General features: G+C 27.6%; 31 protein-coding genes. 27 read left to right on the plus strand and 4 right to left on the minus strand.

All coding sequences use genetic code 11. From position 1 onward, the window contains the following. Positions 1-261 precede the first annotated feature (261 nt). The 26 genes from KIB46_RS08890 to KIB46_RS09015 all read left to right on the plus strand — a co-directional run bounded on the left by KIB46_RS08890 (position 262) and on the right by KIB46_RS09015 (position 36,143). On the plus strand, positions 262-915 hold the full coding sequence (locus KIB46_RS08890) for a response regulator transcription factor (RefSeq protein WP_291671456.1): 654 nt from the start codon (positions 262-264) through the stop codon (positions 913-915). 2 nt (positions 916-917) lie between these two features. After that, positions 918-2,342 (plus strand): HAMP domain-containing sensor histidine kinase, encoded by a 1,425-nt coding sequence (locus KIB46_RS08895; protein WP_291671457.1) that lies wholly within the window; start codon positions 918-920, stop codon positions 2,340-2,342. After that, positions 2,320-3,009 carry a hypothetical protein gene (locus KIB46_RS08900; RefSeq protein ID WP_291671458.1) on the plus strand — a complete coding sequence of 230 codons (690 nt, stop codon included), beginning with the start codon at positions 2,320-2,322 and terminating at the stop codon, positions 3,007-3,009. Before KIB46_RS08895 ends, KIB46_RS08900 begins: the two co-directional genes overlap by 23 nt. 109 nt (positions 3,010-3,118) lie before the next feature. Beyond that, complete coding sequence (locus KIB46_RS08905; RefSeq protein WP_291671459.1) at positions 3,119-4,486, plus strand: hypothetical protein; 1,368 nt, start codon at positions 3,119-3,121, stop codon at positions 4,484-4,486. Positions 4,487-4,501: 15 nt separating this feature from the next. Beyond that, the gene (locus KIB46_RS08910) at positions 4,502-5,221 is read left to right on the plus strand and encodes an ATP-binding cassette domain-containing protein (protein WP_291671460.1); all 720 of its coding nucleotides are present in this window, start codon (positions 4,502-4,504) and stop codon (positions 5,219-5,221) included. Position 5,222: 1 nt separating this feature from the next. After that, positions 5,223-7,334, plus strand: a complete 2,112-nt coding sequence (locus KIB46_RS08915; RefSeq protein ID WP_291671461.1) for a hypothetical protein — start codon at positions 5,223-5,225, stop codon at positions 7,332-7,334. Between the two features lie 238 nt (positions 7,335-7,572). Next, the gene (locus KIB46_RS08920; protein WP_291671462.1) at positions 7,573-9,342 is read left to right on the plus strand and encodes an erythromycin esterase family protein; all 1,770 of its coding nucleotides are present in this window, start codon (positions 7,573-7,575) and stop codon (positions 9,340-9,342) included. A gap of 404 nt (positions 9,343-9,746) precedes the next feature. Then, on the plus strand, positions 9,747-10,244 hold the full coding sequence (locus KIB46_RS08925) for an Rpn family recombination-promoting nuclease/putative transposase (RefSeq protein ID WP_291671463.1): 498 nt from the start codon (positions 9,747-9,749) through the stop codon (positions 10,242-10,244). A gap of 715 nt (positions 10,245-10,959) precedes the next feature. After that, positions 10,960-11,637 carry an ABC transporter ATP-binding protein gene (locus tag KIB46_RS08930; protein WP_291671464.1) on the plus strand — a complete coding sequence of 226 codons (678 nt, stop codon included), beginning with the start codon at positions 10,960-10,962 and terminating at the stop codon, positions 11,635-11,637. Then, positions 11,637-14,144, plus strand: a complete 2,508-nt coding sequence (locus tag KIB46_RS08935; RefSeq protein ID WP_291671465.1) for an ABC transporter permease — start codon at positions 11,637-11,639, stop codon at positions 14,142-14,144. Before KIB46_RS08930 ends, KIB46_RS08935 begins: the two co-directional genes overlap by 1 nt. Positions 14,145-14,345: 201 nt before the next feature. Further along, positions 14,346-14,813, plus strand: a complete 468-nt coding sequence (locus tag KIB46_RS08940; protein ID WP_291671466.1) for a PTS glucose transporter subunit IIA — start codon at positions 14,346-14,348, stop codon at positions 14,811-14,813. Between the two features lie 11 nt (positions 14,814-14,824). Beyond that, on the plus strand, positions 14,825-15,673 hold the full coding sequence (locus tag KIB46_RS08945) for a PRD domain-containing protein (RefSeq protein WP_291671467.1): 849 nt from the start codon (positions 14,825-14,827) through the stop codon (positions 15,671-15,673). Between the two features lie 121 nt (positions 15,674-15,794). After that, on the plus strand, positions 15,795-17,189 hold the full coding sequence (locus tag KIB46_RS08950; RefSeq protein ID WP_291671468.1) for a PTS transporter subunit EIIC: 1,395 nt from the start codon (positions 15,795-15,797) through the stop codon (positions 17,187-17,189). Positions 17,190-17,206: 17 nt separating this feature from the next. Beyond that, positions 17,207-18,664 (plus strand): family 1 glycosylhydrolase, encoded by a 1,458-nt coding sequence (locus KIB46_RS08955; protein WP_291671469.1) that lies wholly within the window; start codon positions 17,207-17,209, stop codon positions 18,662-18,664. 76 nt (positions 18,665-18,740) lie between these two features. After that, positions 18,741-19,637 carry a D-2-hydroxyacid dehydrogenase gene (locus KIB46_RS08960; RefSeq protein WP_291671470.1) on the plus strand — a complete coding sequence of 299 codons (897 nt, stop codon included), beginning with the start codon at positions 18,741-18,743 and terminating at the stop codon, positions 19,635-19,637. Further along, complete coding sequence (locus KIB46_RS08965; protein ID WP_291671471.1) at positions 19,634-20,374, plus strand: glucosamine-6-phosphate deaminase; 741 nt, start codon at positions 19,634-19,636, stop codon at positions 20,372-20,374. The genes KIB46_RS08960 and KIB46_RS08965 overlap by 4 nt, the downstream gene beginning before the upstream one ends. Before the next feature lie 141 nt (positions 20,375-20,515). Next, on the plus strand, positions 20,516-21,187 hold the full coding sequence (locus KIB46_RS08970) for a response regulator transcription factor (RefSeq protein WP_291671472.1): 672 nt from the start codon (positions 20,516-20,518) through the stop codon (positions 21,185-21,187). Between the two features lie 4 nt (positions 21,188-21,191). Next, positions 21,192-22,211 (plus strand): HAMP domain-containing sensor histidine kinase, encoded by a 1,020-nt coding sequence (locus KIB46_RS08975; protein ID WP_291671473.1) that lies wholly within the window; start codon positions 21,192-21,194, stop codon positions 22,209-22,211. Between the two features lie 372 nt (positions 22,212-22,583). Continuing rightward, positions 22,584-23,273 carry a DUF1287 domain-containing protein gene (locus KIB46_RS08980; protein WP_291671474.1) on the plus strand — a complete coding sequence of 230 codons (690 nt, stop codon included), beginning with the start codon at positions 22,584-22,586 and terminating at the stop codon, positions 23,271-23,273. 13 nt (positions 23,274-23,286) lie between these two features. Further along, positions 23,287-25,080: a hypothetical protein gene (locus tag KIB46_RS08985; protein ID WP_291671475.1), complete on the plus strand. Its 1,794-nt coding sequence runs from the start codon at positions 23,287-23,289 to the stop codon at positions 25,078-25,080. Between the two features lie 126 nt (positions 25,081-25,206). After that, complete coding sequence (locus KIB46_RS08990; protein WP_291671476.1) at positions 25,207-26,226, plus strand: Wadjet anti-phage system protein JetD domain-containing protein; 1,020 nt, start codon at positions 25,207-25,209, stop codon at positions 26,224-26,226. Continuing rightward, positions 26,223-27,830: a hypothetical protein gene (locus tag KIB46_RS08995; protein WP_291671477.1), complete on the plus strand. Its 1,608-nt coding sequence runs from the start codon at positions 26,223-26,225 to the stop codon at positions 27,828-27,830. Before KIB46_RS08990 ends, KIB46_RS08995 begins: the two co-directional genes overlap by 4 nt. A 17-nt stretch (positions 27,831-27,847) precedes the next feature. Further along, entirely contained in the window at positions 27,848-28,561 is a 714-nt protein-coding gene (locus tag KIB46_RS09000; RefSeq protein ID WP_156561522.1) for a DUF6063 family protein, read from the plus strand. Continuing rightward, positions 28,554-32,948: a hypothetical protein gene (locus KIB46_RS09005; protein ID WP_291671478.1), complete on the plus strand. Its 4,395-nt coding sequence runs from the start codon at positions 28,554-28,556 to the stop codon at positions 32,946-32,948. Before KIB46_RS09000 ends, KIB46_RS09005 begins: the two co-directional genes overlap by 8 nt. Positions 32,949-33,333: 385 nt before the next feature. Beyond that, complete coding sequence (gene trkA, locus KIB46_RS09010) at positions 33,334-34,689, plus strand: Trk system potassium transporter TrkA (protein ID WP_291671479.1); 1,356 nt, start codon at positions 33,334-33,336, stop codon at positions 34,687-34,689. Positions 34,690-34,694: 5 nt separating this feature from the next. Beyond that, positions 34,695-36,143: a TrkH family potassium uptake protein gene (locus KIB46_RS09015; RefSeq protein WP_291671480.1), complete on the plus strand. Its 1,449-nt coding sequence runs from the start codon at positions 34,695-34,697 to the stop codon at positions 36,141-36,143. A 48-nt stretch (positions 36,144-36,191) separates the two neighbouring features. Here the strand turns inward: KIB46_RS09015 and KIB46_RS09020 are convergent, their stop codons facing one another. The 4 genes from KIB46_RS09020 to KIB46_RS09035 form a co-directional block, all read right to left on the minus strand. After that, positions 36,192-38,138 carry an FAD-dependent oxidoreductase gene (locus tag KIB46_RS09020; RefSeq protein WP_291671481.1) on the minus strand — a complete coding sequence of 649 codons (1,947 nt, stop codon included), beginning with the start codon at positions 38,136-38,138 and terminating at the stop codon, positions 36,192-36,194. Positions 38,139-38,294: 156 nt separating this feature from the next. After that, the gene (locus tag KIB46_RS09025) at positions 38,295-39,362 is read right to left on the minus strand and encodes an AraC family transcriptional regulator (RefSeq protein WP_156561517.1); all 1,068 of its coding nucleotides are present in this window, start codon (positions 39,360-39,362) and stop codon (positions 38,295-38,297) included. A 393-nt stretch (positions 39,363-39,755) separates the two neighbouring features. Beyond that, complete coding sequence (locus tag KIB46_RS09030; RefSeq protein ID WP_291671482.1) at positions 39,756-40,550, minus strand: hypothetical protein; 795 nt, start codon at positions 40,548-40,550, stop codon at positions 39,756-39,758. A gap of 442 nt (positions 40,551-40,992) precedes the next feature. Beyond that, a complete protein-coding gene (locus KIB46_RS09035; protein ID WP_291671483.1) occupies positions 40,993-41,448 on the minus strand; it encodes a hypothetical protein in 456 nt (151 codons plus the stop codon). 526 nt (positions 41,449-41,974) lie between these two features. On the opposite strand from KIB46_RS09035, the gene KIB46_RS09040 reads away from it, so the two are divergent. Next, complete coding sequence (locus KIB46_RS09040) at positions 41,975-42,484, plus strand: hypothetical protein (RefSeq protein WP_291671484.1); 510 nt, start codon at positions 41,975-41,977, stop codon at positions 42,482-42,484. Positions 42,485-42,610 lie beyond the last annotated feature (126 nt).

Consider the following 42,610-nt stretch of genomic DNA (forward strand, 5'->3'; position numbering starts at 1 on the left):
TTTTCATATTAATATTATACGAAAAGAAGAGAATTCAAATTCATGAATTCTCTTCTTTCTTTTTATCGGATTGTATCAAATTTATTTTGATACAGCCCCATTTTTATTTGTATAAATAAAAAATGAAGAATTTAATTGAGAAATTTACGTTATTCATTAACATTAAGTAAAATTAATTAGATGGGTTACCAATGATACAATCTAGATACATTTCATGATATAATTTAACTCATATTATGTTAAGTAAAAAGGTGGGAGACAATGCCTAATATATTAATTGTAGAAGATGAAATTGCAATTGCTGAATTATTGCAGCTTGGATTAATAGGAGCTGGAAATAGTGCAGAATACGTACTTAATGGTAGGGAGGCAGCAGATAAAATAGAGGTATTTGATTATGATTTGATTCTATTAGATATTATGATACCAGAAATAGATGGATATGAATTAATGGAGTATATATATACAATAAATATTCCAGTTATTTTTATCACAGCAAAGGGATCATTACAAGATAAAATTAAGGGGTTAAGAATGGGGGCAGATGATTATATAGTAAAGCCATTTGAACTAGACGAGGTAGTAGCTAGGGTAGAGTCAGTACTTAGACGATATGGAAAAAGTAATAGTCGTATATATTTTAATGATATTGAAGTAAATACAAATGGAAGAACTGTTATTAAAGCTGGAATAGAAGTAGTTTTAACTCCAAAAGAATATGAATTACTACTTATATTAATTCAAAATAGGGATGTTTTAATGTATAGAGAAGAGCTATTTGAAAAGGTTTGGCAAAGGGAGTTTACAGGTGATTCTCGTACCTTAGATTTACATATTCAAAGATTACGTAAAAAGCTAAAGGATAAAGAATTGATTAAATCAGTTTATGGTATTGGGTATATGATGAAGGGATAGTTATGAAGTTTGCAACTAAAGTAATATTAGGAACAACAATAATAATAAGTATTTTATTTTCAATTGGAGCTTCTATTATGATTAGAAAAAACTTTCAGGTTTTTTATGAGTCCTCAGTGGAACAGAGTATAAAACAACATGTTTTATATAGATATTCAGTTGAGTCAAATATTAGAAATACATTAGAAAATAATAACAAATTAACTAAGGATATTATTTTAAGACATATAGATAGGTTAGTATCCTATGGTGATAAGTCTGAGCTTATGAGTGTAATTTGGAATGATGATTTTGTTTATTCAAATATAGATAATTTATTAATAGATGAAGAGGTAAAGAATTATTATAATAACAGCAATGAATCCTATTTAGTTAAAGAAATAGGAGATTCTATGTACATGTATTTAGCAAGTGAAATTAATGTATCAAATGAAAAGATTATTCTATTAAATGCCTATGATATTACATCAAGTTTTTTAGATAGAAGTAGGCAAAATAAGTATTACATAAAGTGGTTTTTAATAATAGTTTTAATTTACATAGTTACAGTTAGCCTATTTATAAAAATTTTAATAGAGCCAATAAAAAAACTAAATGAAACTAGTAAAAGAGTATCAAAGGGAAATTATAAAGAACGTACTAAAATAAAAACTTCTGATGAAATTGGAGAATTGAGTAGAACCTTTGATATGATGGCTGATTCAATTGAGGAACATATAAGTAAACTAGAAAAGGATGTAAAGGATAGGGAGGAATTTATTTCTGATTTTTCCCATGAATTAAAAACACCTATGACTTCAATGAGTGGCTATTCTAAGTTATTAATGAAGGGGAACTGTAGTGAGGAAATTCAAAGGAAGTCTGCAAAATATATCTATTCAGAATGTAAAAGATTAGAGATATTATCTAAAAAATTATTAATGCTAATGGAAATAACTGAGGTACCAATTGAATTAGTAAGTATTTCTACAGAGTGGCTAAAGGAAAGGCTTTTAGATGTAATGGAGCCTTCATTGGAAAAGAAAAATCTACAGTGGATTAATAATTGGGATTCTTGTTATATAAAAGGAGATCCTCAATTAATAATAGCTTTGTTAAGAAATTTAATTGAAAATGGAATTAAAGCAAGTGAAGAAAATATTTATATATGTGTTCAGGGAAAGAAGAAGGGAAGTTTATATGAAATATCAGTTACTGATAAGGGCTGTGGAATAGATAAAAGTGAAATTCAAAAAATAAAGAATCACTTTTACATGATAGATAAATCAAGATCTAAAACCCAAGGTAGCTCAGGATTAGGCTTATCTATTTGTGATAAAATTGCTAAAGCCCATAATACAGAACTTAGTATTATAAGTAGTCTTGGAGAGGGTACAAGGGTATCAATAGAATTGGAGGTAGAAAATGAAGAAGAAATTATATATTAGTTCTGGAATTATTATTAGTTTTATTCTTTTATTATCTTTACCATCAATTATTGCTGAATTAGATAAAAGAAGTTTATCAAAAAACCATAAAATTGAGTCCATGAATTTTACATTAGAAAGTGAAGCAAAGGATATACCTTTAATAAATAGAATTTATAAGATTAATGATTTTATGAGTAATGCTAATAAACCCATAAGTAATGATAATGAACCTGTAAGTTCAGAAATAATACTGGAGGCTAGTGAAGAGGAAAAAATAGTAATATTAAATGAAGTTGATGAATTAATAGATAAAGAAATTTTAGTTAGAAATGAAGATGTTAATATTAGAAATGATGTTGATAAAGTCTATGCTAAGGTTATTTCATCAGGAATAATTTCAAATTTAAAGGAATACATAATAAATATGAAAAATCAAGATATAAGACTTTGGTGGGATTTAGAAAGTGAGAAGATTTTATTTATAGAAATTAGAGGCAAAGGATTTTTAAAATTAAATCCTAATAAGGAGAAAGCATTAATAGGTTTTCTATCATATCTAAACCTAGATTTGCTTGAAGGTTGGACTATACAAGGAAATTTAGCAGAGTCTAGTAAGGTAAATTTAAGTATTAATATAGAATCAATAGAAGAAGTAACGGAATATTTATCAGTAAAAGTAAAATAATTAAATAGTAATTTATTAAAGAAACAATGTAGATACAATCCTATGTTATTATTGACGCAGTCGATGATGACATAGGATTTTTTTATTTTAAAGAAGGAAGGAAATATATATGAAAATAAAAAAGATTTTTAATTTATTAATTAGTGCAATTGTAATATCTAATGTGTTAACTGCTTGTTCTAACACTCATATCTCCAATAAAGAAGAAAGTAATGAGCAAGCAATAATGGAAGAAGCTCAAGAAAATATACAAGGTAAAGATATTAAAATGCTACATAATAATAATTTTGGATTAGCTTGTGGAAGTAAGGAGGGATATTATTCAATTTATAGTAATGAAGATGGAATGACAAATATAATGTATGTTGATTATAAAACGAAAAAGCAGATATATTTATGTGATAAATCAGAATGTAATCATGATAATGAGAAGTGTACATCATTTATTGATTTTAAATACGCTGCTATGGAAAAGATGCTCTTATGTGACGATAAATATTTATATTTAATTACTTCAGAATATAACAATACAAATGGGATTAGTACATCTATAAGTTATGGGGAGTTTGGAGCAACAAATGAAGATCAGCCAACAACTATATATAGAATGAACTTAGATGGTTCAAATAAAAAATTGTTAGCAACTTTAAATACTGGTGAATCATTATCAAATAGTTTTTTTACTGATGGAAATTATATTTATGGAATTGCTATGAAAAATAGTACTGTAATTTTAGATGATAATAGTAGTTATGCTGATAGCGATAGTTGTAGATTAATTGGAATTTCTAATGATAATGGAGAGGTGAAAGAAATTTCAAAGTGGGATTCTAATTGGAGCATATTAGGAACATTTAATAACAAAGTAATTGTTAAACAGTTAAAATTCAATAAAGAATTAACTGTAGAAGATAAAATTGATGAAGAAAAGTACAAAGAGCTATTAAGTAATGCAGATGATGTTATAGTAGCTTTTGATATTAAGACAAGAGAGTTTGAACATTTAATTTCTAATAAATCAAGTAATGATTATTATTACAATATGTATGGAAAAGATATATTTTATTATTCATACAATGGGAATAAGATTATGAACTTTGACTTAAATACTAAAGAAGAATATGTATTTTTAGAAAGTAAGTATTCTAATATACAACAGATTTATGATGGATATATTATTTCAAGTGATTGGAGTGATGATAATAATGGCGCATATCTTATTAATATAGATAATAAGAGTATTAATGATTTTAAGCTAATAAAAAATAATGGATTTCCTGTTAATATCATAGCAGAATCTAAAGATTTATTTTTTGTTGAAAGTAATTGTGACATAGAAAGTGAATATGTAGAGTGGGCAGGTATAACACAAGAGGTTGAGACAAATAGACAATACTCTTTGATTTCTAAAGAAGATTTTTTCAATGGTAATAAAAATTATGAAAATGTAAAACTACTGGTTGAAGAGCTTAATTAAAATAAGGAGTTAGATATGTTAGAAATAAAGGAAGTATATAAGACATATGGGAAAAAGGTTGCATTAGATAATATATCTATAAAGCTAGATTATGGAGTGTATGGATTGCTTGGACCTAATGGGGCAGGAAAGTCGACACTTATGAATATTATCACAGATAACATTGATATGAATAAAGGTGAAATTTTATATAATGGAAATAATGTTAAAAGCTTAGGGAAAGATTTTTTAAAGGACATAGGATTTGCACCACAGCAACAAGGGTTATATGAAGAGTTTACTGGAAGAAGATTTTTAGCTTATATGGGTACATTAAAAGGAATATCAAAGAAAATTTTGAAAGAAGAAATTGAAAGGGTAGCTAAAGATGTTAATTTATTAAATGAGCTAGATAAAAAAATAGGGGGTTACTCTGGGGGCATGAAACAGAGAATTTTAATAGCTCAAGCTATTATGGGTAGTCCTAAAATACTTATTATGGATGAGCCAACAGCAGGATTAGATCCAAAAGAAAGAGTAAGAGTAAGAGAATTATTATTTAGTATATCTAAAGAAAAAATAATTTTGGTTGCAACTCATGTGGTGTCAGATATTCAGTCTATTTCAAAGGAAATAATCATCATTAAGGATGGAAAAATTGTAGAAGTTGGTACATCAGAAAAATTAATAGATAAATATGCTGCTAACGGAACTTTAGAAGATGTTTATATGAAGATATTTGATGGAGGGAAATAAAATGACAGCTTTTATTGAACTTTTTAAGCATGAGTTTATGAAGGTTTGGAAAAATAAAAAATTCATTGCCTTCTTCATCGTTATGTTTATCTTAAATATAGGCATGCTATGGTATTCAACACTAGAAAATGATTATAAGCCAAGCCTTTCTTCTTATAGAAAACTAGAGGATAAATTAAATGGATTTAATGATAATGAGAAGTTAGATTATGTGGAGCGCTATTATAACGGATTAACAGAAGAAAGTAACTTTGAATTTACTGATAGCTATGAAAAGGAAAAAACTTTATTAAAAGAAGTACTTAATGAATTGAAAATAGTATGTGGATACAATGAGTTTTTACATAAAACCCAAGTGGAAGGTGAGAATATATCAGATATTTCAATATTTAATTCTTCATCTGGAAATAACTATTCTAATAAGAATATTGAAAAAACAGTTAAAGATTACAGTGAATTGCAAGGAATAGAACCAAATTTCCAAAGTGGAAAGTGGATTGAGGTTGCAACAGAATTTTATATTACAGATATTTTAATTATTTTAATGGTATGTCTAATTATATATATAAGTATATTTTACGAAAAGGAAAAGAATCTCCATGCAGTAATACGAGTTAGTAAATATGGAAAATTACATACTGCTATATGCAAGTTAATGGCTTTTCAATTATCATGTATCATTATTACAGTAATATTTTATGGAGGAAATCTTGTATATTCTTTTGTGAATTTATCTATTCCTAATTTAAGCTATACAATACAAAGCATTGCTATTTTTTCAACTACAACTTTAAAAATATCCATTAGTATTTATTTGTTGATATTTTTAATTAGCAAGGCAATAGTATTTATTATAATAGGAAATATTATGTTACTAATTGCAATAATGTCATGCTATATATTTATTCCATACATAAGTATTGGATTTATAATGGTAGCAAGTTATACTATGTGGAAAGTAATTATTCCAACATCTAAATATGCAATTTTTAAGTATTTAAATTTGGTGGGATTATTAGATATAAATAAAGTTTTTGGTGAATATTTAAATATAAATATATTAAATGCGCCAATTAATCTTTATAAACTTTGGTTAATATTTGTTATAGCATTTTTAGCTCTTATTAACATAGCAATTGTTATAGCTTACTGCAGAATAAAAAAAATAAGCGTAAGATCCATAAATTTTAAAAGGAAGAAGTTTTCACCTCATACGAGTCTATTTAAACATGAATTATATAAAATTTTAATAATGAAAAAAGGAATATTAATCATTGTATTATTTATTATGGCAACAGCTTATTTATATACTAATAATAGTTATTATATATCTGGTGGGGAATTAAAATACAATCAGTATATGAAAAAGCTAGAAGGTAAGCTCACTAGTGAAAAAGAAGAATTTCTATATAAAGAAAAAGAAAAGTTTGAAAATGCAGAAAAGAAGGTAGAGGAGATTGATAAATCACTAAGAGATAAAGAAATAACTATGATGCAAGCTAATGCTATGAAGGAAGAGTATAATAAAATACTAAGCAATTACAATACTTTTCAAAAAGTTTGGGAAAAATATGAATTCATAAAAAAACATGAAGGAAGTGAATTTGTATATGACTCTGCTTATAAAATGTTATTCAATTATAATGATAATATCTTCAAAATAGCAGCTATATTATATTTTACAGTAATAATATTTGTTTTATCTGTAGTATTTCCTATGGAATATAGTAATTCACAGTATAGGGTATTAAACACAACACTACTTGGTAAAAAAAATATTGAAAAGATGAAAATAGTCATAAGCAGTGTACTAGCTATAATTATAATGGGTATATCAATAGGTGTAAGATATATATATATTTCAAGATATTATGAATTTTCAAATATAAGTGCAAAAGCTATTAGTGTATTTGGAGCTGACTTTTGGGGTGCACAAATGCCGATATACTTAGTTCTTATAATAGCTATTGGAGTTCTTTTATTATTAAGTTTAATATTTATGTCAATTATTCTTTTAGTGTCTAAAAAGGTAAAGAACAGTGTATATACTGTAGTTATAGTTTGCGTAATAATAGCAATAAGTAGAATTATATTTCAATTTGGTGGATATTAAAGGTAGCGCTTTGCCTCCACCATAAAAACCACTAAAATCTAAAGTTCTAGATTTTAGTGGTTTTATTTTTACTGTCTAGGAAAGTTAAAAGTTCAATTAACTGTAAATAATATAATTCACCACCATATTTTATATATAATGTAAAATATAGTAAAATAATATTAATGGAGTTAGGTAGAAATGTGATTTGATCTTAGATTACATGGGAAATTAATATTATTTAAAAGGGGAGATTGCAATGAACGGGGTTAAAAAAGGTGTGTTACTTGTTTGTGCATTATTACTAATTTTAGTATTTTCAACTAGTATAGCTAGGGCTAATGATGGAAGCTATGAGAGTCTTAAGGGATCAAACCCGGAAGAATCTTATGAAGATTTGATGTTTTTAAAGGATGAGTTAAAAGGTAAAACTGTTATTGGAGTTGGTGAGGCTACCCATGGGACAGGAAGTTTTTTTCAGTTTAAGGACAGGCTGTTTAGATTTTTAGTTGAGGAAATGGGCTTTAGAGCATTTGCAATTGAGGTACCAATGAGCTTCTGTGATGTGATAAACAAGTATGTACAAACTGGAGAGGGAAATATTGAGAGTTTAATTGAGGTTAATACATCAGTATTTGCAACAAAGGAGCTACTTGAATTAGTTAAATGGATGAGAGAATACAATAAAACTGCAACGGATTCGGAAAAAGTTAGGTTTTATGGCTTTGATGTTCAGGACACTTACAGAGGTTATTTACCTTTTGAGGATTATTATAAAAGTATTAACAGTGGATATTTTGAAGAAGTAACTGCAATTAAAGAAAATGATTTTAATTTGTTTTCAAAGGTTTTGGATGATTTAAAAACAAATAAAGATGAATATATTAAGGCATCTTCACCTAAAGAATATGATTTTATAGAAAAGCTTGCCTACAATAAAAAGCTATCAAATATGATTAATATTTCTTATAGAGATGAGGAAATGAAAAATAATATTTTGTGGCTTCAAAACTATGAAAGGAAATATTACAACAATGATAAAGTAATGCTTTGGGCACATAATAGCCATATTACAAAGGAAGAAAATACAGTTTATTACATGGGAAATCTTCTTTCAAAGGAGCTTGGAAATCATTATTATGCAATTGGATTTGATTTTTACTCTGGAAGGTTTAATACTGCTGATAATAGTAGAAAACCTGTTGGGCTTGGAGTAACACAAAGTAATGAGAATGTTTTTAGTGGAAAGATTCATAGTATTTTCCCAGATGAGGAGATGATTTATTTTAAAGTTGATAAAGCTATAAATGATCCCAAAATTAAGGACGTATTTACTGAAGAGGTTAATATGTATAATGTTGGGTGGAAAGAAATCTCAAGGATGAATTTCTTACATGGAAGTCCATGCAACATTAAAAATGCCTATGATGGAGTAGTGTATTTTAAAAATACATTTGAAAGTAACTATATCAGTTCTAATAGACAACCTAAAACATATAAAATGCTGGATGTTAATGAGAAAAGTATTTTACTTGATGAAAATACTTTGGTTTCAAAGATATTAAGCATGGTTTTTATGGTATTGGGATGCTATTTGAGTATTATTATATGGAAAAAATCATTTAAGGATAAGAGTTTAGATGGAGAGGAACTTAAGGGAAGGAAAATAATTGGACTCCTTATTATGTACTCTATTATTTCAGATCTTATATCAATAGCATTTGCAATGGTAGATGGGACAATAGTTCTTCTTATGATATTAGGAACAAGTTTGACATTTTTCGTTGGAATAAATGTTTTTAATAGAAAGAAATGGGCTAAGAATATATATTTAATTTATACCTTTATAAGCATAGTATTTTATATCTTTTTAATGGTACTAATATCAAAGTCAGGAGAGGCAGTAGAGAGTTCAGATAAGTGGGGAATGTATATTAGCATAATATCAGGGATTGCAACTATAATATTTTTAAGATTAAAGTGTGTAAGGAGTTATTTTAACTACTGTAATCCTAAAAAGATAAGCTAATAAAAATGCCAAGTTCTATATTAAAAGACTTTTCTATTAAATGTTATATATTAAGTCTAAATAAGTAGTAAAACCTTAGTTGGTTTTACTACTTATTTTTTATAAGAATAAAGAAAAACTTGAATTTGTAATATTATTGATTATGATGTGTGTAGAAAAATTTAATCTTTTTTTACTTATGATAAGGTAAAGCGTATCTGTGGAGAAACAAAATTATTAGAAAAAATAATTAAGGATTAGTATTTAATTGTTAAAGAACTTTCAACCTTATAAAATATATGTACAGTATAGGCATATAAAAATTAAAATCAAGTTTCTATTAAAGAAATTTTGCTTTAATGTTATAATAAAGTTGATAGAAAAGAATAATTTAACTAAAGATGAAAACAAGAGGTAAGTTATATATGAGAAAAGTTAAGCCTTTGTTAGAGTTTGAATTTTTAGGTACAGAAAATTATCAATCTTCATTTCATCTATGGGAGGATATAGAAAAGGACTATATGTTAACAGATGTTGTTGAGATTCACTTTTTAGAGTTACCGAAGTTTAGAAAGAAAAAAGATAAAGATTATAGAGAAAATGCCATAGAAAGATGGCTTATGTTTTTAGAAAAAGATACACCTGAAGCTACATTAAAGGAGTTTATGAGTTTGGATACAGAAATAGAAAAAGCTGAACAAAAAATCGAATACCTAAGTAGTGATGAGGAAACTATGAGGATTTATTACGAGAGAGAAAGATCATTACATGAAAGAGCTAATATGATTAGTTCAGCAGAGGAAAGGAAATCAATTGAAAATGCAATTAACTTCTTAAGGTTAGGAGTTGATATTGAAACAGTAGCTAAGGGTACTGGGATTTCAATAGAAAAGGTAAAAGAATTAAATAGAAATTTAGAATAGATAGGCTATAGCGGTCTATCTTATTTTTTTATAAAAACATAGTTGGAACTTGAATTTGAAAGAATGTTAATTATATTGTATATGAGAAAGTCTATAGTTTTTACTTATGGTGCTGTGAAACATATCATAAGTAACGAAGTTTAACCTTTCAAGGTAGTAAGATTAGATTAAGGAATTGCAAGGAGGATACAAACTATGGAATGGATTATAAAATCGTGGCAAAGGATGCATTGAAGGATGTGTAATAAAAACAATTCCTGTAAGTATGAAAAGGGAATTTTAGATGAAAATTACTATAGTGAAGTTTGAATTCCAGTAAAGAAAAAATAGATTTAATGAATTAGAAAAAATAAAATAGTGATATATTTATATATTGTTTTAAATATATAAAGAAACAAATATATAAATATAAAAATATATAGTAAACATGGGAGGTTGAAGGACCTTCTTAAGATAGGTTTTAAAGTTAAGAAACTAAATCCAGCAATGCGTAAGTTGCTGGATTTTATTTTTTAATTTAGATATTCATTTATAAATTGTAAAATGTTTAAATGTAATTGCTCTTAGAAATATGTTATCAAAGGGAACAAGCAAAATAAATATCCACTCCACCTTTTTTGTATAAGCTATAGAAAAATTATATATGTAAGAAAATCGTAAGAAGTTCTGTTTAAAATACAAATTATAGTAGAAAAATATTATGAGGTGATACAAAATGAGTATTTTAAAAACAGAAAACTTAGTGAAAATTTATGGAGAAGAGCCTAATAAAACTAGAGCTTTAGATAATGTAAGTATAGAAATAAATAATGGAGAATTTGTTGCTGTTATAGGAACATCAGGTAGTGGAAAATCCACTTTGTTAAATATGTTAGGAGGATTAGACACACCAACAAGTGGAGAAACAATTATAAATGGAAAAAAGATTAGCTCTATGAAAGATGAAGAACTTACAGTCTTTAGAAGAAGAAATATAGGTTTTATATTTCAAAATTATAACTTAGTACCAATATTAAATGTATATGAAAACATAGTACTTCCAATAGAATTGGATGGAGTAAAAATAGATAAAGAATATGTGGATTCAATAATTAACACATTAGGTTTAAGTGAAAAACTAACTAATATGCCTAATAATTTATCAGGAGGACAACAACAAAGGGTTGCAATAGCAAGGGCATTAGCTACAAAGCCAAGTATTATTTTAGCTGATGAACCAACAGGAAATCTTGATAGTAAAACTAGTATGGATGTTATAGGGCTTTTAAAAACAACTAGTAAAAAGTTTAATCAAACAATGATTATGATAACTCATAATGAAGAAATTGCTCAACTTGCAGATAGAATTATAAGAATTGAAGATGGAAAAGTTTTTGTAAGAGGTGGCAAGTAATGAAGTTTGAAAATAATAATAAGGAAATTATAAAAAGAATAACTAATCGTTCATTAAGAACAAATAAAGTAAGAAATATATTTGCAATACTTGCTATAATATTAACAACTTTTATGATGTCCTCAGTTTTTAGTATTGGAATAAGTTTTGTTAAAAACTATGGAATAATGAAGACTCGTTTAGCAGGAACAACAGCTAATATTTCACTGCAAAATCCAACAGAAGAACAAATAGCAAAAATTAAGACTTTAGACATATTTAAAAATACAGGATCAAAGATAAGTGTTGGAAATGTAAGTTTAGATATTTTAAGTGAAAATAAGACAAGTATACAATTAGAATATCATGATAAAGATAACTATGAAAAGCAATTAATACCTGCATTAGATGATATAAAAGGGAGTTATCCAACTAATTCAAATGATATTATGATATCAAGATTAGCATTGGAACTTCTTAAGAAAAGTGATGCAAATATTGGAGATAAAATAAGTATTCCATGTAAAATAAATAATGAGGTTATTGATAAAGAGTTTACTATAAGTGGCATATTTACATCTTATGGATTAGCAGAAGATACAGGCTATATTTATGTTTCTGAAAGTTTTATTAAAGAAAATAATTTATCACTAAAAAATAACGGATTATTTTCAATGACTGTAAAGAACAAATATAAATATTCAGCAGAAGATATATTAAAAAGTGAAGTTAATCTTGAAAAAAATCAAAAGTTTAATTATTCATATGTGGTAGAAGATACTTCAGATATTGCTATTAGTACTGCTATTGTAGTTTTTATAATTATTGCATTTATAATTGAAAGTGGATACCTATTAATTTATAACGTTTTATATATAGCTGTAACTAAGGATATTAATTTTTATGGAAGATTAAAAACTTTAGGAGCATCTCCAAAGCAGATTAAAAGGATAGTAAAAGGACAAGCTTTGAAGCTTTCTATAATTGGAATTCCAATAGGATTAGCATTAGGAGCAATAGTTTCATTTGGTGTAGTACCGGTAGTTTTAGGTATGTTTTTTGAAGGAGCTTCTGCAACAGCAATGCCTAGTGATGTATCATTTAGCCCAGTAATATTTATATTAGCAGCATCATTTTCTTTAATAACAGTATTAGTAAGCTGTAGAAAACCAGCTAAAATAGCTAGTAGCATTTCTCCAATTGAAGCTATGAGATATACAGGAAGTACATCAAAAAAACAAAAGAAAAACAGAAATACAACTAATGGTGGTAAGCTTTATAAAATGGCTTGGTATAATGTTTTTAGAGATAAAAAAAGAGCTATACTAGTATTTTTATCATTATTTATGGGAATCGTTACTTTCTTAAGTGTTAATACATTTATTGATAGTATAAAGGTTGAAAATTATATAAATAAGTATGTTCCTAATGATTTTGAACTTCAAAATATAGGTGCAGTAAAAGGAAAAATGAATAATGATATTTTGAATAATATTAGTAACATTACTGGTGTGGAAAGTATAGATACTTTTAAATTAAGTACTCTTAGATTAACTATGAATGATGAAGTATTATTACCTGCCCTAAAAGAAAGTTATAGTAGATTTGGATTAGGTGATGAAGAACTTAATAGTTTTATTGAGAATTCAAAAATCAATCCAGAATTTATGAATGCTAGTATAATTGGAATTAGTGATAGTACTATTGAAAAAATATATAAGAAAAACAAAGAAAAATTTGATTTAGAAGCTTTTAAGGAAGGTAAACTAATTCTTGTAGATAACTGGTATTATGGAGATAATTATAAGAATATAAAGGGTAAGCAAAAAATCACCAATCCTACTACTAATAAATCATTAGAATATGATGTCAAAGTAGTGGATTTAGATACAAAAATACCATCAGGGTTAGAAGCTCCAGTAGGTATACCAACAATTTGTATTAGTGAATCAGCTTTAGAAAATATAGATAGTAATTCTGCAAATTATCTTTCCTATATAAATGTAGAAGAAAAGTATGAATCTAAAATTAAAGCATATTTAGAAGATTTAGCAAAGAGGCAAGGATTAAATTTAGAAGCTAAAACAACTAAAACTGAAGAATTTAAGAAAACATCAATGGTGCAAAGAGTTCTTGGTGGAGGAGTATCTTTAATTTTAATATTAATAGGGGTATTAAATTTTGTTAATGTTATGATAACAGGAATTAATATAAGATTAAAAGAGCTTGCTATAATGGAAAGTATAGGAATGACTAAGAAGCAAATTAAAAAGATGCTTGTGTTTGAAGGAGTATATTATGCAGGAATAACAACATTATTAATTTGTACTTTAGGAACTGGCATTATATTTGGAATATCAGCATTAGCTCAAAATATGGCGGATTATGCAGTGTTTACATTCCCAGGAGTACCACTTATATTTTTAACAATTATAATATTTATTATATGTTTGGTAACTCCATCAATAGTATTTAAAGCATGTTCAAAGCAAAGTGTAACTGAAAGAATTAGAGAAATAGAAGAATAAAGAAGATGTGGCAAGTAGTATGGCTTGTCACATTCTATTATCACAAAAAAATATTTAAAAAACGTTGACATCGGTTACATTATAGGTATATAATGAACTCACAAAAGAATATTAGGGTCGTTACTCTTTGAGGCGTCACCAAAACATTTATGTTATAGGTGTGCTTTGAGGAGTTTTTTTATTTTATTGGAGGCGAAAATTATGTTTGAATTTTTAAAGAAAGAAAGTAATGAAATTGTTGCACCAATTTCAGGGACATGCATTAAAATTGAAGAAACACCGGATAAAGTGTTTTCATCAAAAATGATGGGAGATGGATTTGCAATTATTCCATCTAGTGATTTAGTATGTGCACCAATTGATGGAACTATTGAGATGATTGCATCTACTAAACATGCTTTTGGAATAAAAAATAAAAAAGATATAGAAATATTAGTACATATAGGGTTAGATACTGTTGACTTAGAAGGAAAAGGTTTTGAGGTATTAGTGTCTACTGGGACAAAAGTAAAGAGAGGGACTCCTATTATTAAATTTGATAGTTCCTTTATGAAAGAAAATAATAAAGATATGACAACCATGGTTATATTTACTAGTGATTATGATAAACCTATTTGTTTGGAGGCAAATGGAAAAGAAATAAATAAAGGAGATGTTCTTATCCCTTAGAGGAGGTTTATATGAAAGTAATAAAGAAGATAAATAATAATATTGCAGTTGCTGTAGATGGAAACAATCGTGAAGTTATTATTTTTGGAAAAGGAATTGGCTTTCATGAGATGCCTTATGAGCTTACAGACTTGAATAAGATTGAAAGATCATTTTATAACATTAACGAAAAGTATTATGGATTATTGAATGAAATTCCAGAGAATATTTTTATGTTAACAGCGAAATTAGTTGATATGATAAAAAATAATATAAATGAAGAGTTGAATCCAAATCTTATTTTTACGTTAGCAGATCATATTAACTTTGCTATACAAAGAGATAGACAGAAGCTTAATTTATCTATTCAATATTCTTACGAGCTAGAATATGAGTATCCTGAAATAGTAAGAATTTCAAAGTTGATTGTACAAACTATAAATTTAGATATGAATACAAATTTGGCGAAAGGTGAAATATCTAGTATTGCCATGCATATTATTAATGCATTAAAAGGAAAAGAAATATCAGATGATTTAAAAGTGGATGTTTTAGAAAGAAAAGTTTCACGAATAATTAAGGATATTACAACGATTGTTGAACAACATTTTTGTATAAAAATTGATAAGAAAAGTTTCAATTATTTTCGATTTAAAAATCATATAAAATATTTTGTTCAAAGAAAAGAAGAACATAAATTGTTCAATGAAAGTAACAAGGAACTTTTTGAAGGTATGAAAGTTAAATATAAAGATTCGTATGAATGTGTAAAAAAGATTGATGATTATATTAGTAAAATTTATGGAGAATCTTGTACAAAAGAAGAATTGCTATATATTATGATTCATATAAATTGTTTACAGGTAAAAGAAGTAAAGTGAATTTAAATTAGACTCAAACACATTTTAATAAAAATAATGTGTAAATATACATTGAGTAATTGGGAAAGTCATAAATAAAGCGCGCGTATATTTTATGATACCAATTTAGAAAGGAGAAAAAATGAGAAAATATACAAATATGGCTGAATCAATTTTAAAAGAAATTGGTGGCAAAGAAAATATATCAACAGTGGTTCATTGTATGACTCGTCTTCGTTTTACTTTAAAGGATGAAAGCTTACTAGACAAGAATGCAATTGAAGATATTCCAGGAGTATTAGGTACAATGTTGCAAAATGGGCAATTCCAAATTATTATTGGACAAACAGTACCTGATGTTTATGAAGAGGTTTGTAAACAGGCAGAGATTGAAAAATTACCAAGTATTGATGAAAACTTGGATATGAACGAAGGAAAGAAGAAATTCCAATTTGGTGTGATTTTTGAAGTTATTAGCGGAGTATTTGCTCCAGTAGTGTCAGCTTTTGCTGGAGCAGGTATTATAAAAGGTATATTAACTTTATGTTCAAATTATGGGTGGATTGATAAATCTGGTGGCGTGTATTTGATTTTGAATGCAGCTGGAGATGCAACATTTTATTTCTTGCCATTCTTATTAGCGTATACATGTGCAAAACGTTTCAAAACTAATGAAATTCTATCTTTGATTATTGCGGGTATATATATGTATCCAACAGTTATCGATGGAGCTGGAACACAAATAAATGTATGTGGGTTGAATGTTTATTTAGTTAAATATGCCTCTACAGTCATTCCAATCATGTTATCTGTCTGGGTGATGAGTTATCTGTATAAATGTCTATCAAAACATACGCCAAGTTTCTTACGTGTTGTTGTTGTTCCAATTGGTGTATTGATTGTTATGGCTCCATTAAGTTTGATTGTATTTGGTCCAATAGGATATAACGTGGGTATTTATGTGGGAGAATTCTTTAAATGGTTATTTGATGTTACTCCTTGGTTAGGTGGATTTGTTGATGGTGCAACTCGTCCATTAGTTATATTTACTGGTACTCATATGACATTAAGTCCAATTATGATCAATAATATTGAAACATTGGGATATGATATGTTAGGACCTGTACACTGTGTTGCGACAGTTTCGGCTGCAGGTATGTGTTTTGGTGCATTCTTACGTGCAAAAAAGGAAAACAATAAGACATCTATACTTTCATCATTTATTTCAGCAAGTATTGGTATTACTGAGCCAGCATTATATGGTGTTGCTTTCCGCTTTAAAAAGCCATTAATTGCATTAATGATTGGTGGAGGAGTATCTGGTGCAATTGTTGCAGCTTTAGGGGCAAAAGCAGTTAGTTTCGCTATGCCAGCATTGATTTCTCTTCCTGTATATGGTGATAGTATTCCAGTTGTTTTGCTTTGTAGTGCAATTGGTTTTGTATTAACAGCGGTTTTAACTTATATGTTAGGATTTGATGAAGATATAAAAAAAGATAAAAGAGCTATTGAGGCTGAAAAGAAAAATATAATTTAGAAAATGGAGATGAGTTTATGAAAAGAGGTTTTCCTGAAGGATTTTTATGGGGTGGTGCAACAGCAGCTTCTCAAGTTGAAGGTGGATGGAATGAAGGTGGAAAGGGGTTAGATACTCAAGATTGTCGTCCTTCGTATCCATATTTGACAAGGGAGCAAAAAAATAGTTGGGAATATAAGCAGATGACAGTAAAGAAATTTGAAGAAGCTATTGCCTGCAAAGAAATTGGAAATTATCCTTTTAGATTTGGTAGTGATCAATATCATCATTACAAGGAAGATATTGCTTTGTTTGCAGAAATGGGCATGAAGATATATCGTTTATCAATTAGTTGGGCACGTATATATCCAAATGGAGATGATGAAAAGCCTAATCAAGAAGGAATTCAATATTATAAAAATGTATTTAATGAATGTAAAAAATATGGGATTAAAGTATTTGTTACAATGCTTCATTATGCAGTTCCAGTTAATTTAGTTGATAAATATGGTGGATGGAAAAATAGGAAGATGATAGATTTCTATCTAAAGTATGCAAAGACATTATTTGAAAACTTTAAAGATGATGTAGATTACTGGTTACCATTTAATGAAATAAATGCAGGACGTTTTAATCCATATAATGGTGTAGCCCTAATTAAGGAGCAGGAAGAGAATTATGATCAAGCAGTCTATCAGGCACTCCATCATCAATTTATTGCAAATGCACTTACTGTAAAAATGGGTCATGAAATGATTCCAGGAAGTAAGTTTGGCTGTATGATAGCTCGTTTCTGTCATTATGGTGCAACATGTAATCCTGCTGACCAATTGACATTGATGCATGACGAACAGTTTACTAATTGGTTCTATACAGATGTTATGGCTAGAGGTGAATATCCTAAATATATTGAACGTCATTTTGAAGAAAGAAATGTTAAGATTCATTTTGAGCCAGGTGATGAAGAGATTATAAAATCTTATCCAGTAGATTTTATATCTTTCTCTTACTATTTTACTCAAGTTTCAACAGCAAGCGATGATTGGGCTAAAACAGATGGTAACCTTGTTATTGCTAACAAAAATCCATACCTTGAAAGTAGTGAGTGGGGATGGCAAAAGGATGCTACTGGATTAAGAATTACATTAAATCAATTGTATGATAGATATAAAAAACCTTTATTTGTTGCTGAAAATGGTTTGGGTGCAGTGGACAAAGTTGAAGAAGACGGTTTCATTCATGATAATTATCGTATTGAATATCTAAAAGATCATGTTAAAGCAATGAAAGATGCTATCGAAGATGGTGTTGATCTTTTTGGATATACAATGTGGGGAATTATTGACCTAGTAAGTTGTGGTTCTATCGAAATGAGCAAACGATACGGTGTGATTTATGTAGATGCTGACGATGAAGGACATGGTACTTTTGATAGAAAGAAAAAAGATAGTTTTTACTGGTATAAAGAATGTATTGAAAAGAATGGTGATATATAAAATGTTTTTTTGGAATAGAATTCAATTTATAGCTAACAAAACTCTATAAGTATGTAAAAGGGTGTGAAAGTAGAAGATGAAGATAGTTGTCAAAAAAGATTATGTTTTAAAACCATTAAAAGAAGCTTTTTCTGAAATAGACATTGTTAATTGTGATGAGGATGGTGAGATATTGATAACAGATCCTGAGAACTGTCAAAAGTCTTATCTAGACAGGATGCCTTCTCTACAATGGATTCAAATCCCACGAGCAGGATATGATGCAGTTGATATGGATTATATACGTAATCGAAAAATAAAACTGACTTCTGCAAGAGGCCTGTATTCTATTCCAATTGCTGAGGATATTATATGTAAAATTTTCATGTATACAAATTCAACTGTAAAAACTATGAAACGACAGTATCATCATGAGTTTCAGCGTAATACAGATAGATTTTGTCTTGCTAATATGGTCGTTGGTTTTTTTGGAACTGGTTCAATCGCAAGAGAAACGGCAAAACGACTTTATCCATTTGGATGCAGAATTATAGGATATAAAAGAAAACATATCGATTATATTAAATATTTTGATAAATTATATTTTGATGATGATTTTATAGTATTTCTAAATCAGTGTGATATTGTTGTTTTAACAAGCGAATTGAACAAGCAAACTTATCACAAAATCAACGAGCAGACCATTTCACATATGAAATATGGAAGTGCAATTATCAATGTTTCAAGAGGTGCAGTCATTGATGAAAAAGCACTAATAAAAGGTCTGAATGAAGGGGATATAAGCTTTGCCGGACTAGATGTTTTTGAAACTGAACCATTGCCTGAGAATCATCCATTATGGGATATGGACAATGTTGTCATAACATCACATTGTGCTGGAACTTGTAAAGAGAATCATGCTGTATTTACCAATTTAGTTATAGAAAACATAAAGAATTTTATTAATGGCAAGGAGTTGAATAATTTAATATGAAAATTATAAGAAATAAAGATTATGAAAGTATGAGTAAAATGGCTGCAATGATGGTTTGCTCAGAAATAGTAGAAGGAGTTTTTAAAAGAAAGAATGTAGCTATCACAGCAGGGTCTACACCTAAATTGATGTATGAATATTTGGAAAAACTTTTAAAGGATATTCCAATTTGTAATACTCATTATTATAATTTTGATGAAATTCCAATGAAGAATGCAGAAGGGGTGACTATAAGAGAACTTAGAAAGCTATATTTTAGTCCTTGTGATATTCCTAATGAGAATATACACATTTTCAATGAAGAAAACTATGAAAACTATGATTCAGTAATTTCTAAAGATGGTGGAATCGATTTTCTTATTATGGGTCTAGGAACGGATGGACATTTCTGTGGAAATCTATCTGGAACGTTAAAGTCTTTTGATGAAGGATGCCATTCTGTTAGTAATACACTTAATAAGAAGTTAGAAGAAAGAATTGCCTTCTTATGTCAAGGAAAAGAAAATATGACTGATTACTATGTGACATTTGGACCTAAGACTGTGATGAATTGTAAAAGGCTGGTTATGATTGTAAGTGGTAAAGATAAAGCAGATATTTTGCATAAGGTTTTACTAGGTCCAATTAATATTAATGTACCAAGTAGCATATTCCAGTTACATCCTGATTTTACTGTTATTGCAGATGAAGAAGCTCTATCTTCTTTCACAGAAGAAGAATTACAAGCTATATTATAATTATATAAATAAAGATGAAATGTGTATGAATTAATTTAATAATTGTTCATACACATTTTTGTTTTAAGTAAGTATTGACCTAAGTTAAATATAGGATGTATGGTATAAATGTAAGTGTATGCCAAAGGGGGAAGATAATATATGGCAAAAGTTTTAATAATTGAAGATGATAAAGCACTTAATAAAGGAGTAGCTTTTGCTTTAAAAAGGGAAGGTTATGAAATTTTATCTGCTTATAATAAAACTGAAGGAAAGCAAATGATATTAAATAATAAAATAGATTTTTTACTTTTAGACATAAACTTACCAGATGGAAATGGGTTAGATTTATGCAAGGAAATTAGAGAATATGTGAAGTTTCCTATAGTATTTTTTACTGCAAATGATACAGAAGAGGATATGGTAAAGGGGTATGAAGTTGGTTGTGATGATTATATATCCAAGCCATTTTCAGTAGAATTATTAAAATATAAGGTAAATGCTATTCTTAAAATAAATAGCAATAATAAAAATACTTTTCAGCATAAAGGGTTAATAATAGATTTTGATAAGATGATTGTTTCTGTAAATGATAATAAAATTAACTTAACAGCAACAGAATATAAGCTATTAGAGATCCTTGTCAAAAATAGAGGTAAAGTTGTAACAAAGGAAATCCTTTTAGAAAAACTTTGGGATAGCAATGGAAACTTCGTTGATGAAAATACATTAAGTGTGAATATAAGAAGGCTTAGAAAGAAGATTGAAGAAGATCCTAAAAATCCACGATATATAGAGACCGTATTTGGTATTGGATATACCTTAGGAGAATAATTTTATGAGTATTAAGTTTGATAAAGTAAATAATATATTAAGTAAAATTATTATAGTATCAGCAATTATATTCAATGTTTATATATATGTGATATCAGAAAGTAGAGAGGTGTTTTTTGCTACCTTAATATTTTCAGTATTTATAATTTCTTCTTTTTTTATTTATAAAATAGTTTATAAAAAGCATATGGAAAGTATATTTATAGAACTCTCTGACATGCTACAAACCATTATAGATATGAAGGATAAGGAAGTATTCTCAAGCATTGAAGATACCTTGTTTTCTAAGCTTCAATATCAAACTATAAAATTAACTACTATACTAAAGAATAAAAACAGTGAAATTGAAGAGGAAAGAAATGAAATACAAAAGTTAATTTCAGATATAGCACATCAACTAAAAACTCCATTAACTAATTTGAAAATGTATGGTGAGTTTTTACAGGATGAGTCATTAAGTAAAGAAGAAAGAAAAGAGTTTTATGACATTGTTATGAGCTCTTTAAATAGGTTAAGCTTTTTGGTTGAAAGCATGATAAAAATATCTAGATTGGAAAGTGGAGTAATAAATTTAAGGTATACTGTTAGCCAATTAAATGACACCCTATTAATGGCTATAAATGAGATTCAAAGCAAGGCAAAAGCTAAAAATATTGAAATAACATTAGATGAAGTTAATAAAGTTACAATTAATCATGATAAGAATTGGATAAAGGAAGGAATTTTTAATATTTTAGAAAATGCAGTTAAGTATAGTAGTGAAAATGGCAAAATAGATGTAAAGATTGAAAGTTATGAAATGTTTGTTAGAGTTGATATTAAGGATGATGGTATTGGAATAAAAGAAGATGACATGGCTAAAATATTTAGTAGGTTTTATAGAGGGGAAAATGTTGGGGATGCTGACGGAATAGGAATTGGTTTATATTTAACTAGAGAAATAGTAAGTAAACATGGTGGATATATTAAAGTGAAATCACATAATGAGGGTTCTATATTTTCTATCTTTTTACCTAATAAATAATTAATAAGGACTAAGTTAAATATATTGGTCTTTTTTTTACTGTCTAGGAAAATATAAAATTTCAATTAGCTATAAATCAAAGGTATTATTACATTTTCATAACCTTAAGTAAGAAGGGAATAGATATTTATTTTTCTGTGACTTGGAGCTTGCGACGGAACACGAAAAATAGATATCTATGGACTATGCGACGGAACAAGCAAAATAAATATCCACTCCACCTTTTTTTATACAAACCACAGGGAAATTATATATATAAAGAAAAATAAGTAAATTATTATGATTGAGAAGAAGGAATGCAAAAGAGTTTTATAGAATTTAAAAAGTTATAGTAAAAGTTCAAGTCTAGAAGGAGTTTTGGGTGAATTTATGATGAATAGGGAAAAGAAAATAATAATAACTTTAATTACAATGTTTGTAGTGACTACAGCAACTGTTTTAGTTCTTAAGAAGTTTAAGCCAGAGGTTGCAGAAAAGATTGAGCCAATTGTGAATAAGATAGAGGTCCCAGAAGAATATTCAAGAGCTGATAGAAATAATAATGGGGTTCCAGATCCAATTGATATTTCAAATAACTTAGAAAAGCAGCTAGAATCAAATACAAAATATGTGGATGCCTATTATGTAGGGGGATATCCACCAGAGGATGAGGGAGTTTGTACTGATGTTATATGGAGAGCTTTTTCTTCAATAGATATAAATTTAAAGGACTTAGTAGATAAGGATATTAAAAATAATATAGATGATTATTGGAGAATAGAGGGCAAGGCAGATCCTCATATTGATTTTAGAAGAGTACCTAATTTAATGGTGTATTTTGATAAATATTGTGAGACCTTAACAAGTGAAGTAATACCAGAGAATGTTGATAATTTAAAACAATGGCAGCCTGGGGATATTATTTTATTTCTTGAGCCTTATCAACATGTTGGCATGGTAACAAATGAGAGAGATAGCGATGGGGTGCCTTTTGTAGTTCATAATTCTAGACCAAGCATAAAGAAGGGAAAGTTAAGCTGGTTTAGTGATTATAAGTTATATCATTATAGGTGGAAGTACTAAAAGGGGTGAGAAAATGAATAGATTTTCAAATTTATCAGAAGATGAAATTAAAGAGAAGTTCAGACAGTTTAGTGAAGAGCCTAGAGGACCAAAAGTAAGAAAATTTATCTATGATATTTTATTGAAAAATCCAATAAATAGGGAAGAGTTTGATTTTAAGAAAAACTTAAATTTAGATGTAGAGAAAATTAAGACTGCTAACAACTCGGGCCATAAAAATCAGAGCATAGCTTCAGACTTTTTTATTTATGGATTAGTGGCACATATTTTTGGCGATGAAAAAACTTATATAGAACTATTAAGTAGCGACGAGTTTCAAAATGGAATATTTGATACTGATATGAATAAAAATGAGAAGTGGTGTAAAGAACTTACTAGTTTTTATGGAATAATTAGATATGATATTGCCACAATAAAAATACATGAGATTATGGTTTTAAGAAAATACAATAAGCCAATTTATACTGTGGTAACAAGAGATAGAGAAGCTATGAGTAAAAATGAAATAAGAACCTTTAAATGGGATTATTGTAGCATGGATGAATTCATATATTCAGTATTATGTGATTTATACGTAACTAAAAGAGTAGGACGCTATTACAAAAAAAATGATGAGTTTTTACTAAAGATGTATTATTCATTGTATCTTTACTTAACAGAGGATGAAAATAAGGAAGAGTATAAAAAGTTGGCCTTAAATTATGCACAAAAAGCTATTGAAAGTGATTATTTTAATGTGGTTTTTGATTTTATAATGTTAGTGGATTTATCAATAACTTTTCCAGAGGTTTTTGGTGACATCATAGACAAGCCTCATAAAATAGTTAAAGCAGATGAAAGTCTTTTAGATTTTAATAAGGTAAGAGCAGTAACCCCTTTATCTAATGAGGAAAAAGATTTAATTAAAAACTTAAAGGATGATGACATTAGAATTCTTATGGAAAAGCCTAAGAAATTAAAAAATAAGAAAGATTTTATAAACAACCTAGTGGTATTAAAGCATAATGCAGAAATTTATCTTTCTAAAAATAGAGAAAAGATAGAGAGGGCAGATGACTTTTCACAGTACTTATCAGAGTTAAATACTTTATTCTATATTCAAAATGAGTTGAAAAATGATGATAAGCTTAAAGAAATATTAGAGGATTCAGAAAATATAGCATTACAATTTAGAGAATTTGTTGAGAAAAAAACAAGCGAATATGATGAGGATGAAGAAGAAATTGGTTTCCTTACATTAGGATATAGATTATTTGAGCTTGCTCTTATGTTTGATTTAATGAAGGATGATGAAAAGTCTAAATATTACTTTAAAGAAAGTTCTAGATATCTTAAGGGTGAGGTAGAAGAAAAGTATTTTGAAACTCCAAGAGAAAGTGATGGATGTTCAAATAGTTTCTTGAAAAATGCCTATGCTCACATAATGACTGGAGATATAGATAACTTTAAAGCTGCTTTATATATAAACCCTGATATTGACTATATTGAAGATGATGAGGAGCTTTTAGAATATGAGGTAACAGACCCAATGGTACTTTCAGTATATGAGGATACAAATATAAAAGAACTTCTTAAAACTGTGAAGGACATGTTGAGAGTGGACAAAGCCTACGGAAGAGAAGTAAGTAGACAAAAGGAAATATATGAAGTATTAAATAAGATGGTAAAACTTGAAAAGTCTAAAGATAAAGAAAAAGCTAAAGAAGCAATAAACAAGAAACTAGATAAAGTATATAACTCAATAGTATCAATAAATAGCTATCTTGAGATGTATCCTATGTATGTAGGTTTAAAAAAGTTTATATAGTTAATTTTTTTAGGGCTGATTTTTGTATTGTACAGAAGTCAGCTTTTTAATTTTCCTTTTACAACTAGTCTGATAAAAATATATAATAATATATAATATGATATTGATGTCTTTTTGGGGGGAATTATGAAATTAAAGGATAAATTCAATAAAAAAAAGATTACCTTAGAAGAAATAGAAAAAGCATATAAAATAAGTTCTTATATTGAATTGTACAATTTAGTAATAAAACTTATAGAAAACAATGAAATAGAAGCAATTAAAAGTAGTGGAGGGAATGGGAAAAAACCAGCACTATATAAAAGATATAGAATAATGGAAGAAGAAGAGGATAATTCCTTTTATTTAAATGAGCTTGATTATAAAATATTAAGTAAATTTGATATAGCTTATTATAAAAAAAATATAAATAAGTATAAAGAGCATAGAGAGTATATTTTAGCATTGAATTTATTTATTCTAGAAAATAAAGAATTATTAAAAATACCTTTATCAATTAATGAAAGATCATTTCAAATATGGGGTAGGGAGAAGTTTCTACAAAGGGAAGAAGGAAAATTAATATTAAAAAATCTTGGTTTAACATTAGAAACTTTAAATGTTTATGATACATCTGAACCTCTAGCATACTATTCAAAATCAAAAAAAATACCACAAAATATATTAATCATAGAAAATAAAGATACATATTACACAATTAGAAAATACTTAATAAATTCAGATAATACAATCTTTGGAGAAAAAATAAGTACAGTAATTTATGGAGCTGGCAAAGGAATAATAAAAGCTTTTAAGGATTATGAGATATCTGTTGAAGAATATTTGTCAAATAAAGATAATGTAATATTCTATTTTGGTGATCTTGATTATGAAGGCATTATTATTTATGAAAATTTTTATGAAAAATATAAAGAAAAGTACAATATTAAACTTTTTGTAGAAGGTTATAAAAAAATGATTGATAAAATTAATGATATAAAATGTTTACCTAAAACCAAAGAAGGTCAAAATAGGAATATTAATAATTATTTCTTACAAGAATTTTCTTTAGAATATAGAGAAAAAATTAATGACATATTAAAGAAAGATTTATATATTCCTCAAGAGATAATAAATATTATTGATTTACAGATGGAGGAAAAATGAAATTAGATTTTTTAAATCAGCATCATATAAGAATGAAGAAGATAGGTGCATATTCTTTATTATTTAGAAATAGTATTTCTAAAAGAACTTGGGATAAATACGGATTTATTGAAGGATATGAACAAGATAATTTAACTTTTTCAGTATTATTATATATAATGGAACAATCTTTAAAAGAAGAGTTATGTACAATTGATGATATTGGTGAATTTATAGATGAAATAAACTCTATATATTATAAGAAGAAAATTACTTATGAAGAATGTAAAGAACTAGGAGAGTTTATTGTTAATGTAATTCTTTGTGATGAAGGGAAAGCTATGTATTTTAAGGCTTTAGACTATAGAAAGGCACAATTTATTGATATAAATATTAGCTTTGTAAAAAATAGAATGGAATATGTAGAAGGGGTTAGACGTGTATCTTACTTGCTAACAGATGAAGGATATGAATTAATTTTAGCAACACTAGAGGTAGAAGAAAGTCTTAAATTAACAATTCAAGAAATAATATTTAAGCTTCATTTAGCTAAGGCATCCTATGACAAGGCATTAGATGATATGAAAAATATTTTTGCTAATATGAGACGAAGAGTTCAAAAAATGGAGGATGACATAAGAAGAATTAAGGAATCTCCATTAACTTATTCTGTAGATGAATATAGAAAAATGATGGAAGGTAATATTGAAATTCTAAATGAAAACAAAAAGAAGTTTTTAGCACACAAAGTAGCAATTGAAGAGAGGATTCAAGAGTTTGAAGAGAAGGATATTCATATTAGTGACTTAAGTGAGGAAGAAAATGAAAATTTGGCAAACCTAAGGATTATAAATGATTATCTTGGAAGAACTATTGATGAAGAGCAAAGAATTTTAAAAAGTCATTTTGATTTAAAAAGAATTTATGGTGAAGAGTTAGAGAATATATCTAAAATGGCTCTTATTGAAAGATTTGATATTAAGAAAGAGGTTTTTAATAAGGTATTAGAAGACTCTGGTAAATTAGATAATATTCATTTGATGTTTTCCTCACTTTTTACTAAAAATCCAGATAAAAACTACAATATAAATAAAGCATTTGAATTTCAAAAGCCAGTAAGAGCTAAAGATAATGAAGAAGATGAGGAGATTTTATCATTTAATGAAGAGGATGTAATTGAGGCAGAAAATAAAAGGAAGCTTCAACGTATAGAAAAGTGTAATAAAGTAATTGAATTAATATTGGAGTTTACACTAAAAAACGGAAAAATTACTTTGAGTGAAATTAATAATATGATCAAGGAAAATGAAGTTTTAGTAGAGCTACTTATACCAACTGTTGAGATATTTAGAGAAGTTATAATAGAGATGCTAAAAGTTAAAGATATAAATATAGACGAGTTAAGGGAAGAGAGAAAAACTGCTATTGAAAACTGTGAAATAGAGTTTCAGCTTAGTAACAGTATATTAGATGTTATTGATAGAAATAAATTTTTATCAAAAATTTTAAATATTAGAATAAGTAAAATAGAGCTTGGAGAAGATGTTAAGCTAGAGCAGGTGAAGAATGAAGAGGGAGAGTATAGAAATTTTATTTGCTCTGATATAGTATTTGAAGTCTTTTAAGGAAAGGAATATATATAATGGATTATTCAATAGAAGAAATAAAAATAAGTAACAGAATATTATATTACTTATTAAAAAATAAGGAATTAAAAGAAAATGAAGTGGAGCTATATAAGGCTTACTCTGAAAATGAAAATATTGCAGAGCTTGTAAAAATTGCAGGGGAAGAATTAGAATGTGAAGTTAAAAAATTTGGAGCAGTAATATATTTAATTCCTAAGGAAGATAATGACTTTTTAGGATATTCTAAAGGTGAATTAAAAAAAGAATTATGTAAATCAGGAGCAAATGATAAGGATTATTATTTATCCCAATTTGTTATTTTAACATTAATAGTATCCTTTTATGGAGCTACAGGACTTAGTAGTAAATGTAGAGATTTTATTAAGGTTGGAGAGTTTTTAAATATCATTACTGAAAAGCTAAGAGAAGGTGTTGAACGTTCAAATGAAGAGGATCAAGATAAAAATGGTATAGCATACAGCAATATATTAGAAAGGTTTGAATCATTAAAATCTAGCGATAAAAAAAGTACTTCTAAGACAACTAAAGAAGGTTTTGTAAATACTATATTAAATTTCCTAGATAAACAAGGTTTAATTTATTATATACAAAATGATGATATGATAAAAACCACAAATAAATTAGATAATTTTATGGACTGGCATGTATTAAATAAAAACAATTATAATAGGGTTCTTATGGCATTAGGGGAGGATGTATATGAGTAATGTTAATAATTTTAGAGTTGTAAATTTAAATTATAATAATAATACTATGAAAATAGATGATGAGACATTTTACTTTAATGGCGAAAATACCATGCTTAATTTAAGAAATGGTGGGGGAAAATCTGTTTTAGTTCAGATGATGATGGCTCCTTTTGTTAATAGAAAATATAGAGATTTAGGGGATAGACCCTTTGAAAGCTACTTTAGTAGTACAACACCTACATATATATTAGTTGAATGGAATTTAGAGGATGGTGCAGGTTATTTATTAACAGGAATGATGGTTAGAAAAAGGGATTCAGCATCAGATGAAAATTCAAAGGATAAATTAGATATATACAATTTTGTTTATGAATATAAAAATAAAAATGAATATGATATAAATAGATTTCCAATAATTGAGGAAAGTGAAGGAAGCAGAAAAATTAAAAGCTTTGCTAATTCAAAAAAACTTTTTGAGGAATTAAAAAAGGACAATAATTATAGTTTTAATTATTATGATATGAATAATTATGCTACATCAAGAGCATATTTTAATAAGCTAAGGGAATATGGTATCGATAATAAAGAGTGGGAAAATATTATTAGGAAAATTAATTTAAAGGAATCAGGTTTATCTGAATTATTTAAGGAAGCAAAAAATTCGGAAGGCTTAATAAAGCTTTGGTTTTTACCAACAGTAGAAAAGAAATTAAGTAAAGATGAAGATAGAATAAAAAATTATAAGGAAATAATAACAAGATATATTATTCAATATAAAACAAATAAAAGTAATATTGATAGAAAAAGTAAAATTGAATTGTTTAATGAAAAGTCCATAGAAGTTCTAGAAGCAGCAAATAAATTTAAAGAAATGATTTCAATTAAGGAAACACATGAAAATAAAATAGCTAATTCAAAAAAGTATTTCTCTGATGAAAAAGTATTACAAGAAAAACTTTTAAAAGATATTAAGGAGCTAAAAGAAGAGGTACTTAATGCAAAAAGGGAAATTCAATATGAAGAGCTTTCTATGAAAATATATAATTTTTTAGATGAATTAGATGTTATTAATGAGAATATTATTGAATCTAAAAATGAAAGAGATGAATATGATAACAAAGTAAAAGCATTAAATAGAGAAAAAAATATACTAAGATGTGCAGAACTTTATAGTACATATAAAGATATTTCTAAGGAATTGTTAGAAGTAGAAAATAAATTGAAGGTCTTGAAGGAAGAACAAGGAGATAATGAGCCTAGAATAAAGGATTTAGGATTTTCTATTTTAAATTTATTAAAAGCAGAACAAAGTAAGTTAGAAGATGAATTATCAAGGGTTAAAGAAGAAGAAAAAACATTAAATGATAAAAATATAGAATTAAATGAATCTCTAAAAAATAATAGAGTTTTTGAAAATAATCTTAATAATAAGGTCGGTTCATTAAAAGCTATTATAGATAGTTATAGTAAAATTGAAGATAAATTTAACAAAAAATATTGTGAAAAATTATTAAGAAATATTACAGGGTATTATAGTGATGAGGAGTTATTATCTTTATCTAAAAATATTGTTGACTCAATAGATATGCTTAATAAAAAGAAGATTGAAGAAGAGAAGAAATTTATTAATTTAAAGGAAGAATATAAAGAAAAGAAATCTTTAAAGGAAAGCAAAAGTAATGAAATAGGTAGGTTTGAATTAGATAAAGAATATAAAAATAAGAAGTTAATGGATTATGATGCTGAACTTGAAAAAAGGAAAGACATATTAAGATATTTAGATGAAGATGAAAGTATACTTTTTAAAAAAGAAGTTATTATTGAAAAGCTAGAAAGAAAGATTCAAATACTAAATAGTGATATAAAAGAATTAAACAAAGATTATGATAAGCATATGAAAGAATTAAATATGCTAAAAACAGGCAAGGTATTAGAACTATCAAAAGAGCTTGAAAGAGAATTGAATAAGAGGGATATTGATATTATTTACGGTATGAAGTGGTTAAATAATAATGGATATTCAAAAGAGAAAAATGAGGCTATTGTAAAAGCAAATCCTTTTATTCCTTATTCCATAATTATGGATAGAAATAAAATAGAAATATTAAAAAATGAGAAGCTTGAGCTTTTTACATCAAGTCCTATTGTAATTATTGATAGGGAAAAGCTAGAAGATGGTTTAAGTGATGGAAATTGCAATATTATAGAGTATAGTGGTGTTAATTTCTACATTTCTTTTAATGATAAGCTTTTAGATGAAGATGAATTAAAAAAATTAATAAAAGAATATGAAGAGGATGTTTATAGGTTACAAAGTAAAATATCAGAAAAAGAAGAGGCTAAGGAATTTTATACAGATAAGAAGTCCTTTATAAAAGAGTCTTCTTTAACAAAGAGTATATATAGCCAATTAATAGGGGAAATAGAAGAAATTAAAGAAAATATAGCAGTAAACAAGAAAGAAATTATATCATTAACTAATAAATTAGGGGAAATAGAGAAAGAAATTGATAAAAGTTCACATGCTATAGAAAAGTTTAAACATGAAATAATATTCTTTGAAAACAAAAAATTAGATTACAATGAATTATGTAAAGAGTATGAGGAATATAAAAATAATAAGAAGAGCCAAGAAGAAAATGAAGAAAAGCTTAAAATCATTAAAAAAGAAATTAAGAATGAAGAAAAGTCATTAGAGGAAGTTTTAAGTGAATTAAGGTTTAAAGAAGATAGGATTAGAAATTGTAATAGCTCATTAGATAGAATTAATAATGAAATGAAGAAATATTCTTCTTGTAAAGATGGAAATATAATTAATAAGGATTTAGAAGATTTAAAATCTGAATATGATGCTTTAGTATCACAAGTATATAATTCTTATGAGGAGTTAATAGAAAAACAAGAAAAGCTTAATAGAAAATATTCCTATATTAATAGTCAATTAACAAGTAGTGCTGAAAACTATAATTTAGTAGATGAGGATTATATAGATATTATCTATAATTATTCAAAGTTTAATGAGCTTGAAAATGATGTAGAAAAATATAATAAGGAATTAAGAAAAATTGAAAGGAATATAAGTGAATTAGAAAAAGAAGCTGTAGCTATAAAAACAAATATTAAGAATTTGAAAGAAGCTATAGAGAAATTAGTAAACACTACTGATCCCAAGGATAAAAATCTTATTTTTAATAAAAATTTTAAAGAAGAGTTAGCAAGGCTATCTTTAAAGGAAAAGGAGCTATCATATAAAGAAGAAGAAAAGGAAAAAGCTATAAATGAATTTAGTGTTCATGCAAGCTCTTTAGAGGAATTCGATTTTGAAATAAAGGAAGCTTTAGAATTAAATTTAAATGGGCTTGATTTTGAGAAGTTAAAGGAATATATAGGAAAGTTAAAGAGAGATAATAGAATAAATAATGAAAATGTTGATAAATCAAATAAGAATCTAGAAAGAATTGTAGAAGGATTAAAGAAAGAAGAATCCTTTGCTAATGATTCTCTATTTAAGGAATCAATAGAGGGATTATTAAGTTTTGTAAATAATCCAGAAAAATTTATTGTTCAATTAAATACAGTTCTACAATCCTATAATACAATTATAGAAAAATTAAAAGAAGACATAGAGCTTATCAATAAGGAAAGAAATAATATTATAGACAATATTATTGAATATATATCAATTGTTTATGAAAATATTAGTCAAATAGATAATAATTCTTCTATTGATATTAATGGTAAAAGAGTAAAGATGCTAAATATAATTCAACCTAATTGGGAAGAAAATGAGGAAGTTTATAAATTAAGAGTTAAAGGATTTGTTGAAAATCTAAGAAATCAATGTATAGACTTATTAGAGAAAAATGAAAATATTAGTGAGTTAATAGATAATAGAGTAAATATAATTAAGCTTTATGATGAAGTTGTGGTAATTAGCAGTATTAATATTAAACTATATAAAATAGAGGAAAACAGACAAAAGCAAATAAGCTGGGATGATGTTTCAAAGAACTCAGGGGGAGAAGGTTTCCTTTCTGCTTTTATAGTTCTATCAAGTTTATTATCCTATATGAGAAAAGAAGATAAAGATATTTTTACTAGAAAAGAAGAAGGTAAAGTGTTAATTATGGATAATCCTTTTGCTCAAACTAATGCTGCCCATCTTTTAAAACCATTAATGGATATAGCTAAGAAAAGTAATACTCAGTTAATATGCCTAACTGGACTAGGTGGAGATTCAATTTACAGTAGATTTGAAAATATATATGTATTAAATCTAGTAAATTCTAAATTAAAGAATGGACTTAGACTATTAAAGTCAAGTCATATAACAGGTGATGAGGAAAAGGAAGTTTTAGTGTCTACACGAACAAAGATAGAAGAGATACAAATGAAGTTGTTTTAAAATATTAAATTAAATAGCTAAGAGTTGATTTCTGTATTGTACAGAAGTCAACTCTTTTATTCTTTAGGAAAATATAAAATTTTAAATTAGCTATAAATTAAAGGTATTATTACATTTTAATATTAAAAAATATAAAATCAAGGATAATAATTTTATAATTTCCTTACCTTTAGTACGCGGGGGGTGGATATTTGTTTTGATGTGACTTGGAGCTTGCGACGGAACAAGCAAAATAAATATCCGCTACACCTTTTTAATTCTTTGAGCAAAATAAATATCCATTTGACCTTTTTTAATTATTTTAGAGATAGAATAAATAATATTTGTGTTGTATAATGAGTTTATTGTGCAAAAGATTAGTATTTAAATTATAAGGAGATATGAAATGAACGTTATTATAGTTGGTGCAGGTAAAGTAGGCTATACTTTAGCTCAATATCTATCTATTGATGGGGATAATATAACTATTATAGATAAGAAAGATTCTGCTTTGGAGCATGTAAATAATAATCTTGATGTAATGTGTGTTAAAGGTAATGCAACTAGCTTAAAGGTTCTTGAGGAAGCTGGAGTTAGGGAGGCAGACTTATTAATATCTGTTACAGATAGTGATGAACTAAATATGCTTTGTTCACTTGCAGCAAAAAAATTAGGTGCTAAATATACAGTAGCGAGAGTAAGAAACCCAAGCTATGATGAAGAGATAACTCTTCTAACAGAAGCTGTTGGTATAGATTTGGTTATAAATCCAGAAAAGGCTGCAGCAATAGAGATAGCTAAACTTATTAAGTATCCATCAGTATGTAGTATAGATAATTTTTCTGATGGTAAGGTAAATTTAGTTGGATTTAAGGCTGAAGATACAGCGCTTGAAGGAAAGAAGATAAGTGAAATTCGCTTTATAAGAGGAAATGTACTTTTCTGTGGTGTGGAAAGAAATGATGAATTTATCATGCCTAAGGGAGACTATGTTTTTAACAAAGATGATAAGGTTTATGTAATAGGTGAGCACAATGACATTCAAAACCTATTTAATAAGCTTGGAAAATATAAGAAAAAAGTTAAGAGAGCTATGATAGTTGGTGGAGGTAAGATTGCATATTACCTTGCTAAAATAGTAAATGAAGTAGGAGTTAAATGCAAAATAATAGAGAAGAATTTATCTATTTGTGAAGAGCTTACTGAACTTTTACCAAACTCAATAATAATAAATGGAGATGGTATGGATGAAGAGCTTTTATTATCTGAAAATCTTTTAGAGGTTGAAAGTTTCATTACTTTAACAGGAAGAGATGAGGATAATATAATAGCTTCTATTTTAGCTTACAATAGGTCTGTAAGTAATGTAATTACTAAAATTACAAGAGATAATTATAGGGATATTGGAAAAGCTGTAGGAATAAATACTATGGTAAATCCAAAGTCAGTTACTGCTTATAAAATATTGAAATATGCAAGATCTTTAAAGAATAAGAAAAAGAGTTGTATAGAAAATATATATAGAATCTGTAATGATAAAGCTGAAGCTGTAGAGTTTATAGTTGGCAATGATACAACTAATATAGGTGAAAAATTTAAGGATTTGGAGTTTAATGAAAATGCATTAGTAGTAACAATTGTTAGAAATAATAAGATTATAATTCCAACAGGTGATGATTGCCTAAAGGTAAATGATAGAGTAATTATTGTTTCTAAAGATAAGAAGTTATTACAAGTTGATGATATATTTTATAGGTGGTAGTCAAAATGAATTATAGAATGATGTTAAGATTTATTGGGAATGTACTATTATATGAATTATTGCTTATGATAATTCCACTTGGTGTAGCCTTATATTATGGAGATGGGGATGCTAGGTCATTTCTTTTCACTATAATTTTAATGTTACCTTTAGCCTTGTTCTTACGTAGTGTTAAGGTTAAGGATAAAGAGATGTATGAAAAGGAAGGCTTCTTTACAGTAGGATTATCATGGATTGTAATATCAGTTATTGGGGCACTACCTTTTGTTATAAGTGGTGCAATACCATCTTTTGTAGATTCATTTTTTGAAACAGTATCAGGATTTACAACTACAGGGGCAACAATACTTACTGAAATTGAATCCTTGCCTAGGGGAATATTATTTTGGAGAAGTTTTACCCACTGGATAGGTGGAATGGGATTCTTAATATTTATTTTAGCAATAGCACCTTCCTTAGGTTCTAATACAATATATTTATTAAGAGCAGAAAGTCCAGGACCTAACCCAGGTAAAATAGTTCCAAGGTTAAAAGAAACGGCAAAGATATTGTACATAATATATTTTGTATTAACTATAATACAAACAGTGTTATTAATGGTTGCAGGGCTTTCCTTTTATGATGCTATAATTCATGCCCTAGGAACAGCTGGAACAGGAGGATTCTCCAATATGAATTCAAGTGTTGCAGCCTTTAACAATCCAGCTGTTGAGTGGATAATTACAATATTTATGATACTATTTGGAGTGAATTTTGCTTTATATTTCCACGCTTTAAGGGGAAGTATTAAAAGTTTCTTTAAAAGTGAAGAATTAAGGTATTATTTATTAATGATTGGGTGTGCAATAGTATTTATTACTATTAATATATTAGGATTTAATGGTGGTAGAATAGGAGAGTCAATTAGACAATCATCCTTCCAAGTAGCTTCTATAGTTACAACTACAGGTTATGCTACAGTAGATTTTAATTTATGGCCTACTTTAAGTAAGATAATTATATTGATTCTTATGATATCAGGAGCTATGGCTGGATCTACAGGTGGTGGAGTAAAAACTACTAGAATAGTAATAATGCTTAAAAGCATAAGACGTGCAATAGATAAAATACTTCATCCAAAGATAGTGAAAAGTGTGAAAATGGATGGTAAAGTTGTAGAGGAAGAAATAATATCAGGAGTGTTTTTATTTTTAGGAGCTTATGCTGTAATAGCACTTATTGGAATGATAATTGTTTCTTTTGATGGCTTTGATTTAATTACAACATCAACGGCTGTATTAACTTCAATAAGTAATGTAGGGCCAGGCTTTGAGATGGTTGGACCTACAGGAAACTTTTCAGCATTTTCAGCATTAAGTAAACTTGTATTATCATTCTGTATGCTTGCTGGTAGATTAGAAATTTATCCAATGCTTATTATGTTTAGTAAATCTATTTGGAAGAGAACTTATTAGTAGAGAAAGAGCATATGACTTTAGTGAAAAAGTCATATGCTCTTTATATTACAATTCTTTAGCAATTGTATATCCTGCGTGGATAGCGTCTTGTATTGTTCCAACAGTATTTGCATCCCCAATAGTGTGATAAGTAATTTTAAGTTCATTTAAGGTGTCAGCTAATGTTTTGTCTGCACGATAACCTACTGCAAAAATAAGTGTATCAGCATCAGAAATGCAGTGAGTTTCACCATTTATGCTGTAGTAAATTTTATCTTCTTCTACCTTTTCAACCTTAGCGTTACAAATTAGTTCAATTCCCTTTTTCATCATACGTTGTACAAGTAAACTTCTACCTGGGCCTGATTCTGTTGCCATTATTTCTGGAGCCATTTCAATTACAGTAACCTTTCTATCTCTAGGTAGACGGTCATAAACTAGAGGTGCTAGGTAATCTGCAGTTTCACAACCTACAGAACCACCACCAATAACAACAATTCTACGACCAGGGAAGGCTTTTCCATCTAGAATATCATCAGCAGTTGCCCAGTGTTTAAACTTTGTAAATGGTTGTATAACAACAGGGGCAGCACCATTGCTCATAACTACTTCATAATCAGCAAATTCATTTTGTAACATATCTTTATCAACTTTACAATTTAAACGAATTTCAACTCCAGCTTCTTCAAGTTTTTTAGCCATATATTGTGTAACCTTTGCAAGATCTTGTTTAGCAATTGGCACAGAAGCTATCTTCATAAGTCCACCAAGTTCTTCATTTTTATCACAAAGAACTACATCATGACCTCTTTTCTTTGCAACATAAGCTGCTTCCATACCAGCAGGTCCACCACCAATAACAAGTATTTTTTTCTTTGTGTTTGATGGCTTAATAGTATCTTCATTTTCAATTTCAAGAGAAGGGTTGATTGTACAAGCTACACGCTTTCCAAACATAATACCATTTAAGCAACGAAGACAACCTATACATGGACGTATATCCTTGTCCATACCTTTCTCAGCCTTATTAGCAAATTCAGGATCGCATAAATTAGCTCTTCCAATCATGCATATATCTGCCTTACCATTTGCAATTAATTCATCAGCAATCCAAGGCTCAGTTATTCTTCCAACAGTAGCTATTGGAATTGATGTATGTTTCTTGATTTCTTCTGCTAAGTTAGCGTGAGAACCTTGCTTTGTACCAGGTGCTGGTATTGAACTACCACGCATTATAGTAGTACCTCCAGATACATGAATCATATCAGCTCCAGCTTTTTCTAACTGTTTAGCAATATATATTCCGTCATTAAGATTTAAGCCTCCATCGCAATATTCATCACCAGAAATTCTAACATCAATAATGAAGTCTTTTCCACAAGTTTTACGAACTTCCTCAATAACTTCAAGGGTTAATTTTAAACGGCCATTGATATCACCGCCATACTCATCAGTTCTTTTATTATATAGTGGAGATAAGAAACCTCCTAGTAAACCATGGGCATGAGCAGCATGAATTTCAACACCATCTCCACCAGCTTTTTTTATTCTTAAGGCTGCTTCACCAAATTGTTTTATGATAACCTTTAACTCTGGTATAGTTACTGGTCTTGGTGCTTCCTTTGCATATGCAGGTCCAACATTTGATGGTGCAATTAAACGTGGAGTTCCTGGAATAGGGAAGGCCACATAAGCAGGGTGGAATAATTGAGGAAGAATTTTTGCACCATATTTATGTACAGCATCAGTAAGCTTCTTCCAACCTGGAATATAAGAATCATCACATATGGACATATCTCCAGGTAGATATGTATAAACAGGTTCAACAGTAGTTACTTCAGTTACAATAAGACCAACACCACCTTTTGCTCTTGCAGCGTAATGCTCAACTAAAGTATCTGTTACATAACCTTTATCTGCTAGATTTGTAGATATTGGTGGCATAAAAATACGGTTTTTAACTGTTGTTTCACCAATTTTAATAGGTGAAAATAAATGACTATATTTTTGCATAGTATCATCTCCTTTTCTTTGATGGTACCATATTGCTTAACCAGTATCCTTGTCTTAGGTTGATGTTAAAGGTTAAAATATGTCATTATATTTTTTGATTAAGGCAAAAAATGACCTGTAATAGAAAGCTACAAGGTGGATTAAAAATCCTTACTTTTAAACACTAGCAATATCTATAACAATTTCATCATTACAATGAGATATAGTACTATTTACATATTTATCACATTGAATGGAACAAATAATATGTTTTTCTTCAACTTTGATTTTTACACCAGCATCCTCATAAATAGTGTTTTCAATATTTTCTAACAGGGGTTGAAGTAGCTGTTTTTGAGTATGATCAAGAGACATAAGTTGCTCTTTTTTATCCTCATTAAGCTTCATGTTATTAATAAACTTTTTACGATAATAGCTAGGAACAATTCCATAAAGTTCTTTGAAGGCTGTGGTATAAGCTTTAGAATTTGGCATTCCACAGTCTGCAGCAATTTGCTCAATGGATTTTTTTCCTTCTAATAATGATTCTATAGATTCACGTATTCTTACTAGTGCAACATATTTTACAAATGAAATACCTGTATACCTCTTAAAAAGCTTTGAGGTATAAGACACACTAAACATTAGGGTATTTGCTACATCAGTTAAACGTAAATCTTCTTTATAATGCTTGTCTATGTACTGAATAGCCTTCATATAGTTTTCTCTATGAATAGACTGAACAGGCAAGCGTTCAATAGGATACTGCATGTAATTAGAAGTAATGTGAACTAACTCCATCATCATTGTATTTAACTCGAATAAATTATTGTTTCCACGCAAAAGAAAACCAACTAGTTTACCTATTTGAAGTTTTAACTTTTTTAATAAATTGGAGTTTTTCTTATTTGTGCAAACAATGGATTCATAGGAATGTTCTATTTCTCCTACCATAGCTTGGGGAAATAAAGAAAAATCAATGTGTATGGTTAAGATTACATTTTCTTCTTTAGAATGTTGGCGAATTATATGAATATCATTTGGTGCAATGATTATTACTTCATGTTCTTTAATTCTTTGGGAGAAATTTTCTGTAATAACTTCATATTCTCCTTTTAAAACGTAGGTTATTTCTAGGCTGTTATGACGAGAGAATATTTCTCTACTAAAGCTGTTAATACTTAAACTTAAGGGATAGCCAAATTTTTGCCCTGAAAAATCATAATAATATTTCATGTTTTGCATAAAAAACCTCCATTTATCTTAGTGCAGATTTAATGTGTTTTATCTTAATAATAGATGGTTTTACAATAATAAACAAGTTTTTCATTTTCACAAATGATAGTAGACTCTTGTAGTAAGGGATATGGAAATAAACTTCTTGATGATATTAGTTCTCTTATAAATAAGAACAAGCAGTGTATAATTCCCAATAATTATAGTTAGGGTAAGATAAAGATATATATGGATAATATGATTGTTGGATAGCCTATAAAAGATGATGGGGAAGAAGAATTAGATTAGATTGTAGAGCTTGTAGTTTAAACTACAACCTTTTTTGATGTTTTATAATTAAATAAAAAGCTCAAACTTAAAAACTAAGTTTGAGCTTTTCTAATTTTCTAGAAAATTAGAATTTTAATTAACATTGTTTCCTAAATAATCTATATCAATATCTAGCGTTTCTCCATTTGTGTAAATTTTTACAGTTTTTCCATCGTATTTGTAGATTTGAGTAGATATATATTCATTAGTACTTATAATATTATAAAGCTTGCTTGCACCTGATGGAACAACTTTGTTTAATACAGTTTTAATTATATTATGCATTTGAGGTGTATTAACCATGAATTTTAAATTTACAAGTTGCATGTATTCTCCATCTTCTATTACCTGAGCAGAAGCTTTAGTAGAACGAAGTCCATCTTCTCTCATTTCATATATTTCGTACATAATTAAATGAGGCATATATTCATAGCCTAGGCTTTTAAGTAAAGCTGGAACTTCTCCTATTTTTAAACCAGCATTTGTTGGCTTAGAAGGTGTTGTAGGTGGTTTGCTAGTTTCTTGATTTGAATTACTACTACCTCCTCCAGCTGGTTTATTATTACTAGGTTTATTAGTTGTTTTATTGTCATCTTTTTTATCAGATGATTCTTTATTTTCAGTAGTTTTATTAACTACTGCTTCATTTTCAGATGTTGTATTCTCTGTTGATTTATCATCAGAGGTTTTGTTTTCAGTATTTTTTTCCTCAGTAGATGTATTATCATTAGTATTTTCTTCTGTATTTACATCTTCTAGTTGAGGGAGATTATTTACTAAAGACTGCTTATCCTTTTTCCTATTAAATAGAAAAAGGGTTGTACAAAATGCCAAAAGTATAAAAAATATAGCTCCACCAATAATTAGTTTCTTATTCTTGTTCTTCATATGTGTTTTAATTCCTCTCTATAAATTCTAAGTTAGTAATAAATGTACTTCTTTGTAAAAAATACAAGATTAGACACAACTTATAAAATTTTATCAAAATACTTAATTGATTACAATATCTATAAATAGAATATTTTGAGAAAATATGAAGCTTTAAATTTATATTTCTACTTGGCTACTGAATATGAATTTTTTACTTTAAAGGAATCTTGCATACCAATAAGTATATAATTTTATGAAAGTGATACACCTTAATGTAATTGAGGTGGTTAGGTGATTTTTATAAAAAAAGTAATATTTTGCGTAGGGGTACGCGAAATATTACTTTTTCTTATTTTTATTTAGAAATACTAAACTCAATTCTTTAATTTTATAAAATTTCATGCCTTACAAATGGCATAAAACCGTTGAAAATTAGTTTTAACGAAATAATAGCCTTTTTTTATTTAATCCAGCATAATGCAAATACAATACTTAAAACTTCTTCAAGGTTTGATTGGTCAACAACATCTACTACATAATTTTTTTCTGATTCTTGATTTTCTACATCAATTGTTGCTAATACTTGATTGTTTTTAGAGATTTTAAAATTTATTCCATTCCAATCCCCAATTATTGAAATATCATTTCCAGTGATCTCATAAACTTCTCTTAGTTCTTTTATATCTTTTTTTATAGTAATCTTATCGTTGTTTAATGATATAACAATTTTAGGTGAATTAACCAATCCAAAGTTACTTCTAATTCTTTCTATAGTTCCTATCTTTTCCTGTTGTACATTAATGATAGAATAACACTCTCTTGTTGGTAATGCTTTTGATTTTTCAAAGCTAAGAATTTCTTTACCGTTTTCGTCTTTTACAGTTGAGTTTTTTAACCCTTTAAAATTAACTTTCATTGTTTAAAACCTCCTTTTTATATTACAATTATACCATATTATGGGATTAATAGTATGATGGAGTTATTATTTTTCACAACCTAATTATTAAACATAAAGTGTTATTTTAAAGTATTGCGACAAAATCCAAGTCCATAGATCTTTGCCTTTTGTTATTCACTAAAATTCCATTTAACGAAATGACAAGAAGAATCTGAAGATATGATATAATTTTTTATACTCAAGGATTAAATAATTTAGTAATTGAACGTTTTTTAAAGATAAAATGGGAGGGGAATTATGAGTTTTATAACAATATGGACTTTAATTAATTTTATATTATTAGGAGTCGGAATATATATTTCTGTTTTATTAATAAAAGCATTACGAATATATATCAAAAAAACAAATAGAAAATTATATTAATTAAAATAAATAGATCAATTAAAAAGAAGATTGGAAAAAACTAAACTAACTATTAGCTCAGTTTTTTTTCAGGTATAATTAGTATGTATAAATAAAAATTACCCTATTAAGGAGATAAGAAATGAAAAAGAAATATATAAGAGTCATAATGAAAATTATAGTAGCTATAATATTATTATTAATTCCGTTTATTTCTATTAATTCTTCAAATTTCAATATTAATAAAAATGAATATGATAAGATTGTTGTTGATGCAGAAGATCCATCAGAGTTGATAATAATAGATGGAAAAGACACGTTAACAGAATTTTGTAATAAGAACTCAATAAAAGAAGTTCCTAAATATATATCATTTAATCAATTATATGGAAAGAATCCGTTTAAAATACTTACAAGATACAAAAAAGGTATTCCAAACAATTATATTTTTGAAATATATGGGGAGTTTGAAATTTCTTCATCTGATACAATAATGTTTAAAGTAGAAGATTGGAATAATATCGGGAATGATAAATTAATTTTATTAGATACAATATATATGAGATATTATCAAATAATAATATTAATACTGCTATTATTATTACTTTGTATAAATATATATAAAAAAGGAGCTGTCGCATTAGCGGAATAAAATCCGTTAGCGACAGCTCCTTTTTTTCTATTTTACGAATAACCTTTAGATATTATTTGTACTTAAACACATATTACTTAAAAATAAGCGCACTTTAATAAGCCTTAGATAAAAGGCTTTTTAAAA

This window comes from Clostridium sp. (genome assembly GCF_018372875.1).
Lineage (GTDB): Bacteria > Bacillota > Clostridia > Clostridiales > Clostridiaceae > Clostridium.

Excerpts from the sequence above, each read along its gene's own strand:
- KIB46_RS08890 (WP_291671456.1), top strand. The coding sequence starts at position 262 with ATGCCTAATATATTAATTGTAGAAGATGAAATTGCAATTGCTGAATTA.
- KIB46_RS08895 (WP_291671457.1), top strand. The coding sequence starts at position 918 with ATGAAGTTTGCAACTAAAGTAATATTAGGAACAACAATAATAATAAGT.
- KIB46_RS08900 (WP_291671458.1), top strand. The coding sequence starts at position 2,320 with ATGAAGAAGAAATTATATATTAGTTCTGGAATTATTATTAGTTTTATT.
- KIB46_RS08905 (WP_291671459.1), top strand. The coding sequence starts at position 3,119 with ATGAAAATAAAAAAGATTTTTAATTTATTAATTAGTGCAATTGTAATA.
- KIB46_RS08910 (WP_291671460.1), top strand. The coding sequence starts at position 4,502 with ATGTTAGAAATAAAGGAAGTATATAAGACATATGGGAAAAAGGTTGCA.
- KIB46_RS08915 (WP_291671461.1), top strand. The coding sequence starts at position 5,223 with ATGACAGCTTTTATTGAACTTTTTAAGCATGAGTTTATGAAGGTTTGG.
- KIB46_RS08920 (WP_291671462.1), top strand. The coding sequence starts at position 7,573 with ATGAACGGGGTTAAAAAAGGTGTGTTACTTGTTTGTGCATTATTACTA.
- KIB46_RS08925 (WP_291671463.1), top strand. The coding sequence starts at position 9,747 with ATGAGAAAAGTTAAGCCTTTGTTAGAGTTTGAATTTTTAGGTACAGAA.
- KIB46_RS08930 (WP_291671464.1), top strand. The coding sequence starts at position 10,960 with ATGAGTATTTTAAAAACAGAAAACTTAGTGAAAATTTATGGAGAAGAG.
- KIB46_RS08935 (WP_291671465.1), top strand. The coding sequence starts at position 11,637 with ATGAAGTTTGAAAATAATAATAAGGAAATTATAAAAAGAATAACTAAT.
- KIB46_RS08940 (WP_291671466.1), top strand. The coding sequence starts at position 14,346 with ATGTTTGAATTTTTAAAGAAAGAAAGTAATGAAATTGTTGCACCAATT.
- KIB46_RS08945 (WP_291671467.1), top strand. The coding sequence starts at position 14,825 with ATGAAAGTAATAAAGAAGATAAATAATAATATTGCAGTTGCTGTAGAT.
- KIB46_RS08950 (WP_291671468.1), top strand. The coding sequence starts at position 15,795 with ATGAGAAAATATACAAATATGGCTGAATCAATTTTAAAAGAAATTGGT.
- KIB46_RS08955 (WP_291671469.1), top strand. The coding sequence starts at position 17,207 with ATGAAAAGAGGTTTTCCTGAAGGATTTTTATGGGGTGGTGCAACAGCA.
- KIB46_RS08960 (WP_291671470.1), top strand. The coding sequence starts at position 18,741 with ATGAAGATAGTTGTCAAAAAAGATTATGTTTTAAAACCATTAAAAGAA.
- KIB46_RS08965 (WP_291671471.1), top strand. The coding sequence starts at position 19,634 with ATGAAAATTATAAGAAATAAAGATTATGAAAGTATGAGTAAAATGGCT.
- KIB46_RS08970 (WP_291671472.1), top strand. The coding sequence starts at position 20,516 with ATGGCAAAAGTTTTAATAATTGAAGATGATAAAGCACTTAATAAAGGA.
- KIB46_RS08975 (WP_291671473.1), top strand. The coding sequence starts at position 21,192 with ATGAGTATTAAGTTTGATAAAGTAAATAATATATTAAGTAAAATTATT.
- KIB46_RS08980 (WP_291671474.1), top strand. The coding sequence starts at position 22,584 with ATGAATAGGGAAAAGAAAATAATAATAACTTTAATTACAATGTTTGTA.
- KIB46_RS08985 (WP_291671475.1), top strand. The coding sequence starts at position 23,287 with ATGAATAGATTTTCAAATTTATCAGAAGATGAAATTAAAGAGAAGTTC.
- KIB46_RS08990 (WP_291671476.1), top strand. The coding sequence starts at position 25,207 with ATGAAATTAAAGGATAAATTCAATAAAAAAAAGATTACCTTAGAAGAA.
- KIB46_RS08995 (WP_291671477.1), top strand. The coding sequence starts at position 26,223 with ATGAAATTAGATTTTTTAAATCAGCATCATATAAGAATGAAGAAGATA.
- KIB46_RS09000 (WP_156561522.1), top strand. The coding sequence starts at position 27,848 with ATGGATTATTCAATAGAAGAAATAAAAATAAGTAACAGAATATTATAT.
- KIB46_RS09005 (WP_291671478.1), top strand. The coding sequence starts at position 28,554 with ATGAGTAATGTTAATAATTTTAGAGTTGTAAATTTAAATTATAATAAT.
- trkA (WP_291671479.1), top strand. The coding sequence starts at position 33,334 with ATGAACGTTATTATAGTTGGTGCAGGTAAAGTAGGCTATACTTTAGCT.
- KIB46_RS09015 (WP_291671480.1), top strand. The coding sequence starts at position 34,695 with ATGAATTATAGAATGATGTTAAGATTTATTGGGAATGTACTATTATAT.
- KIB46_RS09020 (WP_291671481.1), bottom strand. The coding sequence starts at position 38,138 with ATGCAAAAATATAGTCATTTATTTTCACCTATTAAAATTGGTGAAACA.
- KIB46_RS09025 (WP_156561517.1), bottom strand. The coding sequence starts at position 39,362 with ATGCAAAACATGAAATATTATTATGATTTTTCAGGGCAAAAATTTGGC.
- KIB46_RS09030 (WP_291671482.1), bottom strand. The coding sequence starts at position 40,550 with ATGAAGAACAAGAATAAGAAACTAATTATTGGTGGAGCTATATTTTTT.
- KIB46_RS09035 (WP_291671483.1), bottom strand. The coding sequence starts at position 41,448 with ATGAAAGTTAATTTTAAAGGGTTAAAAAACTCAACTGTAAAAGACGAA.
- KIB46_RS09040 (WP_291671484.1), top strand. The coding sequence starts at position 41,975 with ATGAAAAAGAAATATATAAGAGTCATAATGAAAATTATAGTAGCTATA.